This is a genomic window from Dethiosulfovibrio salsuginis, assembly GCF_900177735.1.
GTDB lineage: Bacteria > Synergistota > Synergistia > Synergistales > Dethiosulfovibrionaceae > Dethiosulfovibrio > Dethiosulfovibrio salsuginis.
Genome location: NZ_FXBB01000024.1, coordinates 1 through 42,629, shown reverse-complemented (window position 1 = coordinate 42,629; position 42,629 = coordinate 1). Strand labels below are relative to the sequence as shown.

Here is a 42,629-nt window from a genome sequence, read left to right as displayed (position 1 = left end):
CGAGAGGCTGTCTCCTTCTCAGCTCTTAGGTGTAGTGCTTATAATCGCTGGCTCGGTGGCCCTGACTTACTCTTAAGGGAACCTCTAAAAATTCACTTTCGAGTCCCCTCGGAGAGACCGTCCCGCCTGCACCCTGTTTCGCCCAATCGTATACTCGACCTGCCTGTTCCGTACGAACCGCCTCGGAGGGCACGTCCTGTGCCCCCTCGGCTTGGGGCGACGTCCTGTCGCCCCATTCGACTACACGACGGCATGTCGAGTATACGGGCTCTGGGCTCCGTCGGAACGATCTCTCCGAGGATTAGAGTTTTTAGAGGTGCCCTTAAGGCTTTTGTCTGTCTCTGTCTTTTTAACAGGTCAAGCGGAACGGTTCTCTATAAAGCCCTCGTATTCCCTAAAGGACCTCTGGGAGAGCCTGTCGGCCATAGCCTGGGCTGTCATCACCGTCTTTCTGACCTTTTTTTTGTGGCTCAGGCCATAGCCTATGAAGTGTCCGTTGTTGACTATCATTTTTATCGTCGTCTGGTCCATGAGATCCCCTCCGAATTATCTTTGATACAGATATTACGACGGCCTACCCATCCTGTCAAGGGATAAAAATACCCTGTTGTGAGATATATCCTTTTGGGGGATAATAAAGACCGATCTACATGGAGGTGGTTTTATGACCAGAGGAGAGAGGCTCAGAAGGGCCAGAAAAGAGCAGGGATTAACTCAGACCGAGCTCGCCAGGCTCTCGGGGATAAAGCAAAACACCTTGAGCCAGGCGGAAAACGATATCATCGGGCTATCAATAGAGAACTGGGAAAGGTTATCGTCGGTGTTGGGCTGCCATGTGGGCTATCTGGTAGCAGGGGAAGCCCATACTCAGGAGACAAAAGGCTCCTCCAAGAGCCTGTCCTTCTCCCGTTGGGTTGACGTCCCTATTTTGGACAACTCGTCGGTGGCCTGTGCGGGAAACGGCGTTGGAGGGATGGCGGAGGTCTACGCCGATGCCTGTGAGTCCATCATGCTGCCCGGTGAGCTGTTGGGGACCGTCTCGGTCAACGCCGACAGAAGACCTTTTATAGTCACCGTGGAGGGAGACAGCATGGAGGAGGCGGGCATAATGGACGGCTGCCAGGTGGTGGTAAATCCCGAGGAGGAGGTCTACGACGGCGATCCGGCCCTGGTGAGCTTCGGCCGCAACGGAGACTGGGCGGTCAAATGGGTCTACTGGCAAAGAGGCGGCGGGGTGGAGATTCGCTCCTCTTCCTTGAGGTATCCTCCCCGGGTCTTCTCCGACGGCGACATCCAGGAAGGGCTTTTTCAGCTCATAGGAAAGGTAGTCAGGACATTGGGAAAACCTCGAAGAGGGGCTTAGGGATTTCTTGCCATTTTCCCCCTCAAGATGTACGATCAATGTGTAATCGATGTTGGTTATCAAGATCGTTGAGGAGGGGAAGCAATGTCCGAGATAGTTAGAATTGGCATCTTCATATGCAACAGGTATCACACCTGCGCCGGGGGAAAGTGTCTGAGGGCCATGAGAAACCGAGAGGGAGGTTTCGACAGATACGAGGGCAAGGAGCTCCAGCTGGTGGGTTACACCACCTGCGACGGCTGTCCCGGTGGAAACATCGAGTACGCCCCTGGGGAGATGGTGAAAAACGGGGTAGACGTCATTCACTTTGCGACTGGTATGATAGTGGGATATCCTCCCTGCCCTAGGATAGATTTCTTCCGCCGGTTCATAATGGAGAAATACGGCATACCGGTGGTCACAGGAACCCACCCTATCCCTGAAAGCTACTACACAACCCACTCCGCCCTAAAGACATGGGAGTCCCCTATGTGGAAGGAGATAATAGCCCCGGTCCTCACGACGGAGGAGATGCGATTGGCCTACAACTAAAGCCGAGGGCGACCCTTCGCAGGGCCGCCCTGTTCTTTTGGACTAAAACTCCAGAGGTCCTGTCACCGACTCGGCGGCGGAGAGGATCTCGCCGTCTTTCACCATCCTCGCTATGGCCTCCATGAGGGGAGACATAAAGGTGTCCTGCTCCACCTTTGGAACCTCCTGTCTGACCCTATCGTGGACCGCCTTAGTGGCAGGGGATGGGGCTATGTCGTAAAAATCCTGGGCCTGACAGGCGTTCAGGATCTCCACCGAGAGAATGTACTTCGCCAAAGAGGCCCCTCTGTAGAGCTTGACCGCCGCGTTGGCTCCCATGCTGGTATAGTCCTCCTGGTTGGCGCAGGTGAAACCGTTGTCCACCGTGGAAGGGTGGCTTAAGGTTTTCATCTCCCCTAAAAGCCCTGCGGCGGCGTACTGAGGGATCATCAGGCCGTTGTTGAAGCCGGGGTTTGCGTTCAAAAAGGCGGGAAGCTCGCTGACGTGGTGGTTCACCGTCCTGTCCAGCCGCCTCTCGGACATCTTGGCGAGGCCCGTGAGGGCTATGATGGCGCAGTCGCAGGCCATTCCCACGTAAGACCCGTCGGCGTTGCATCCCATAAGGGCCTCGCCCCCGTCTTCGGTGTCGAATATGAGGGGATTGTCCACCGACGAGTTAAGCTCAACCGACACCGTCTCAAGCCCATCGGTTAGTATCTTCTTCGCCGCACCGTGCAGCTGAGGGATACACCGAAGGGACAGGGCGTCCTGGACCCGATGTCCTCGATAGGTCCTCTCGATTTCGCTGTCCTCAAGGAGTCGCCTGACGTTGGAGGCCGTGTCCCCCTGGTGTCTGTGGGGCCGAACCTCCTGTATCCTTGGGTCCATCGCCATCAGGGTTCCCTTTAAGACCTCCAGCGACATGGCTCCCGCGACGTCGGCGGTTTGGGCTATCATAAGGGAATCGTATAGCCCAAGGGCCCCTATAGCGGTCACCGAGGTGGTCCCCGATACTATGGTCAGACCTTCTTTGGTGGAAAGCACCACCGGATCCAGTCTCGCAGCCTTCAGGGCCTCCGATCCACTTATCCTCCGCCCACCGTACACAGCCTGTCCCTCTCCTATGAGGACCGAGCCTATATGGGCCTCGTAGCATATATAGCCGACCGATCCGTGCCCTGGCACCACCGGAACGACTCCGGCGTTTAGCATTCCGGCCAAAAGCTTCAGGGGGGCCATGCTCATTCCGGTGTGTCCCGATCCGAAGTGCTGGAGCATGACGAACATCATGGCCCTGACGCACTCCTCCTCCAGAGGCTCTCCTACCGAGCAGGAGTGGGAAAGGACGTGGTTTCTCTGTACTACCTCCCTGTCCTCCTGGGATATGAACCTGTTCCAGTTCTCTCCCAGCCCTGTGGTTATGCCGTAGATGGCTTTCTCCTCTTTGGAGAAACGATCCACGTGGGCCCTGCAACGGTTCACTCTATCTATATATTCCTCTCCGAACTCCACCTTTGCACCGTGACGGGCCACCGCCACCACTTCCTCGATGGAGATCGGCCCTCCTAATACAACCTTCGATATGGAGGGAGCCTGACGCCAGCTTATTTTTTTTATCTCTTCGGTGATCAAAATAGTCCCTCCCTTTGCACCTTTAAAAAGTCCGATGTGTTCCCCAGCCGTCGGCGGCTATGGGGAGATAGCGTATCTTGGTTCCCTCTACCGCCTCGCCGTAGAGGGCGACGTAAAAGGGACGGTAGACCGATATTGCCTCTTTAAGGGTAACCTCAGGAAGACCTCCGATCCTCCTCCTGAGGACACGAAGGACCAGCTTCTGTCCCCTTCCGGTGAGCTGGTCCAGGGAAAACTGGCTGCCCTGCACCTGATCCTCCGGCACCGTCCGCTCCTCGATTTCCTGGGGGATCTCCTCCGCCCAGGCCGCCCCTCCGGTGGTGCCGTTGGCTATGACCCTGCAAAGCTGGGCCTTTTTGTCCCTGTCGCCAAAAAAGGTCCTGGAGACGAAGTTAGGGGAGTGGAGTGCCTGGAATATCAGGATTTTATACTCCACAAAGTGAAGCCTCAGCTCTTTGACCTCCTTCCCCATCAGGAGCAGCTTTCCAAAGGGGCCTCCTTTTTTGGAGGCCTGTGCCATGGCATCCTCCCTGGAAAGGGCTATGGGAAAGGAGCGGATCGCTACCGAATCCATGGCTAACGGTTCGACTCCTCGTGGTGATTTTTCATGAAGGTGAACACGTTGACAAGATAGGTCAAAAATATCCCCGTAACCGCCGCCATAACAGCGTAGGGAATGAACTTGCCGACGATAAAGTCGTTGGACGTCTTGAGGGCGTAGAAGATTATGCCCACTATGGCCAGATACAGGACTATGAGGAAACCGTCTATCCCGATCCAGCTAATCTCCAGATCCTTGTTTTGCTTTTTGACGTAATCGCTCATATCAAAACCTCCCTCTCTATCGGACAGACAGATCGCTTCTGTCCACTCCGAAGCGGTTTCCTATATACCAGGCTACGAACGACGCAGGCAGCGAAAGAACCAGCGGCTCTATGACGGTTATGTCCGGGAAGACCTTGAGTATGCCGAAGGTCGCTCCTCCGACCAACATCCCCATCAGGCCGCCAAGCTCGGTCTTTCGACCTTTGCCCACTAGCCCCCCTACGATAGGGACGAAGGCCGCCGACATCCATATGCTTCCGACGAACAAAAATGCGTCGTAAACCAAGGTAAACCGGAATGCCAGGGACAGGCCGATGACACCCAGCAAGACTACCGCTCCCCTGGTGTAGTTGACTATGGTCTTTTGAGGCAGAGTGCCAACTCCCTTATACCTGGCGTAGATGTCGTTCGCCAGAGTGGTTCCACCGACCAGATAATAGCTGTCCAGTGTGGATATGATCGCTCCCACCAGGCCGACTATAAACAGCGCCCTGACACCCACGGGGAGGTTTGCCAAAACCACCTGAACGTAGGCCACCTCCGGCTGTGCCTCGGGATGGAGGGCTTTCACTATAACCCCTGTGGTGCAGATGACTATGTCGAAGGCGATCCAGATACAGAAACAGGTTAAAAGCGCCCTGCGGCCGACCTTAGGGGAGTTTGAAGCGGAAAAACGCTGATAGAAAGTGGGGTCCGCGTAGGGGCTGAAGCAGAATATGACCAGCATGACCGCCTTCCAGAAGCCCATTCCACCGGTTGGGTCCACTAAACCTACGTTTTCCCCAAGGGCTTGCCTGAGCCCCTCCCATCCACCGATCTGGGTGAACAGGCCGGGGAATACCATAGTTACCCCGAACACCATGCAGAAGAACATAATCATGTCGGTGACAGCCACCCCCATAAGGCCTCCGAGGACCGTCAGTACCACGACGATGATAACCATGATCGTCCCAGCGGTAACGTTGCTGACACCCCAGGCCGCCTGGCCGATGTAGCCCACTGCGGTGATCTCCCCGATCTGGGCGCAGACGAAGAACATCATGATAGCCCCTATAAGGGCGACCTTACGTCCGTAAAGGCTCTCCAGCAGGTCTGGCACAGTGATATCGGTCCTTATCTGTATCCTAGGGCCGACCCATAGGGCCAGAGGCATCCTGACCAGGTGTGCCCCTATGGACCAGATCGTCCAGGTCGATATACCGTAAACCGCCGCATACCCCACCGTTCCAACAACCCCGATACCTCCGTACCACGATGCGGCTAACGTCCCCACCACCAGAGACCATGGAAGACTTCTGTTGGCCAGGTAATAGCTCTCCATATCCTTGGCTGTCTTTGAAAAGTAGTACCCTATCCCCAAAATGAGCATCATGAAAAACAGTATGATGACGTTATCGACAAATCCCAGCATATTTTCCCCTCCGAACCTATTCAACACGACGAACCAGGTCGTCCCCGAAGGCCTGAACGCATTTTTCTAGATTTTTAAGCCCCCTCCTGGAATGGAGTATCAAGGCTAGATATAAAATATCATATCTTTGATTGATATTTCAAGCTAGCCGTTATCTTACTAGTGTGGTTTTTTACCCCTTTATCGGGATATAGGGGTAGTATGTGTTTATTCGGCCTCAGGAATATCTGAGCGCCTATCTGGTACAATATAGGAATAATAAGCTTTGTGGAGGTGGCATAGGTGGAAAGAGATAGGACTCCCCTCAGGGAGAAAGTATATAACTATCTGAGAAGTGAGCTGGCTCAGGGCAATCTGGAGCCAGGCAGGTATATAGACATGGCTAGCATGGCGGAGAGCTTGAACATCAGCAAAACCCCCCTCAGGGACGCGCTGATATTGCTGGAGGCCGATGGAATCGTCACCATATACCCCAGAAAGGGAATAATGGTCAACCCGGTCACAGTCGACACCATCAGGGATATCTATCAGATAGGGTCGGGGCTGGAATCTGTCCTGATGATATCGGTGTTCGACTACATCGCTCCGGTTCACATAAACAGGATGAAAGACATAATCCACCAGGCGATGAAGGATTTCGAGTTAGACGACTTCAGCCGGGCATACGACCTCAACAGGCTGTTTCACTCGGTTTTTCACGACCTTTCGGTAAACGTGCCTCTGAGAAAGCAGCTCGACGACGTCTACGACAGACTGTTCAACTTTCCCGCCAGGAATTTCGACTCCCCGGAGGTCAAGGCGGAGGAACTGGATTACTGGAAGGAGCACACCACCATCGTGGAGCTAATAGAGAAAGGAAAGAAGAAGGAGGCCGCCGACTTCATCCGGGACGTCCACTGGACCCTGAAGGAAGGCTACACCAAGGCCCTTCACGTCCTCCTGCCCTGCAAGGGATAAGGAGCGGGGTTTTGGGGATGTAGGTGAAGAATCGTTGTCGATGCTATAATCAGGCTAGAGCAGGTATCCTAAACCTAAAAAGCTACTGATATGAGGAGGGATCCTGATGCGTTGTGAGACAGAAGCGAGGTATGTTGAGGAAAAAGAGGAGATCCGTAAGCCGAAAGACCCTAGGATGATCCATGAACTTTGCGGTAAGTACAGCAAGTTTCTGAGCAGTTCCGATAAGTTTCTTGAAGAAAAAAGAGCTGCTAAAGAAAAATGGTAGATTATATCCTGGATGCCTGCTCGTTAATAGCCTTTTTTAGGGGCGAAAAGGGTTCCGACTGCGTCGCCGAAATATTAGTGAACAACGATTGCGCTATCCATGCCGTAAATTGGTGCGAAGTGCTTTATGACCTCATGAAGAGCCAGGAGGGTGAATCGAAGGTTCAGGAGTTTTCGGATGATCTACGGAAATGTGGAGTCAACATCTATGAGACCGTGGATGGTGATATGTGTAAAGAAGTCGCATGTCTCAAGGCTAAATTTTTCGAGAGAAAAGAGACGCTGGCCTTCGCCGACTGCTTTGCCTTGGCTCTCTCGAAAAGGTTTGATGCTCCCTTGGTGACCTCGGATAAAGAGATGATATCCGTTTGGGATGAATATAAGATACATTTCTTTAGGCCTCCCAAGCTTTGGTTCACCCCTCATCCCATGATAAAAAAAGCGATGAATGGGGAAATTAAGATAGATCGCTACACATCCGAGTCTGATATAGTTCCTATCGTGAATAGACTGATCCAAGAGACCGCTTGGCTTCTTAAAGCTTCCTTCTTGGATAGGAGAAGATTCGAAGCCGGGTTTTATGCCGTTTTAGAAGACTCTCCCGACGACGGAAGGTCGAAGACCCTTTCTCTGAATATGGGTGCTGAGTTGGCTGAGCTTCATAATCCGAGCCTTTTGATGGAAGCCCTTCTCGCAGGGATTCTTGCAGGGGCCGGTTACGGACCGAAACTAGATTAAGTAAGCCGCTGCCTGTTAAGGTGGCGGCTTACTTTATTCCCCAATATCTGGTGTCCACATTTGTAGCCACATCGATCATGGATTACCTCAATAGAAAAAGCAGTAGCCGCCCGGGTGTTGGACTCTCCCGGACGGCTACTTATTATCTATTGGCGGAGGGTGTGAGATTCGAACTCACGGAAGCTTGCGCCTCAACGGTTTTCAAGACCGCCACCTTCGACCGCTCGGTCAACCCTCCAAAAGGCTATGCTATTATAGCAATAAATGGCCCTGTGCCAAGGGGCAACTTCAAAAAAGGGAGGTTTTTATTTTGAACAAGGATGAACTGGTAAAAGTGGCCCTCTGTGGTGGCGGCAAAGTCGCGGTGCTCGGGGCTTCCGACAAGGCTCACCGCCCTGTCTCCGACGTTATGGCTTACCTCAAGGCCGCTGGGGTGGTGCTGTTTCCCATAAATCCCAGGGTCGAGGGCAAGGAGATTTTGGGCCTCCCCTGTCTGGGCTCTCTGGCCCAGATCGACGAGGCCGTGGACATAGTGTCTATTTTTCTCTCCTCCTCCATGCAGGAGGGGCTGGCGGACCAGATAAAAGCTATGCCCGGAAAGCCAGCGGTGTGGTTTCAGCCTGGAGCGGAAAACCCCGACCTCCAGACGCAACTGACCGAGATGGGATACCTGGTGGTCGTCGGTGACTGCATGAAAGTAGCACATCGCCGCAACTGTACAGTCGCACATGACAAAACTAAATAGCCTAAATATTCACGTCTTTTTTCACGGCGGTGAAGCGGTATAATAGAGTGGTCATATAAGGAGGGATCTTTAGTTGGAAGAAAACGTAACCCTGTTCAGGGTGAGGTACGCCGAGACGGACCAGATGGGCATAGCCCATCACGGCAACTACCTCGCCTGGTTTGAGATGGGCCGCTCCGGCCTCTGTCGGGACTGGGGAAAGCCCTACGCCTCCTGGGAAGATGAAGGGGTCTTCCTTCCGGTGGTAGAGGCTAACTGTCGCTATAAGTCTCCGGCTCGCTACGACGAGGAACTAACCTTAAAGACGTCGGTGGAGGAGGTAAAGGCCCACAGTATTTCCTTTCGCTACCGTCTTTTCCGGGGCGATAAACTGCTGGCGGAGGGGAAAACCCGCCACGCCTTCGCCACACCGGAGGGGACTTTGATCCGTAAAGGCCATCCTTTAATAGATTGGCTAAAGGAGAGGTCGGCCCAAGGGCCGAATTCATAAAAGAGGGGGAGTAGTTTTGACCAAGAGAGCCATCATGTTAGGAAACGAGGCCATCGCCAGAGGGATAGTCGAGGCGGGCTGCGAGATAGCCACCGCCTATCCGGGAACGCCTTCATCGGAGATCCTGCCGGCGGTGGCCGCCTGTGCGGACGAGATGAACACCAACACCGCCGTAGAGTGGGGGGCCAACGAAAAGGTCGCCTACGAAATGGCGGTATCGGCGTCCTTCGGAGGGAAGAGGACCTGCTGTGTCATGAAACAGGTGGGGCTTAACGTCGCCGCCGACCCCTTCATGAGCACCGCCCACTACGACCTAAAGGGCGGCTTTCTGCTGGTGGTCGCCGACGATCCAGGCCCCCACAGCTCCCAGACCGAGCAGGATAGCCGCCAGTTCGCCATGTTCGCCAAGGTGCCCTGCTTCGATCCCTCCACCGCCTGCGAGGCGAAGGAGATGGTCTTCGATGCCTACGACCTGTCGGAGAAGCACGGCATAATCGCCATGCTACGGCCCACCGGCAAGGTCAACCACGCCAGGCAGGACGTTCCCCTTCTGGACGTAGTGGTTCCCCCCAGAAAGGACGACTTCAAAAAAGACCCCAAACGTTGGGTCTGTCTTCCCGCAGGTGTCAGGGTAAACCACCCCAGGCTTAACGAGAAAAACGACCGGATTCGAGAGGACTTCGAGACCAACTTCGGCAAGTACAACTACGTCGTTCCCGCCAAAGGGACAGCAAAACTGGGGGTCATCGCCGGAGGCACCACCTTCGCCTTCCTGTCGGACATGATAAAGGCATCGGGCAGGGACGATATAGAGATCCTCAAAATAGGCACCCCTGTGCCCCTCCCTATAAAAATGTGCCAGGATTTTATAGATCGCCATGAAAAGGTGCTGATCCTGGAGCAGACCTACCCTGTCATAGAGATGCAGCTTATCGACAGGACCAAGGTCATGGGACGGTGGAACGGCTACGTTCCCCGGGCGGGAGAGCTTCTGCCCGAGGTCATAGAGCAGATCGTCGGTCGCTGTATGGGCGAGGAGATCTCCACGTCGGTGGACGAGGATGTAAAAGCCGCCATGACAGAGCTCGGCATCACCCCCAGGCCTCCTATGCTCTGTGCCGGTTGTCCCCACAGAGCCAGCTTCTTCGCCATAAGGAAGGCCCTGCCTAAGGCGGTCAACCCTTCCGACATAGGCTGCTATACTTTAGGGATAATGCAAAAAGGGGTGGACACCGTCATAGACATGGGTGCCGCCGTCACCGCCGCCTCGGGCTTCTACCTCACCAGCAAAGTCGACGGGGAGGAGAGACCTATAGTCTCCACCATAGGTGACTCCACCTTCTTCCACAGCGGCCTCACCGGCTTAGCGAGCGCGGTGTACAACCGCCACGCTTTCGTCCTGGCCATACTGGATAACCGTATCACCGCCATGACCGGCGGACAGTCCAGCCCTAACGTAGGAGCCAAGCTCCGTAAAGGCGACGAAGGAGTTCAGGTCGACCTTGAACAGGCCTGCCGTGGCTGTGGGGTCTCCTACATAAAGACCGTAGAGGCCTACGACGTCGACAGCAACGTAGACGTGGTAAAAGAGGCCTGGGCCTACGCCTGGCAGAACAAACAGCCTGCGGTGCTCATCTTCAAGCATCCTTGCATAACCATCCTCAAAGAGCCTCCGACGGCAAAGCCCGTCAAGGTCGATCCCGACACCTGCATCGGCTGTAAATACTGCATAACCGCCTTCAACTGCCCTGGTCTTGTGTTCGACGAGGACACAAAGAAGGCTCGCATCGACGAGAGATACTGTGTCAGCTGTGGAGTATGTGCCACCGTGTGCCCCCACGGGGCGATAGTGCCAAAGGAGGAGGCCTAGCCATGCAGTGCGTTATCGTAGGAACGGGCGGTCAGGGAATTCTCTTCGCCAGTAAGGTCATGGGTCATATAGCTATGGGTAAAGGCCAGAACGTGGTGGGAAGCGAGGTCCACGGTATGGCTCAAAGAGGGGGATCGGTCGTCAGCCACTTTAAAGTCGGAGACTACCTCAGCCCTATGGTGAAAGCGGGAGAGGCGGACCTTCTCCTCGCCTTCGACCAGAACGAAGCGGTCAGAAACATACACTTCCTCAAAGACGGTGGCGATCTAGTCGTAAACCTCTACGACCCTGAGGCCTTCAAAAACGAGAGGCTTCAATCCTACATCGAGAAACACGACATAAAGGTACATTCCATAGAAGGATACTCCATACTTAAAGAGCATATGGGAGGTAAGTTTCTCTTCTTGAACGTCCTTATCCTAGGGGCCATGAGCGGCTCGTCAGTCGAAAGCGGCTCAATAGAGGATGTCAGAAAGGCGATAGAGGAGCTGTCTCCCTCTCGGTTCGTCCAGGACAACCTAAAGGTCCTGGAGCTGGGATATGAGGCAACCGCCCACTGAGCTTAAAACGACGAAAAGGGGGCTTTTGCCCCCTTTTCGTCGTTTAGCAGGGGATTCTCCCTTGTAGAGCTTCTCTCCTGCCTGATGATCCTATCCGCACTGCTCGGTAGCCTGTTCCTTTGTCTGCACTCCGAGGTATGGCGGATTCGTTGTGCTAAAGACGAGTGTCTCCGGCTCACTCAATGGTTGACCGTTCGCTATGAAAGGGCCATTATAGAGAGCAGACATTTCTCCCTGACCGTGGCGGGAGGAGGCATATTGACCTCCCAGATCTCTCTTACTTGGTATAATCCTCTGGTCAGTGAGTCCTTCGTGATAGAGAGCTGTTTTCTCGCCCGTCTTGGGAACTATAGCCTGGCTAGGTACAATCCTCTGTACCGAACCCTATCGCCGGGGATGACTCTTTCGATATTGAAGGATAGCAAGAGCATGCCCTGGGGCAAGCTGGTCCTCCCTGTAAAAGGGACTCCAAGGCTGGAGTGGTTCGGTCGCTGAGCGCCTTCCAGGGAGGACCTATTCGGATTTTACGGAGGTTTTTTGTTTATGGCAGCTAAACCATGGTGGAGAGAAACGGTGGAAACGGTCCTATGGGCGGTAGTTTTAGCCCTGATAATCAGGGCGGTTATAGTTCAGGCCTTCTGGATACCTAGCGGGTCGATGATCCCGACTTTGCTCCCGGGAGACAGGGTGTTGGTGTGTAAGTTCTGGTATTACGTCCAGGAGCCCAAAAGGGGACAGGTCTTCGTCTTTAAATATCCCGTGGACCCTAAAAGGGATTTCGTCAAAAGGCTCATAGCCCTCCCGGGCGACGTGGTGGAGATAAAGCAGGGGCAGGTCCTGATAAACGGCAAGGCGACCGACGAACCTTACGTCACCTTTCCCGACGCCTTCTCCATGAACCCCGTCACCGTTCCTGAAGGCCATTACTTCGCCATGGGGGATAACCGTCCCAACTCCCAGGACAGCCGTTTCTGGGGCTTTGTGCCTGAGAGCAACGTAAGGGGCCCGGTGTTCCTTCGTTACTGGCCTCTCAACCGAATTGGATTGGTGGACTGATGTCCGGAAGAACGGTATGGTTTCCCGGCCATATGGCCAAGGGAACCAGAAAACTAGGGGAGCTCGCCGGCAAGCTTGACCTGATCCTGGAGGTCCGAGACGCTAGGGCGCCGGAGGTTACCGGCTCCCCCTTGATCGCCTCTCTCTCGAAAATCTGTCCCGTGTGGAAGGTCCTGACCAAAAGCGACCTAGCGGACAGCTCGGTCACCTCTCAATGGCTGGACCTGTACCGTAAGGGCAAGTCAAAGGCCTGGGCGGTGGACCTCCTCAAGGGGAAAATAGATCCTCTCAGAAAGGAGCTGGAGAAGGATATTCCCTCCCATCGAGAGCTACGGATGGCGGTGGTGGGGATACCTAACGTAGGGAAGTCGGCGTTGCTTAACTGTCTGGTTGGGAAGAAAAACGCCAACGTCGGAGGCATTCCTGGGGTAACCAAAGGGGTCTCCTGGTACAAAGGCAGAGGATTTTTGGTGGTCGACTCTCCGGGCATACTGGATCCTAAATCCGACGAGCATATTCAAAAAGCCCTGGCCTGGCTCGGCTGTAGCAAGGCGGAGGTCATAGGAGGCTACGACGCTGTAGCCTACACTTTGGTGGAATTCCTGATGGACAAGGGCCTATGGTCGGTTGTCCAGGATACCTGGGGCGTCGAACCTGGCGAGGACCCCTACGAGACCTTAGAGGCCATAGGCCGCAGGCTAGGCTGTCTGCTGCCTGGAAACAAAGTGGACCTCACCCTGTCGGGCAGACGTTTTCTCGACGCCTTTTCCTCCGGCAAGCTAGGGGCGGTCTCCTTAGAAAGGCCGGGAAAGGTAATAGAATGACCTTTCTCCCCGTACTGGCGGGGGTGGACGAAGCGGGGCGAGGCCCCTTCGCCGGTCCTGTGGTTGCGTCGGCGGTGATCCTCACCGCCGATCAGGCCCAGGCTTTGATCGATAAAGGCCTTCGGGACTCAAAGAAAATGACCGCCCTCCGGAGGGAAAAGGTTTACTCCGCCATGATGGAAATGAAGGTCCTATGGTCCGCTCAGGCCGCATCGGTGGAGAGAATAGACAGAATCAACATACTGAACGCCACCTTGTGGGCAATGGGAAGGGCGGTACATAGGCTTCCTGGAGCCCTTTTCGACGGGGTTATAGTCGACGGGGACAGAGAGATCCCGGGACTCAAGGTCCATCAGCAGGTGATCCCCAAAGGGGACGACCTGTACCCCCAGATCTCCGCGGCGTCGGTGATCGCCAAGGTGCTGAGGGACAGGATAATGGTCACGCTGGACGGGGTTTACCCTGGATACGGTTTTGCCTCCCACAAGGGCTACGGGACCAAGTTCCACAAAGAGGCAATGGAGTCCTTGGGACCTAGCCCGATCCACAGAAAGAGCTTTCACTGGAAAGGATAGATTATGGTAGACGGAATAGGATCTCCTCAAAACCTTAATATAGGCGTCGGAAGGGGACAGGGGACGGCCCTCTCTCCCGCTCAGCAGGGGGCGGCGAGAGGTAAGGGCATTCCCGACGGTGCCCTGGTTGAAGGACGGGTTCTTTCCTTTAAGGATGGAGCCTATATGGTCCGTATCGCTGGTCAGAATATGCTCGCCCGATCTAACCTCTCCCTCTTTCCAGGACAGCACTTCCAGGCCATATGGGATGCCCAGGGAGATGTGCCGACCCTCAGGCTCAGGCCCGAGGACGCCGCCCTATTAGGTCGTCTCCCTAAGGCGGATCAGGAGGCAGCGGCACTGCTTCTCTCCAAAGGTCTGCCGGTGACCGACGGCTTTTTGCTCCACCTCAGAAAAGAGCTCCGCAGGCTCGGCGACCCTAGAGCTATGGATTCCCTCATAGAGCTCATGGCCAGAGGGGAGAAAGTCTCCTCCGAAAAGGTCGGCATACTCTCCTGGTATATGTCCCTCGATGGCCAGTCGGTTGGCAAAATGTGGAAGAGGATACAGAAGGAGCTTCAGGAGAGGCGGGAGAGAGGTGAAAATCCCCTCTCATCCCTAAAGGAGATGAAAGAAGGGGACGACGAGATAGCCCGATTCCTGAAAGGCCACGGACTTCTGTCCCGCCCTCCTAGAGAGGAGTTCTCCAACGCCTCTCTGGCAGGAGCCTGGTGGCCCGGTCCTGACCAGGAATCGATTCCCGCGAAGGTCAGTTTTTCCTCCCGCCGAAAGAAAGGGGATAAAAGGTCTTTCTTCAGGGTCGATTTCTTAGTCGAGGGACGGACTCTAGGGGACGTATCGGGAGGTTTGGAGAGCGACGGCAAATCGCTGACCGTCTCACTCAAGGCCCAGACCGACGACGCAGCTAAAGCCCTTTCCCGTGCCCTGAGGGAGTTACAGGAAGACCTGGAGAAAGGGCCCCTCTCCCTCCAATACCTGGGGGTAGCCTTAAAAGCAGCCCATCCCAACAGATACCTGAGACTGGACGTAGAGGCATGAATAAGCCCAAATCGGACCGGCCTATGGCGGCGGCGGTCAAGTACGACAAAGAGGCTAGAGAAGCCCCTCACATAGTTGCGTCTGGCACCGGCAAAGTCGCCGAGAGAATAGTGGAGATAGCCACCCAGTCCAACGTTCCGGTAGTAGAGGACGCCGCCTTGGTGAGCGCTCTTCTGGCTTTAGAGGTCGGTGACGAGATCCCTGTCGAGCTTTACGAGGCGGTGGCCAAGGTGTTGACCTTCGTCTACCGCCTGGACTCCTCCCGCCGACCATGAAGTTCTGCGATTGGCCGGAACACCTTAAAAAAGGTGTCCAAGGGGAAGATCTGGCCTGCGAATACATCTCCGGTCTCCGTTGGCCCATACTGGCCAGAAACGTCCGTCTTAAAAGGGGAGAACTGGACATAATAGCCAAAGACGGCGACGAGTTAGTGGTGGTCGAGGTTCGTTATCGGTCCGTCGGGCTGGTAATGCCGCCGGAGGAGTCGGTAGGACCGAGGAAACTCAGAAAACTGGTCCTGGCGGGATCGGCCTACGTCGATAGAATCGGTTGGGAAGGCTTTTGGCGTATAGATTTAATCGCCATCACCGATCTTAACGGAAAACTATCCCTGGAGCACCTCAGGGACATAACGGGAGGAGATGTGTCGGTTTGAGCTCGGTCAAGGCGGTAACCTTGAAGGGGATGGAGGCAAAAGAGGTGGACGTAGAGGTGGAGATCGCCGGTGGCCTTTTCTCAATCTCCATAGTCGGCCTTCCCGATGCCTCGGTGAGGGAGTCTAAAGAGAGGGTTCGGGCGGCACTCAAAAACGCTGGAATCTCCCTTAAGGGCAGGATCGCCGTCAACTTGGCCCCTGCGGACCTTCCAAAGGAAGGGTCCATGTTGGACCTGCCTATAGCGGTAGGGCTGGCGGTAAAATCCCAGTCCATTCCCCTCCCCAAACCGTCCCTTTTCGTAGGAGAGCTCGCCTTAGACGGTCGTCTGAGGCCCGTCCGAGGAGCTATCTCCGCGGCGATCCTGGCGGCAGAGCAGGGACTTCCCCTCTACTGTCCCTCGGAAAACGGCTCCCAGGTAGGTCTGGTAAGGGGCGTTGAGGCCTATAAGGTGGACAGCCTGGAGCAGATCTTAGGTCACCTTAAATCGGGGCGGGAGCTCGCCTCCGTAGAGGCCGTCGAGATAGACGACCTGCCGCCGTCGGAGCTGCTGGACTGGACCGACATCCGTGGTCAGGCCATGGCAAAAAGGGCGCTGGAGATAGCCGCCGCAGGACAGCACAACGTCCTCATGGTCGGTGCTCCAGGAAGCGGAAAGACCATGCTCGCCAGGGCCCTCAGGGGAATACTCCCCCCTCTGTCCGACGGTGAGGTAATAGAGAGCCTGACGATAAAAGGAGTCCTGGACTCCACGGACCACCCAAACCGCAGGCCCCCCTTCAGAGTGGTCCACCACACCGCATCAACCGTATCGGTCTGTGGGGGAGGCACCGCCCTCAGGCCTGGTGAGATATCCCTGGCCCATCGGGGGGTCCTCTTTCTCGACGAGTTCACCGAATTCCGCCGAGATTTGGTCGAAGCCCTGAGGCAGCCTCTGGAGGACGGATCGATAGTGATAAGCCGGTCCTCCGGTACGGTAACCTATCCCTCCAGGGTCCTGCTGGTCCTGGCGGCCAACCCCTGTCCCTGTGGCTGGTGGGGCGACAGTATGGAGAGGTGTTCCTGTTCTCAATCGGACCTGGATCGTTACAGGAGAAAACTCTCCGGCCCTGTGATGGACCGAATAGACCTCCAGGTCTCCGTCTCTCGGCTTTTGCCGGAGGAGCTTATCGGCCTGGCTCCCTCTAAAGGGGAGAGCAGCTCTCAGGTGAGAATGAGGGTGACCGCCGCCAGGGAGGCACAGAGGGCCCGGTGGGCCTTCGGCGGCTGGGTGTGCAACTCGGAGGTTCCGGAAAAGGCTTTGAGGGAGCACATAAATTTATCTGTAGAGGCGGAGGGGACCTTACTGAAAATGGCCGAGGGACTCAAACTATCCGCCAGAGGGCTGGGCCGGGTCCTTCGGGTGGCCCGGACCATAGCCGACCTCTCCGGCGACCTACAGGTATCCTCAGCCTCCGTCATGGAAGCCCTAGCCTATCGAGGGGAGGCGTAGCCTATGAGCAGAGAGCTATTGGTCGTAAATCGCCTCTCCGATCGAGGAGGGGCCTTTGTTCGGGCCCTCAGGGATAAAGGGATCAACCTCGCCGACCTCTGGTCCGACAGAGATCTGGCCCTGTCTTTAGGTGTGAAGAGGGCTCTATGGCAAAGAGGCAAAGACCTCCTGAACTCCTCCTGGCCGGAGGAAGAGCTCGACCGGTGTGCCGCCGTCGGAGTGAGGACCATATTCTTCGGAGAGAGAGACTACCCCTCAGGGCTTATGGACACCGACGATCCTCCTCCGGTGCTCTATCTTAGGGGCAATCTGAAAGACTCCCTATCGTCGGTATCGGTGGTGGGGACCAGACGATGCACTCCTTACGGCACCCAGGTCGCCGGGTCTTTAGGCCGAAAGCTGGCGGAGGCCGATATATCTGTTGTAAGCGGAGGGGCTTCAGGAGTGGACGGAGCGGCCCACTCAGGAGCCTTGGACGGCGGAGGATACACCTTGGCGGTTTTAGGCACCGGAGTTGACGTGGTCTATCCCAGAGGCCACGACGGTCTTTTTAGGTCTATTTTAAGAAATGGCGGAGGTCTTCTTAGCCGTTTCCCCATGGGAGAGATCGGTCGGAGGTGGAATTTTCCCAAAAGAAACGGTATGATAGCGGGGTTAGCCAGCCAGGTGGTTGTGGTGGAATCCCCTGTGACAGGGGGGTCTATGATAACCGCCAGGATAGCCGGTGAGATAGGCAGAGAGATATGGGCCGTTCCAGGCCCTATAGACCGGGAGGTCTGTAAAGGCTCTAACCGGCTTATCTTCGACGGTGCCCAACCCCTTTGGGATCTGGATCACTTTGTCCACCTCCTGTCAGGAGGTAGACAGATGGATCTCTTCGAGGAAAAAGGGATATCCCCGGTCCTATCGGGGGTTAAAAGGTCGGGCAAGGTGACCTTAGACGAGTTGGCGAGCAGGGTGGGGCTTTCCGTCCCAGAGGTGATGGCCTCTTTGGTCTCCTTAGAGATGGAGGGGAAGGTTTATCGTTCAGGACCAGGCCGGTGGAGTGCCGTGCCCTAGAACAAAAAAGAAGAGGGGTTTTCCTTTATGCTCGCCGAAAACGACCACGATCTACACATCTTTGTAGTCTCCGACTTCACCGGAGAGACCGCCCATAGCGTATCCCTAGCGGCAGCCAGACAGTTCCCCGATAAAAGGATTAAGTTCACCAGACATAGGTACATAAAAGATCCCTCCATGGCGGAGGCGGTCTGTCTCGAGGCCAAAGAGGCCGGTGCGGTTATGGTCTGTACCTTGGTGGAACGAAAGATAAGGGAAGCCTTCAGGAAAGAGGCTTTTCTTAAAGGTGTGGAGCTAGTCGACATATTCGGTCCCCTCATGGACGCCTTTTCCTCCCATCTCGGCGTAGAACCTCTGGAGGAGCCGGGGCTTATGCACCAGATGGACGAGGCCTATTTTAAAAGGGTCAAGGCCATAGAGTTCTCCATAACCTGTGATGACGGAAGCAACCCCCATCTTCTGGAGGAGGCGGACCTGGTCATACTAGGGGTTTCCCGGACCTGTAAGACTCCTCTCTCTATGTACCTTGCCAACAAGGGCTACAAGGTAGGTAACATTCCCCTTGTCCCCGAGCTGTCCCCTCCTGACGAACTATTTCGTCTGTCCGAGGGCAAGGTCATAGGCCTGGTAATAGAGCCAAGCGCACTGATCCAGATAAGGCGTGAGAGGTTACAGATGTTGGGGCTGGATCCGGCAAAGGCGTCCTACGCCCAGAGGGACAGGGTCGAAAAGGAGCTCGCAAGCGCCAAAATGCTGATGAAAAGGGTTGGAGCCAAAGTCTTCGACGTCACCGGTCGAGCCATAGAGGAGACCGCCCAGGAAATACTTGACTTGTTAAAATAGGGCCGCTGACGCGGCCCTATTTTCGTCCCATGTCCTCGGAGACCTCGTCCAAAAGGACAGCCAGCCCCAGACCGATCCTCGCCCAGGGGTTGTCGTCGTCCAGTCCTGTGGCGGAGAGCAGTTTTTCGTACCTGTATCTCATGGTGTTGTAGTGGATAGACAGATCCGCCGCCGCCGCTTTAAGGTTCCAGGATCGCCGGACCAAAGCCCTCAGAGACCTCAGAGGTTCTCCGTCTTTTTCCGATTTTATAGCGCCTAGACGGCGTTCTATAAAGCCTCTCGTCCTATCGGTCCAGGGCACCGAGGACAGAATCCCCAATACCTCCATATCCTCCCAGAAGGCCACAGAGCGGCCGATTCTCTGTCCCATCTCCGTGGCCTCTCTGGCCTGAGAGTAGCTTACCCCCAGGTCCATCGGCGCCACCTCCGAACCGACCCCTATCATGAAAGGCACCTTCGACTTCGAGAGACCGACGTAATCCATAAGCTCCTGCTCCAGCTTCCCCTTCCAACCTGGATCCTCCGCCGGGACGATCAAAACAAGATCGTCGTTGACCGTCCCCTGTATCCCCCCAGGCCGTCGAGATCTGAACCAGCCCGAAAGGAGACCTATGGCCCCGGAAAGATCTCCCACTCCTGTATGCTCCGCCACCACCGCCGCCACAGCCCCGGACATCTGCCAGCCCATAGAGCCCGCCTTCCTGATAGCTCTTTCCGCCAGCTTTTTGTTTCCCGCCACCAGCCCTCTGACGACCTCCTCCTTTACCTGCTGATTTTCCTGGATAAGGTGTCGTCTTCCTCCTAGGGATACCCTTAAAGCGGTGAGCCCGAAAGCCAAAGCCTCCTCGCCGGTGGTTCGATCCAGTTCCTCTCCGTGATAATAGAGGACGTATCCCAGCTTCTCCCCTCCCTCCTCCACCGTACCGTGAGGATATATAGCTACCAGCTCGTGAAGAGGCATCTGTCGAACCTGAGCTATAAAACGCTTCGACCTAGAGGCGACGTGGACGTTTCCTGTGATGCTGTCCCAGAAGGCCACGTTCTGCAAAAAACCTCTCATAGCCTCCAGAATATCCTCCGTTCCCTTTCTGTCCTGAATCAACTCCATAAAGACCCTGTGAGGAACGTTATCGTAATTTATCTCAACTCACTCCCTGTTTTTTTGTTTTATAAAATAAAAAAGACCTTTGGTTATGTCCTATTGTTCTTTAAAATGATAAATGCGGTGTATTTTCGTTTTATGTTACCATGGATTGGGCCATCGGTGAAGGCATAATAGGGCTGTTGAGAAAACTAAGATTCCTCTGGAGGTATTTTTTATGGCATATAAATACGTTCGCTGGTTTGACGAAATAGGCAAAGACGACGTCCCTGTGGTTGGGGGCAAAGGAGCCAACCTGGGAGAGCTCACCGTAAAAGGCATAGACGTTCCCCCTGGGTTTTGCGTCACCGCCCAGGCCTACACCGATTTCATAAAAGGCGCCGGTATAGGCGATAAAATTCGCTCTATCGTCGAGAGCGTCGACTTGGAGAGCTCGGTGGAGCTGGGCCAGGCCTGCGAAAAGGTCCGGCGGATAATAGAGGATACCCCTATCCCGGTGGACATGGAGGCGGAGATGATAACCGCCTACGGAGACCTGGAGAGAAAGGTTGGAGTTGAAGGGTTAAGGGTCGCCGTTCGTTCCTCCGCCACCGCCGAGGATCTGCCCGACGCTTCCTTCGCCGGTCAGCAGGACACCTACCTCCACGTCATAGGGGCCGACTCGGTGGTGGCCCACGTTCGCCGTTGCTGGGCATCCCTTTGGACCGCCAGGGCCACCTACTATCGGAGCAAACAGGGCTACGATCACTTCCAGGTCGCCCTCAGCGCGGTGGTCCAGAAAATGGTATCCAGCGAGAGATCGGGAGTCATGTTCACCGCAAATCCCATAACCGACAGCCGTTCCCAGATAATGATCGAGGCCAGCTGGGGTCTCGGTGAGGCGGTGGTCTCGGGCATGGTGACCCCTGACGAATACGTTCTGGACAAAAGGGACCTAGCCCTCATGGACTGTAACGTGGCGGAGAAAAGAACCCTGGTCGTCGAAAAAAGCGGCGACCAGGGCACCGTATCGGTGGCGGTAGCGGAGTACCTGGGCCCCGAGTTCGTGACAAAACAGTGTTTGGGCATCGAGGAGATCAAAACCTTAGGGATTGCTGGAAAGAGGATAGAGGATCTATACGGCTTCCCCATGGACGTGGAGTGGGCCTTCGACGGAGACACATCCAGGCTCTACATCCTTCAGGCCCGACCGGTAACCACCCTAAAAAAAGAGGAATCCAAGGAGGAGACAAAAGTGGAGGACAAAAAAACCCTTAAAGTACTGGTAAGGGGCCTGGCGGCCTCCCCTGGAATAGCCTCCGGTCAGGTGGTGGTCGTAAAGGACATGGATGAAATAGACCGGGTAACCCAGGGGCAGATAATGGTCACCACCATGACCAACCCCGACATGGTCCCTGCCATGAAGAGGGCCGCAGCGGTGGTCACCGACGAAGGGGGCAGGACCTGTCATGCAGCCATAGTCTCCAGAGAGCTCGGCATACCCTGTATAGTCGGCAGCAAAGACGGATCGGCCAGACTTGCCGAAGGAGCCACCGTAACCGTGGACGCCACAAGGGGGGTTGTCTACGATGGTGCGGTGTCCCTGTCCTCCGACCAGGACAAACACTCTCCTGTGGCTCCCGGTGCCGCTTCTGGCTACAACAGGGACATGGTCTACGACCTGGCCCCGGTGACGGGAACAAAAATATACATGAACCTAGGAGACTCGTCGGTGGTGGACAAGTACAAAAACCTCCCCTTCGACGGAATCGGACTTATGAGGACCGAGTTTATCTTCAACAGCCTAGGTGTCCACCCTATGTACTTAGTCAGAAACGGCGAAGGCCAGAAACTGGTCGAGGCCATGTCCGACTCTATCACCACCGTGGCCCAGGCGGTCTATCCCAGGCCGGTGGTGGTTCGCCTCAGCGACTTCAGGACCAACGAGTTTAGGGGGCTTAAGGGAGGCGAGGAGGTAGAGCCCGAGGAGAACAACCCTATGATAGGCTGGAGAGGGGTATCCCGGTACATTTCCAAAGAATACGAGGAAGGGTTCCGCCTCGAGTGCCAGGCCATAAAAAAGATCCGAGATGAGTTCGGCCTCATAAACGTGTGGGTCATGTTGCCCTTCGTCAGGACTACCTGGGAGCTCGAGCAGGTCAAGGAAATCATGGCCTCCGAGGGGTTGGTCCGTAACAAATCCTTCAAGCTCTGGATAATGGCTGAGGTCCCGGCGGTGGTCTTCGCCGCCGACGAATTCGCCCAGATGGTCGACGGATTCAGCATAGGTAGCAACGACCTCACCCAGCTTGTCATGGGGGTGGACCGTGACTCGGGCATCCTCAACACCATGGGATACTTCGACGAGAGAAACATCTCGGTTACCAGGGCCATAGAGACCTTAGTAAAGGCAGCCCACAGGCACGGAATAACCTGCTCCATCTGCGGCCAGGGGCCATCCCTCTACCCCGATTTTGCCGAGTTCCTGGTCAAGTGCGGCATAGACAGCATGAGCGTAAACCCCGACACTGTGGCCTACACCAGAAAGCTGGTCGCCGGTGTTGAGCAGCGTCTCATCCTTAACGGCATAAGGAGCCTTTACAGGGATAATTAACGAAAAAAAGGCGAGAGGCTGGGATGTCTCTCGCCTTTTTTCTGTACATTTAGGTTGACAACTCCGTTGGTGAAGGTACAATGTGCGACGTTTCCCATATTTCCGAGCGAGGAATTGATGCCGTTGTTTAGAACGCTGCACGATATAGAGAGAAGATACCTGGATATGGAAGCTCAGACCATGGTGTATAGGTACCTGGCCTGTATAGACGTCCCTAGAGAGGTGGTCGAGAAGGCCATCGACGAAGCGGTCTCCTTCGGTAGGTCTCAGAGAAGGCCTGTGGACGCCGAAATCTTCAGTGCTCTAGTGGACACTTTTTTTCTGGATAAATATTACGGCCCGGAGCTGGCTCTCCGCCATAACGACAGGGCCCCTACCTGGATCTGCTGAGTAAAGAGGAGGTCTGACATGGCAAAAGCGAAAAAAGAACCGGCAAAGCCACGAGCCTCCACCGGAGGGACCTTGGTGGTAGTAGAGTCTCCTACCAAAGCCAAGACCCTCACTAAAATACTGGGACCTGGCTACACCGTAAAGGCCAGCGTCGGCCATATAGTTGACCTGCCCAAAAGCCGGTTGGCCATAGACGTGGACGATGGCTTTAAGCCGGAGTATATACTGGTAAAGGGTAAAGCTAAGATAAAAAAGGAACTTCAGTCCCTGGCATCCAAATGCGACAGGGTTCTTCTGGCCTCCGACCCCGATAGGGAGGGGGAGGCCATCGCCTGGCATCTGGCGGGACTTCTGGGAATAGACCCCGGCAGCCCCTGTCGGGTGCTTTTTCACCAGATAACCAAAGACGCGGTGGTCCAGGCTATGGACGAGCCTATACCTGTGGACATGGCTAAAGTGGACGCCCAGCAGGCCAGAAGGGTGCTCGATCGGTTGGTGGGCTATACCTTAAGCCCCCTTCTGTGGAAGAAGATAAGGTACGGTCTCTCCGCCGGCAGGGTCCAATCGGTGGCCTTGACCATACTGTGCGACAGGGAGAAAGAGATAGAGGCCTTCCTACCTCAGCCCTACTGGGCGGTAGAGGTTAAAGCGAGCTCAGAGGATGACCGGTCCTACCGGCTCAAGGTGGAGAAGCGGGACGGCAAATCCCTGATGGTCAAAGGAAAGCCCCTTAAAATAGACTCGGAGGAGATGGCCCAGCACATCTCCGAAACCCTGCACAGAGAGGGCATCATCGTTTCCTCCTTTATGACCAGAGAGGGACGTAGAAAGGCTCCTGCTCCCCTTAAAACCAGCACCCTCCAGCAGGAGGCCGCCAGAAGGCTTGGATACTCTCCTAGGCGGACCATGAGAGTCGCTCAGTCCCTTTTCGAGGGGGTAAACGTCCCGGGGAAAGGACTAACAGGGCTTATAACCTACATGAGGACCGATAGCCTGAGGCTGGCCCCTGAAGCCATCTCCGCCATAAGGTCAACGGTCCTCTCTCGATGGGGGGAAAACTATCTGCCCGAAAAGCCCAACCTGTTCACCGCCTCCGGCAGATCCCAAGATGCCCACGAGGCCATAAGGCCCACCGATCCCTCTCTCGCACCGGAAGGGCTTAGGGAAGTCCTGTCGCCAGAACAGTTTAGGCTCTACGACATGATCTGGAAGAGGACCGTAGCGTCCCAGATGGCCCCGGCAAGGATAGACAACACGGTGCTGGAGGCCCTCTCCGGCCCCTACGGCCTCAGACAGAAAGGGGCGGTGGTGCGGTTCGACGGATGGGGGAAAATATGGCCTATAGACTCTAAAGACGACCTGATATCCCCTGCGATAGAAGGCGAGTCTCTCTCCGTGGACGATGTGTTGACCGAGAGAAAAGAGACAAAGCCCCCTGCTAGGTTCTCCGAGGCCAGCCTTATAAAGACCTTGGAGGAGGAAGGTGTGGGCCGTCCCTCTACGTACGCCTCTATAGTCGAGACCCTCTACGACAGGGCCTACGTGGAAAAAGACGACGATAGGCATCTGGTCCCTACCGCTTTAGGGAGGATCGTCGACGACTTTCTCCTGGATCACTTCGGCGGAGAGAGCGTCTCCCCTATAGTGAACCCCGGCTTTACCGCTACCATGGAGGGATCGCTGGACCTGATAGAGGAGCAGCAGAGGGACTGGGTCAACGTAGTCTCCCTTTTCTGGGAGCCCTTCACCAGAGCCATAGAGGAAGCGGAAAAAGCCCCTAAAATTCCCCCTCCACCTCCTGAGCCTATCGGCGAAAGCTGTCCCGAGTGCGGCAAGGACCTGGTCAAAAAAAGAGGTCGCTTCGGCGAGTTTATAGCCTGCTCCGGCTACCCTGAGTGCCGATACACCAGGGCCATACTGAAAAAAGTGGGAGTCATATGCCCTAAATGCGGCCAAGACCAAGGCGGCGAAGTCGTCCAGAGGAAAAGCAAAAAGGGCAGGACCTTCTACGGCTGTTCCCGCTACCCTGACTGCGATTACGTGTCGTGGAACAGGCCAGCGGCGGAGAAATGTCCCGAATGCGGTGGAGATATGGAGTTCAAGGGCCGGTCTAAAACCCCGATCTGCGCCTCCTGTGGACGTAAAGGGGCGGAATGATGGAAAAGACGACTGTGATAGGAGCTGGCCTGGCGGGAAGCGAAGCGGCCTGGCAGCTGGCCCAGAGGGGGATACCGGTGAAATTGATGGAGATGAGGCCCGAGAGCAGGTCTCCCGCCCACCACACCGATTTTTTCGCCGAACTGGTGTGCAGTAATTCCCTAGGAGGGGACACCGAGACCACCCCGGGAGGCATCCTCAAAAGGGAGCTAAGAAAGCTAGGGAGCCTTATAATGGACTGTGCCGACGGGGCCTCGGTGCCCGCAGGAAAGGCGCTGGCGGTGGACAGAGACCGATTCGCCTGCACCGTCACCGAGAGGATCAAAGATCATCCTCTCATAGAGGTGGTTGCCGAGGAAGTCAAAGCTATTCCCGACGGACCGGTGATAATGGCCACCGGTCCTCTGACCGCCGAACCTCTGGCCCTGGAGCTAGCCAAGATAACCGGTCAGAGCTCGCTGTTTTTCTACGATGCCGCTGCTCCCTTGGTCCTCACCGACACCATCGACATGTCAATAGCCTATCGTAAGGATCGCTACTCGGAGGAAGAGGGCGGAGACTACATAAACTGCCCTATGACCGAAGAGCAGTATATAGCCTTCTACGAGGCTCTCATGTCCGCCGAGAGGGCCCCTAGGCACGACTTCGAGAGAAAAATACCCTACTTTGAGAGCTGTATGCCTGTGGAAGCCCTGGCTGAAAGGGGCCTCCACACCCTCCGCTTTGGCCCTCTAAAGCCTGTAGGCCTGGAGCACCCTGTCACCGACAAAAGGTTCTTCGCCGTAGTCCAGCTCCGTCAAGACAACTCGGAAGGAACGGTGTACAACATGGTTGGCTTTCAGACCAACCTTCGATGGGGAGAGCAGGAGAGGGTTTTTCGGTTGATACCTGGCCTTGAAAAAGTCGAGTTCGTCCGAAAAGGCGTTATGCATAGAAACATCTACGTCAACGCACCGGAGGTCTTGGATCGCTCTTTAAAGGTGAAGGGGAGGGAAAACCTGAGACTAGCGGGACAGATAACGGGAGTCGAGGGCTACGTCGAAAGCGTAGCTATGGGGTTGGTGGCATCGCTGGCTTTCGCAGCGGAGCTCTCCGGCAGACCTCTCCCGAAATGGCCTAGAGAAACCGCTCTAGGTTCGCTGCTCTACAGGCTAGGGGACGACACGGTAAAAAAATTTCAGCCCACCAACGTAAACTTGGGGATATTCCCTAAGCTGAACGTCAAGATCAAAGAAAAGCCCGAGCGATGCCGGGCGGTATCGGAGATAGCCGATAAAGCCATGGAGGCCTATCTCCTCGAGGACCACTGGATAGTTTCGGATCTGACCGGATAATATTCCCAATTGTAGGGTTTTGTGGTATCATTCCTCGTCACGCCTAGATCGATGGATACCGAAAAAGGAGGGATACCCCTCCTTTTTCGATTTTTCCGAATGGGTGTACATATTTGTTTCAGGGTGGTACAATACCGCAATGAGTATTCATATTTGTGACGCTATAGATGGATTTATTCATCGTATTCAAAGCTCTGGTGCTTCTATCCATACGGTCACAAATTACGGCGTGGATCTGGTACAGTTCTCCGACTACCTGGAGGGCCAGGAAAAGCCCTTCCTCGAGGATCTGGAGATAAACCTTATCAGGAGCTTCATAAGGACCCTCTCAGGATACGGATTTGCTCCGGCGTCGGTCAACAGAAAGCTCTCCGCCGTAAAAAGCCTGATGAAGCACCTCAAAAAAGAGGGCCTCATAGACAGAGACCCCTCGAGCAGGGTTCGGGGGCCCTCTATCTCCGAGAGACTTCCTAGAGCTATATCGGTGAAAGAGGTTTTTAAGGTCATAGACATGGCATACGACTCCGACCAGGGCCTTAGAAACGGCGCCCTGTTGGAGCTCATGTACGGAAGCGGACTTAGGGTAGCGGAGGTGGTCTCCCTCAAGTGGGAGGACCTAGAGCTCGAGGAGCGATGGCTCAAGGTTATGGGAAAAGGCTCCAAAGAGAGGGCGGTCCCATTCTGCTCTATGGCCCAAAAAGCGTTGATGGGCATAAAGGCCCAGTCCCCTAACGATTACTTTGTCTTTCCAGGCAAGCGGGGCGGCCACCTGACCGTCAGGACCGTCCACAGAATCGTTGTGGAAGCGGCTGCCAGAGCGGGTCTGAGCGACGTGTCTCCTCACTCTCTCAGGCACAGCTTCGCCACCCATCTCCTGGAGGGCGGAGCGTCCCTTCGGGTCGTTCAGGAGCTGCTTGGGCACGAGCACCTCACCACAACCCAGGTATATCTTCGGATAACCGCTCAGCACCTGAGGTCCAGCTATGAATCGGCCCATCCAAGGGCTGGAGGTTGATAAGATGTTTGAAGGAACAACGATACTCTGCGTCAGAAAAGGGAGCACCGTCGCCATGGCCGGAGACGGTCAGATGACCTTAGGAAACCAGATAATCAAATCCAATACCGTAAAGGTGAGGCGACTCCACGGTGGATCGGTGTTGGCCGGCTTCGCCGGATCCACCGCCGACGCCATGACCTTGCTTGAGCTCTTCGAGAAAAAACTCGACGAGCACAGCGGCAACCTCATGAGGGCGGCGGTAGAGCTGGGAAAGCAGTGGAGAACCGACAGAATGCTTCGCCGTCTGGAGGCCATGATGCTGGTGGCCGACAGACAGCATACGATCCTCCTCTCCGGTGCGGGAGACATAATAGAGCCCGAGCACGACGCTGCGGCCATCGGCTCCGGGGCGGCCTACGCCCTTGCGGCGGCCAGGGCATACCTCGAATGCAGCGACTGGACCGTCGACATCATAGCCAAAAAATCCCTGGGGATCGCCGCCAGTATCTGTATCTACACCGACGACGTTATATCCATGGAGGTGCTACGGTGATGCCTTTAAACGGAAACTCCCTGATCCCCTCGGCGATAGTCAAATACCTTGACCGCTACATAGTAGGTCAGGACAGAGCCAAAAGGGCGGTCGCTGTAGCCCTCAGAAACAGAATGAGACGGAGACTGCTGGAGCCCGAACTCGCAAGGGAGATATCCCCTAAAAACATCCTCATGGTAGGGCCTACTGGGGTAGGTAAAACCGAGATCGCCCGTCGCCTGGCGGAGCTAGTGAACGCCCCTTTCGTCAAGGTGGAGGCCACTAAGTTCACCGAGGTAGGCTACGTGGGCCGAGACGTCGAATCGATGATTCGAGACCTGGTTGAGATGTCCATTCAGATGGTCCGAAAGAAGATGCTCGAAGACGTTCAGGAGCCCGCCATGGAGAAGGCCAGAGAGAGGGTTATAGACTTTTTGGTCCCCTCCAGAAAGCCCCAAGGCGGCGGTATCCCGACCTTCATGAGCGTCATGAAAGGCCTTAGCGGTGACCAACAGGACGCCGAGCCCGAGACGCCGGAGGAAGACCGTATGAGGGAGTCCACCAGGTCCAAGCTCATGGACCTCCTGGCCCAGGGCAAGCTGGACGATCGGGAAGTGGAGATAGAGGTCCAGGAGAGCCACCAGCTCGGTATCCCTATGATGGGCGGAATGGGCATGGACGAAATGGGCATGAACATCGGCGAAATGCTGGGGGGCCTCATGCCTAAAAAGAAAAAACGGCGAACCATGAAGGTCAAAGACGCCCTCAGGGTCCTTCAGGGAGAGGAAGCGGAAAAACTCATAGACGGAGAGGCCGCCACCAGGCTTGGGCTCGAAAAAGCCCAGGAAGAGGGTATCGTCTTTATCGACGAGATAGACAAAATAGTCTCAAAAGGATCCTCAGGAGGCCACGACGTCAGCCGTGACGGAGTCCAGAGGGACCTCCTTCCGGTGGTAGAGGGTTGCACGGTACAGACCAAACACGGCCAGGTCTCCACGGACCACATACTCTTCATTGCGGCCGGAGCGTTCCATCAGACCAAGCCCTCGGACCTGGTCCCAGAGCTTCAGGGAAGGTTCCCCATAAGGGTCGAGCTCGAACCTCTGGACAAAGGCCAGCTCTCCAGGATACTAACCGAACCCCACCACAGCCTGCTCCAGCAGTACGAGGCTTTGCTGGGAACTGAAAAGGTAAAACTGGTGTTCACCGACGACGGAGTGGACGAAATAGCCTCTCTGGCGGAGAGAATGAACGCCGAAATGGAAAACATAGGGGCCAGGCGGCTCCATACCATGATAGAGCAGCTTCTGGAGGAAATAAGCTTTTCCGCTCCAGAGAGACAGGGAGAGACCCTCACTCTGGATCGATCGATGGTCCAGGATAAGCTCGGTCCTCTCGTAAAAGACAGCGACGTAAGAAGATACCTGCTTTAGTGAAAGCAAGGAAAATCAAGGAGGGTTTTACGTGGAAGATATAAAGACTAATGTAGTAAGCTGTGCGGACGAAATGCAGGATTTGCTTGAAAAGACCAGGCTAGTAGGCAGGGCTCTTCAGAGCAGGAGAGAGGGAACCAAGCCGGACTACAGCAAGCTGGCGAAGCTCCTAGGGGAGTTCTCCACCGCTAACGTCTACATATTGAGCAGAGAGGGCCAGATAATGGGTTACTCCTGGGTCAGCCAGTATCACTCCGAGGCCATAGCGGCTTTCCTGGAGAAAGGCTACATGCCTGAGAGCTTCATGGAGAGGCTCAACCAGCAGAGAGAGACCCTCATGAGCAAGCCTGACGCCTATATTTTCGACGATCCTAAGGATAAAGAGGAAGGCCCTGAGAAAGACGCCCTTTTCGTGCCTATCTACGGAGCCGCCGAGCGTCTTGGAACCCTCATGCTCGTCCGCTTTGGCGACACCTTCCACACCAAGGACTTCGTAATGGCCGAATACCTGGCAACCCTGGTTGGAATAGAGATACTTCACGACAGGACCAAAGTCATAGAGGAGAGAGCCAGGGAGAGACTGGTCGTCCAGATGGCCATGAGAGCCCTTTCCTACTCGGAAGTCGAATCCATCAAGCACATCATCCGTGAACTTGGATCCTACGAGGGCGTCGTCATCGCCAGCAAAGTCGCCGACAGGGTAGGAGTAACCAGAAGCGTGATCGTAAATGCCCTTCGCAAACTGGAAAGTGCGGGTATAATAGAGAGCAGGAGCCTGGGAATGAAAGGTACCTTTATAAAGGTTCTCAGTCCCCTGTTTATAGAGGAGCTTGGGCTGGAGTTCTCCCAGGAGGAGGAAGAGTAACTCTCTCTTAGCCAGAAGCTCTCTGACCGGAGGTGGTTTTTTTGTTCGATAAAACATGGAAAATCATGGAAAAAGACCTTCAGGGCCTGTCCCACAGGTTCAGGGCTGTCGGTCAGAACCTGGCTAACGTCAACACCCCTGGCTACGCCAGACGGGAGGTCTCCTTCGAGGACCAGTTAAACGACGTCATAAACGGCCCTGACCGGTTGCCTATGGCGTCAACGGACCCTAAGCATATGTCCACTCACGCCAAAAGCACCGAGGACGTGGTTCCCAGAGAGGATCGAATAATCGATCAGCTCTATAGGCTGGACAGAAACAACGTCGACCCGGAGATAGAGATGGCAAAAATGACCGAGGCCAGGTTGGGATACACCGGCATGACCAGATTTCTCACCAAAAAAGTCTCGATCTATAAAACCGCCATAGGAGGACGATGATGAAAGTCTTTAGCACCATAGACGTAGCGGGAACATCGCTGACCGCCCACAGGCTCTGGATGGACACCATCTCCCAGAACTTGGCCAACGTCAACACCACCAGAACCCCTGAAGGGGGCCCTTACCTCAGGCGGGTTCCGGTTTTTCAGCAGATACTGGACGAAATAGGCAGCGACGGCAAGGTCAAAGGAGGGGTCAAAGTAGCGGAGATCGCTAAAGACGAATCCTCCGCCCCTAGGCTGGTCTATCAGCCCGATCATCCCGACTCTAACGACGAGGGCTATGTGTCTATGCCTAACGTCAGCGTAGTCAGGGAAATGGCGGACATGATGGTAGCTAGCCGAGCCTACGAGGCCAACTTAGCTGTGACCGACTCGGCTAAAAACATGTGGAACAACGCCCTCGATATACTGAAAGGGTGATCCATCGGTCTTACGGAGAGCCCTAAAATCCAGGGCTCTCTTTTTGTCCCCCCTGTGGCCTTGATGGCAATGCTTTGGTCTTGTAAAATTGTCCTTCCAAGGCTTCAAAGTCCTAAGGGAAAGCTATATACTCGCTTTTACCCTAGGTATTCTAATTTATTTTCCGTGTTGACGTATCTCTGTCCTGGCTACATGATTTGTATGGAGTTCTTAGCTTTTTAGTGCCATCGGTTTTGCTTTAGAGCACCTCTAAAAACTCTAATCCTCGGAGAGATCGTTTCGACGGAGCCCATTTGAGCCCGTATACTCGACCTGCCGTCGTGTAGTCGAATGGGGCGACAGGACGTCGCCCCAAGCCGAGGGGGCACAGGACGTGCCCTCCGAGGCGGTTCGTACGGAACAGGCAGGTCGAGTATACGCCTGGGCGAAACAGGGCGCAGGCGGGACGGTCTCTTCGAGGGGACTCGAAGGGTAGTTTTTAGAGGTTCCCTTTAGCTATGCAGGAACCGGAGCTGCTTTACTCGGAAAAACGACGGAACTGGAGAGTGATGAGCGTGGCTGTAAAATCCCCCCCCGCCCTGGCTTTATCCTTGCTTCTGGTGCTGATCTTTGCCCCCTCGGGGCTAGCTCAGAGCCATGTGGAGAAAGCTAAGGTACTGGACGAGTACATAAGAAACCAGTACAGATCGTCCTACACGGTAGCGAAAAGGGCTGAGCCAAAGCCCGACGAAAGGCTAAAGGCCATAGCTAAAGGATTCCAGCGATATAACAAAGAGGTGTCTACCTCAGCGGGAATCCAGTACGCCGGTTACATAATGGAGGCCTGTGCCCAGTTCGGAATAAACGATCCGGCCCTTATAGCCGCTATGATCGTAAAAGAGTCCACCGTAAGGCCTAACGCCCGGTCCAGATACGCCCACGGCCTTATGCAGATAAACTGGAATGTACATAAAAAATCCATAGCAGCAAAATTCCCCTGGATAAAGACCTTAAACGACCTGATGGTCCCGAGAAACAACATACTAGTTGGAACCTGGATACTGTCAAGATACCTAAACGACAGCGGTGGAAACATGGACAAAGCTCTCCACCGATATCTAGGCACCTCGGGAACCCGCTACGTAAGGAAGATCATGGGATACAAGAGCACCTTCAAAAAAGAGTTGCAGAGAATTTAAAAAACGAAAACAGGAGGAGGAATAGCCACGATGAGTGTCGTGAAAGAAACCTACAGCTTTGAGACCGAGGCAAAACAGATCCTGGACATGATGATCTACTCGGTTTACTCAAACAAAGACGTTTTTCTCCGGGAGCTCATCTCTAACGCATCGGACGCTCTGGATAAGCTCCACCTTCAGTCTCTCACCGACCCCGACCTCGCTGAGGTGGCGGGGGATCCTTTCATCCGTATAGTCAGGGATCAGCAGGACCGAAACCTCTCGATCTCCGACAACGGAATAGGTATGACCAAAGATGAGATAATCGCCTACATAGGCACTATAGCCAAATCGGGAACCAGAGAGTTCCTCGAAAGGCTGAAAGAGCGTAGAGAGGGAGATCCTGCGGAGATGCTCATAGGCCAGTTCGGCGTCGGATTCTACTCCGCCTTTATGGTGGCCGACAGGGTCACTCTTCTCACCAGGAAAGCGGGAGAGGAAAAAGGCTGGAGATGGGAGTCCTCAGGGGATGGAACCTACACCCTTGAGGAGGCCGACAGGCCCACCTGCGGGACCACGGTTACCTTAAAGCTAAAAGAGGCGGACCCGGAAAACGGCCTGAAGGACTACACCTCCCAGTGGGTGATCCAGGACATAGTTCGGTCTTACTCCGACTTCGTCTCCTACCCCATAAAAATGCAGGTGGAAAAACCTAAGGCAGAGGAGAGCGGGACCGTCCTTGAGGACCAGACCCTTAACTCCATGAAAGCCCTCTGGATGAAGCCCGAGGATCAGGTATCGGAGGAAGAATATCGCCAGTTCTATCGCCATGTGGCCCACGACTGGAAAGACCCTCTCGAGAGGATAGTGTTCACCACCGAGGGAATGTCCCAGATGCACGGCCTCCTGTTTATACCCTCTCAGGCTCCTTACGACCTTTTCATGAGGGACGGCACCTCCGGCGTAAACCTCTACGTCAAAAGGATCCTGATAATGGAGGACTGTAAGGACATCGTTCCCAGCTACCTCCGATTCATCAGAGGGGTGGTCGACTCGGAGGATCTCTCTCTTAACGTCTCAAGGGAGATACTCCAGCAGGACAGACAGGTAAGGGCCATAAAAAAGGGAGTGACCAGAAAGGTCCTTCAGTCCCTCAAAAAGATCCTCTCCGACGACAGAGACAGGTATCTGACCTTCTGGCGAGAGTTCGGCACGGTCCTAAAGGAAGGGCTCGCCCAGGACGACGGAAACGGAGATGCGATAAAAAAACTCTGCCTCTTCTCATCAACCGCAGGGCAGGATCTGACCACCTTGGAAGAATATATCTCCAGAATGAAGGCCGATCAGGAGGACATCCACTACATCACCGGACCGTCGGTGGAAATTCTCAGGAACTCCCCCCACCTAGAGGCACTTCTTGAGGCCGGTGAGGAGGTTCTACTCCTGGCGGACCCGGTGGATGAAATATGGGTCCAAGGGGCTCGTTTCGGCGAAAAATCCTTCAAATCGGCCTCTCAGGGAGCATCGGAGCCCAAGGAAGAGCCTGAAGAGGACGGGACCTCCCTGCTGAGCTTCATAAAAGAGACCCTGAAGGACACCGTTAAAGACGTGAAAATATCCTCCAGGCTCAAATCCTCTCCTGCCTGTATCGTAGGCGATGAGGACGACATGACCCCTCAGATGGAGAGGATAATGAAAGCCATGGGCAAAGACGTCCCGGAGGTCAAGAGAATCCTGGAGATAAACCTATCTCACCAGGTCCTCAAGAAAATGACCTCCCTGATGGAGGAAGATAAAGGGAGCCTGATCCCCTTCTGTCACGTCCTGTACGGACAGGCACTTCTGGCGGAAGGTGGAGCCCTAAAGGATCCAGCGGCCTTCAGTCGCCACCTCAGCTCGGTAATGGAAAAAGCTCTGTGCTGATATAGCGGCATTGTTTGCTCTTACCGCCGCACATATGGTATCTTGTAGGTAGGAGAATGGAGCGCCGAAAGGCGGAGGACGGTAAGTCTATGACGAATAGCTGAGGAGGAAAAAGGATGGAAAAACTGGTCAATGACGTCTACCTTTCGGGGGTTCTTCACTTTATCAAAGGGGATTCCTGCGGGGAGAACCGTTTAGGCAAGTACACCGAGTTCTCCCTTAAGAGAGAGTATCGGGACATGGATGGCAGCAACAGAGTAGATTTCCTTCGGATGAGGGCCTTTGATCCTGAGGTCATCCAATGGCTGGAGAAGCAGGAGGAGAACACCCCCATATGGGTAGCCGGTGAACTGAGGTCCTCCTTGGGCAGCGGACGGACCTACGTCATGGTTAAAAAAGTTCAGATCCTGAATCAGCTCTAAAACCCATAGCAAAAGACGGAATAGCCGCCCTAAGAGGTGGCTATTTTCGCTTTTGAGTCCAAAGGATCAGTATCTATATAATCTCCCTAGGACCAATATACCTACCGTTTATCGGTGACATGATACAATAAAACCCGGTAATATCTTTCTCTCAGACAGATCAAGGATCGGAGGAGTTTTAAATTGGATGGCGTTAGATTAGATCTTGCTAAGGTCGGTGCTCAGGGGTTTGACCTGGGGCGAGAGGTTAGGCATAAAACCGCCCCGGTAAAGCCCTTTGAGGATGTCCTCAAAGAAGCGGTTATCGGGGTAAACGACATGCAGATAGAGGCGGACGTTATGGTTCAGAGACTGGCTCTAGGAGACGTAGACGACGTATCGGAAGTCGTCGGATCGGTGCAGAAGGCTGAGCTGGCCTTCCGGCTTATGGTCCAGGTCCGAGACAAGCTGGTAGACGCCTATCAGCAACTTGGCCGGATGCCCGTTTAGTTTTCCCCTATGGACCGTTTTTCCGACGCAAAAGAAAAGTTAGCCCTGTTTTGGTCGTCCCTCCTGAAGTGGCAGAAGCTCACTCTGGTGGGGGTCACCGGTGCTGTCTTTTTGGGATTGGTGGCGGTAGTGGCCCTATCGGGCAGTGAAAGCTGGGAGCCCCTTTTCTCCGGCCTGGAGATAAGGGACGAAGCCTCCATAGCCGCCTACCTCAAGGAAAACAAAATACCCTACAAGCTGGACCCAGCGGCAAACGCCATACTCTTGCCTAAGGACAGAGTTTACGAGGTGAGGCTTGAACTGGCCAGAGAAGGCCTCCCTAAAGGAGGGGTAAAGGGCTACGAGCTCTTCGACGACTCCAAAATGGGCATGAGCGAATTTCAGCAGAAAATCGCCTACGTCCGGGCCCTGGAGGGAGAGCTTGCCAGGACGGTGACCCAGATAGACGCGGTGGACTACGCCAGGGTCAACATAGTCCTCCCTCAGCCTCAGCTCTTTCTGGAGCAGCAACAGCCCGCTACCGCCTCGGTGCTTATCAGGCTCAAAAAAGGCACCTCCATAAACCCGGAGCATATAAAGGCCATAGTACACCTAGTCAGCCACAGCGTAGAGGGTCTCGTCCCCGACGACGTGTCGGTGGTGGACACCGATGGAAACGTCCTCTCCGACATGTTAGAGGACGATATGTTCATATACACCGACGGAACCACCAGAACCGTCTCCTCGGTACAAAGAGAGCTGGAGAGACAGCACGAAAGGGAGATGGAGCGGAAAGTCCGAGCCATGCTGGAGCGGGTCTTCGGTCCAGGAAGCGTCGTCGTCAGGATAAAAGTGGACCTCGATCTGGACAAAAAGAGAAACGCCTCCAAACAGTTCATCCCCGGCCCAACGGGCAAAGGGGTGATCAGAAGCCAGCAGAACATGGAGGAAAGCTACGTAGGCACCGGAGGCCCTGCGGGAGGAGCTCCAGGCACCACCACCAACATCCCGGGCTACGCTATCGCCACCAACGGATCTGGCTCAGGTGAGTACAACAAAGCGGAGACCACCACAAACTACGAGATAACCACCCACGAATCGGAAAGCGTAGAGACACCTGGGTCGGTCAGACGGCTCACCGCATCGGTACTGGTGGACGGAGATCTCACCGCAGAACAGCTTGAGGACATAAGGGCTCTGGTCGCTCCGGCGGTAGGCTTCAGCGCCGAAAGAGGAGACCAGATAGCCATCCAGTCAATGAAGTTCTCCACCACCCTGGCGGACCGCATGGCGGAACAGCTGGCGGCGGAGCAGCGTCAGAGGATGATAGTCATACTGGCGGTCCTCATAATACTCCTGGTCCTTTTAGGCATCGGCTCCTATCTGTGGTACCAAAAGCGTCGAAAACAGCGTCTCCTGGACGCCGCCAGAAAGACCGACGACGCAGGCAAAGTCCCCAGCCTTCAGGACCTTCTCACGTCCCCTGGAATGCTTGAAGGACAGGGGGAGATGGCGGTGCTGGAGGAGCAGATCAGGAACTACGCTCTCAACAACCCGGAGGAATTTGCCGCCTTCGTTCGGGAGTGGATAGTGGAAGACTAGCCTAGGAGGGATTCACTTGGCCAAAGACACGTCGTCTAGAGTGCAGATGAAGGGAAAACAAAAAGGAGCCATCCTCATGGTCACCCTGGGAAACGAGGTGGCGTCTCAGTCCTATAAGCATCTCGACGAGACCAGCATAGAGATACTGACCCTGGAGATAGCCAACCTCCGAAAGGTATCGTCGGACCAGAGAATGGCGGTCTTAAAAGAGGCCCAGGAGCTCATCCTCGCCAGGGAATACATGGCCCAGGGAGGGGTGGACTACGCCAGAGAGGTTCTGGAGAAGGCCTTAGGGCCGGAGAGGGCCCAGAGCCTTCTGTCCCGGATAACCGCCAGCCTCCAGGTTCGCCCTTTCGACTTCATGAAGCACAGCGATCCTCAGCAGCTCATAAGCTTTATCCAGGGAGAACATCCTCAGACCATCGCACTGATACTCTCTTACCTTACCCCTGAACAGGCTTCGGCGGTAATAGGTCGTCTCTCCGCCACCATGCAGGCGGAGGTCACAAAGCGTATAGCCAAGATGGACCGTATAACCCCGGAGGTGCTCAGAGAGGTCGAAAGAGTTCTGGAGAGAAAGTTCAGCACCGTCATAGGCCAGGACTTCACCATGGCCGGCGGAATCGACTCGGTGGTGGAGATCATCAACCGGGTGGACCGAGGCACCGAGAGAAACATCATGGAAAACCTCGAGGAAAACGACCCCGAGCTGGCGGAGGAGATCAAGCGGAGACTGTTCGTCTTCGAGGACATCTCCGGCCTGGACGACCGCTCCATCCAGAGGGTGCTTCGAGAGGTGGAGATGAAAGACCTTGGGCTGGCCCTCAAAGGGGCCACCGAGGACCTCAAGACCAAATTCACCAAAAACATGTCCCAGAGGGCGGCGGATATGCTCACCGAAGACATGCAGTACATGGGGCCCGTTCGAGTGCGGGACGTAGAGGAAGCTCAGCAGAAGATCGTCAACGTCGTCCGTGCCCTGGAGGACGCCGGAGAGATCGTTATAGCCCGAGGCGGAGAGGAAGAGCTGATTGTCTGATCTTGGACGCCAACGGCTCATAAGGGCGGCGAGGGTGCTGACCGACGCCGTCCGTATAGGAGCCCCACCGGAGCCCTCGCCGGAGGAACTTCTCCCGGAAGACGAGCTCCAGGAGCCCTCTCAGGAGGACCTTCTCCGACAGGAGTTAGACCGATGGAAGAGCTCCTGTGCTCAGCTGGAAAAGCAGCTTAAAGACTCCCAGTCTCGAATAGGGAACATCGAAGCTCGAATGGAAGCGGACAGGGATAGCCAGAAAAAGCAGATGGAAGCCTTTTTGGAGCAATCGGAAAAAGACAGACAGGCGGCGGTCGAACAAGGCCACGCCGAGGGCTTCGCCGCCGGAAAAGAAGAGGGCTTCACGCTGGGAAGGTCGGAACTGGAGGCGGAGATCAGGGCGGAACTGGAGAAAGAGCTCTCCGGCTCGGTGGAGATCTTAAACACCGTCCACGACCAGATCCAGAAGGACCTGGAGCAGCTCCTGGCGGCCAACCCCTACAGGCTCATAAGGCTTTGGCAGAAAGTGCTCTCCCGTCTTCTGGTCAGAGAGGTCGCCTTCGATCAGGAGGCGGCCCTCAGGCTGTTTAAAAACCTCCTCTCCAGGGCCAGCGAAAAAGAGGACATAAGGGTCTACCTCAACCCCGAGGACCTAGACGCCATAGAGGCCCAGAGGGGCAACTTCGGGGAGCTTGTCAGAGGGGTCAGAAACATAGAGTTCATGGCCGACGACGAAGTGGACAAAGGAAGCTGCATCGTGGAGACAGGCCTCGGTATATACGACGCCCGCTGGCGAACCCAGCTGGAGCAGATAAGCACCGAGGTAGAGGCGGTCCTTACGGAGGGAAAAAACCGTGAATGAAGCCACCGATTTCAGGTCCCTCTGGGACTCTCTGGACTCTCGAATATCTCAGGTAGACTTCGTCAGGATAAACGGACGGGTCTCCAAAGTCGTAGGTCTGGTCATAGAGTCAAAAGGGCCAGACGTCCGGGTCGGAGACCTGTGTGACATAAGGTTCCGAAAGGGCAAGCACAACCTGGAGGCGGAGGTGGTCGGCTTCAGGGACGACCGAGTCCTCCTGATGCCTCTAGGGGAGCTCAGAGACATAGGTCCAGGCTGTGAGGTGGTCTCTATGGGCCGTCCTCTGGGGGTAAACGTCGGTCCTGGCCTCTTAGGCCGCATCCTGGACGGACTGGGCCGCCCTATGGACGACAAAGGCCCGGTGGGATCCAGCGAATTCTACCCCCTCTACGCCGCCCCTCCCCACCCCCTCAAAAGACAGAACATCACCGAGCCTCTGCCTGTGGGGGTCAAAGCGGTTGACGGAGTTCTCACATTAGGAAGAGGGCAGAGAATAGGAATTTTCGCCGGATCTGGAGTTGGAAAAAGCACCTTGCTCGGCATGATGGCCCGAAATACCGAGGCGGAGATAAACGTCATAGGGCTGGTAGGCGAAAGAGGCCGAGAGGTTCGGGAGTTCATCGAGAGGGATTTAGGCCCGGAGGGCTTAAAGAGATCGGTAGTAATTATAGCCACCTCAGATCAGCCTCCTCTGGTAAGGTTAAAAGCGGCCTTCACCGCCACAGCGGTGGCGGAATACTTCAGAGACCAGGGCAAAGACGTCCTCCTGATGATGGACTCGGTAACTCGAGTGGCCTACGCCCAGAGGGAAGTGGGCCTAGCGGTAGGGGAGCCTCCTGCCACCAGAGGCTACACCCCCTCGGTCTTCGCCATACTGCCAAGGCTGCTGGAGAGGGCGGGGGCGGGCTACAGAGGCAGCATCACCGGCATATACACCGTTTTAGTCGAAGGGGACGACATGAACGAGCCTGTCGCCGACACCGTCAGAGGAATTCTCGACGGCCACGTAGTGCTATCCCGAAAGATAGCCGCTCGAAACTTCTACCCCTGCATAGACATACTCAACAGCGTCAGCAGGGTAATGCCCTCTATAGTTGAAAAGAGTCACCTCGAAGGGGCCGGAAGGCTCAGAGAGGTGCTGGCCCGTTACGCCGAGACCGAGGACCTTCTCACCATCGGGGCCTACCACAAAGGCTCCAACCCAAAAGCGGACTGGGCCCTGGATAACCTCCCTCAGGTGGAGGATTTTCTAAGGCAGGGGATGAACGAAAGTGCCTCTTTCGACGAATCCTCTAAGGTGCTTTCGGCCATAGCACCGACGAAAAAGGCCTAGACAATGAGGGAGAGGATAGGCCGGTTCAGGCGGATCCTCAAGGCCCGAGAAATGGCCAGAGATCTGATTCAAAAGCAGATGGCCGACCTAAGGGCCCAGGAAAACGCCCTCATAGATAAACTCAAAAAACTGAGAGACGAAAAACAGCTCTACATGGACCGATTCTCCCAGGTCGCCCAGGGACAGGTCACCATAGACGAACTCCGCATCAGCAGCGAAGACATATCCCGAACGGAAGACCACATAAAAGAGGGCATCGTGGAGATCTTTCACCTGAGAAAAAGGATAGATCAGGTCGAGGCCATCTTGGTGGAAAGACACAAAGACGTCCGCAAAGTGGAAATGTACCTGGAGCAGATGATACTCCAGTGGGAAAAGGAAATGAATCGACGGGATCAGATCGTGGTGGACGACATGGCGGGAATCCTCCACGACCGTAAAAACAGAGAAGGAGGGAACCTCCAGTGACAAGGATGACCGGACCGGATTTCAGCGGAATGAGACAGGCTATGGACCGAATCACCTCCATCCATCGCCGGATATACGGCACCCCCTCTGTCCCAAAAGAGACCTTTGAAGAGGAACTAGCGAAAGCCGCTAAAACCAAGGAGACCTCAGCTACCTCTGTGATAAAGCCGGAGGTCCCTATCTCCGGCAAAGCCAGTGTCTTAAGAAGCAGGCTATCGCCGGGAGATAACGACCTAAACTCGGCCATAGAGGAGATATCCTCCAGGTATGGAGTGGACGAAAAACTGGTCCGTTCGGTCATATCGGTTGAATCCGCCTGGAGGCCCGACGCAGTCTCTCCAAAAGGCGCTATGGGACTTATGCAGCTCATGCCCGGGACCGCGAGGATGCTCGCAGTTGATCCTAAAGACCCAGTGCAGAACGTCGAAGGTGGCGTCAAGTACCTAGCCCAACTGTCCGAGAAATATTCAGGAGACCTGGAGAAAACCCTGGCCGCCTACAACGCAGGTCCAGGTCGGGTCGACAAATACGGAGGCATACCTCCCTTCAAAGAGACAGAGGCCTACGTGAAAAAAGTTTTGAAACTGTATAACGGATAGGAGGGGACCTGGTGGCGGAGGAACGAAATAAAGAGACGACAACACCGGCGGAGGATAAAGCTGCCATAAAAAAAGAAAAGGAAAAAAGCAAAAAGAGTCGAAAACGGCTTTTTCTGCTATTCCTCCTGATGGCCTTTCCTGCGTCTCTGGCGGGACTCCACCTCAGCGGAATCTGGGACGCCAGACCTATGGTGTTCTCCATGGCCCCTAAACTCCCCTACGTAGGCGAAAAACTCGTAGAGCTTCTGGACATACCTCCGGTCTACACCATGACGGTAGAGGAGCGGAGAATCTTCGAGCTTCGCCAGTGGGAGGATCTCCTCGCCCAGCGGGAAGTGGATCTCAACGAGCTCAGCTCAAAGCTAGGGGTGCTCTCCTCGGACCTGATGGAAAGAGGGTCTGCTATAGCTAAAGCGGAGGAAGAGCTGGCCGCCAAAGAGGCGGAGGTCCCGGGCGAAGAGCTCTCTCAGAGCGAACAGGAGATCTTCGATCGAGTGGTGCGGACCTATCAGGAAATATCCGCCAGGCGGGCGGCGAAGATAGTGGAAAACCTCAATCCTGAACTGGCGGTAAGGATGCTCAGATCCCTTCCGGAAGACGAGGCAGCGGGAATCCTAGGACGCATGGACGCGACCAAGGCAGCGTGGCTGACGGAACAGCTGGCAAAATAGAGAACGGTAGGTGGTTCAGCCATGCTCATCGGAGCGGACAGGCTTTTTGCTTTACCTAATGCAGACGAAACCGAAAGGATCGTGCCCTCATCGCCGAAAGCAAAAGGTGAGGGCCATGGTCGTTTCGAGAGCCTTCTTTACAACACCTCTGCCCAACAGGCGGAAGTCCCAGAGGAAGCTCAAAAAACTCGACCTGAAGAGGGGCCGGAGACGGTGGCGTCCCTGCTTTCAGACCTTCTCTCCACGGCCTCGAAAGGCGGACGTCTTAAAATGCCCTCCTTTGCCACTCCATTAGAGGACGGCGATAGAACTATGGTCGCCTCAAAGGTGGAAGGAACCGCTGAAGGCGATAGCGACGCCTCTTTAGCCGACGGCAACGCTGAGATAAACGTAGAGGACATATCCAGCTCCCAGATCGACGACCTGCTGAGCTCCCTGCTAGGGCCGGTAATCCATAAAGCGGTAGCCACAGAGCAACAGGTCCCAGGGCAGGCAGAGATGGAGACGATAGAAACGGCGGTTAAAGCCGAGTCCACGGCATCGGAGCAAACGATAAAAACGGAGACCGCAGGATCAGGCCCAGCGGTTCAGAAGGATCAGCCCTTGGTCTCCGAGATAACCGCTGAGACCGATCCTTTAGAACCGGATCGGGTGGTTCCAAGGGCCTACCCCTCGACGGAACCCCAAGGGGTACCGACAAAGCCCAAGTCGGCAGAGACGGGCTCTCCGGTAAAGGCCCCCGTCCAAAGCGGCGAGGTAGCACCTTCGGCAAAGCCGGAGGCCGCTCAGCCAGCTCCGGTTGCGGCAGAGCCACAGTCACAGGTCCCAGGGCAGGCGGAAATGGAAACGGCGGTTAAGGCCGAGTCCACGGCATCCGAACCGACTATAAAAGCGGAGACTGTGGAATCAGGTCCAGCG

General features: G+C 55.2%; 46 protein-coding genes, 1 tRNA gene and 1 pseudogene. 41 read left to right on the top strand and 7 right to left on the bottom strand.

The features are described 5' to 3' along the window. Positions 1-357: 357 nt before the first annotated feature. Positions 358-531, bottom strand: a complete 174-nt coding sequence (locus B9Y55_RS13275) for a hypothetical protein (protein ID WP_159448301.1) — start codon at positions 529-531, stop codon at positions 358-360. A 133-nt stretch (positions 532-664) separates the two neighbouring features. Between B9Y55_RS13275 and B9Y55_RS09200 the strand changes: the two genes are divergently transcribed. Next, positions 665-1,363: a LexA family protein gene (locus B9Y55_RS09200; protein WP_085545061.1), complete on the top strand. Its 699-nt coding sequence runs from the start codon at positions 665-667 to the stop codon at positions 1,361-1,363. An 84-nt stretch (positions 1,364-1,447) separates the two neighbouring features. Further along, entirely contained in the window at positions 1,448-1,894 is a 447-nt protein-coding gene (locus B9Y55_RS09195; protein ID WP_085545060.1) for a CGGC domain-containing protein, read from the top strand. Between the two features lie 42 nt (positions 1,895-1,936). Here B9Y55_RS09195 and B9Y55_RS09190 read toward each other — a convergent pair whose 3' ends face one another. The 4 genes from B9Y55_RS09190 to B9Y55_RS09175 are packed head-to-tail and all read right to left on the bottom strand — an operon-like array spanning position 1,937 to position 5,741. Further along, positions 1,937-3,505: an HAL/PAL/TAL family ammonia-lyase gene (locus tag B9Y55_RS09190; protein ID WP_085545059.1), complete on the bottom strand. Its 1,569-nt coding sequence runs from the start codon at positions 3,503-3,505 to the stop codon at positions 1,937-1,939. Positions 3,506-3,527: 22 nt separating this feature from the next. Continuing rightward, positions 3,528-4,079 (bottom strand): hypothetical protein, encoded by a 552-nt coding sequence (locus B9Y55_RS09185; RefSeq protein WP_085545058.1) that lies wholly within the window; start codon positions 4,077-4,079, stop codon positions 3,528-3,530. A 2-nt stretch (positions 4,080-4,081) separates the two neighbouring features. Further along, on the bottom strand, positions 4,082-4,330 hold the full coding sequence (locus tag B9Y55_RS09180; RefSeq protein WP_085545057.1) for a hypothetical protein: 249 nt from the start codon (positions 4,328-4,330) through the stop codon (positions 4,082-4,084). 16 nt (positions 4,331-4,346) lie between these two features. Next, positions 4,347-5,741, bottom strand: a complete 1,395-nt coding sequence (locus B9Y55_RS09175) for a sodium:solute symporter family protein (protein WP_085545056.1) — start codon at positions 5,739-5,741, stop codon at positions 4,347-4,349. Positions 5,742-6,023: 282 nt separating this feature from the next. Here B9Y55_RS09175 and B9Y55_RS09170 point away from each other — a divergent pair, with 282 nt between their 5' ends. The 3 genes from B9Y55_RS09170 (at position 6,024) to B9Y55_RS09165 (ending at position 7,703) form a co-directional block, all read left to right on the top strand. Next, positions 6,024-6,698, top strand: a complete 675-nt coding sequence (locus B9Y55_RS09170; protein ID WP_085545055.1) for a GntR family transcriptional regulator — start codon at positions 6,024-6,026, stop codon at positions 6,696-6,698. Positions 6,699-6,804: 106 nt separating this feature from the next. After that, positions 6,805-6,966, top strand: coding sequence for a hypothetical protein (locus B9Y55_RS13270; RefSeq protein WP_159448300.1), 162 nt, complete (start codon positions 6,805-6,807; stop codon positions 6,964-6,966). Further along, complete coding sequence (locus B9Y55_RS09165) at positions 6,960-7,703, top strand: type II toxin-antitoxin system VapC family toxin (protein ID WP_085545054.1); 744 nt, start codon at positions 6,960-6,962, stop codon at positions 7,701-7,703. The genes B9Y55_RS13270 and B9Y55_RS09165 overlap by 7 nt, the downstream gene beginning before the upstream one ends. Positions 7,704-7,853: 150 nt before the next feature. Here B9Y55_RS09165 and B9Y55_RS09160 read toward each other — a convergent pair. Then, positions 7,854-7,941 (bottom strand) — tRNA-Ser (locus B9Y55_RS09160). Positions 7,942-8,013: 72 nt separating this feature from the next. On the opposite strand from B9Y55_RS09160, the gene B9Y55_RS09155 reads away from it, so the two are divergent. The 14 genes and pseudogenes from B9Y55_RS09155 (at position 8,014) to B9Y55_RS09090 (ending at position 18,908) form a co-directional block, all read left to right on the top strand. Beyond that, positions 8,014-8,448, top strand: coding sequence for a CoA-binding protein (locus B9Y55_RS09155; RefSeq protein ID WP_159448299.1), 435 nt, complete (start codon positions 8,014-8,016; stop codon positions 8,446-8,448). Positions 8,449-8,521: 73 nt separating this feature from the next. Continuing rightward, the gene (locus B9Y55_RS09150) at positions 8,522-8,938 is read left to right on the top strand and encodes an acyl-CoA thioesterase (RefSeq protein WP_085545052.1); all 417 of its coding nucleotides are present in this window, start codon (positions 8,522-8,524) and stop codon (positions 8,936-8,938) included. A 16-nt stretch (positions 8,939-8,954) separates the two neighbouring features. Continuing rightward, positions 8,955-10,808, top strand: coding sequence for an indolepyruvate ferredoxin oxidoreductase subunit alpha (gene iorA / locus B9Y55_RS09145; protein WP_234986193.1), 1,854 nt, complete (start codon positions 8,955-8,957; stop codon positions 10,806-10,808). Positions 10,809-10,810: 2 nt separating this feature from the next. Continuing rightward, positions 10,811-11,368 carry a 2-oxoacid:acceptor oxidoreductase family protein gene (locus tag B9Y55_RS09140; protein WP_085545051.1) on the top strand — a complete coding sequence of 186 codons (558 nt, stop codon included), beginning with the start codon at positions 10,811-10,813 and terminating at the stop codon, positions 11,366-11,368. A gap of 51 nt (positions 11,369-11,419) precedes the next feature. After that, positions 11,420-11,863 (top strand): annotated as a pseudogene (locus tag B9Y55_RS13045) (hypothetical protein); the annotation flags it as partial. 48 nt (positions 11,864-11,911) lie between these two features. Then, entirely contained in the window at positions 11,912-12,424 is a 513-nt protein-coding gene (lepB, locus tag B9Y55_RS09130; protein WP_085545049.1) for a signal peptidase I, read from the top strand. After that, positions 12,424-13,248, top strand: coding sequence for a YlqF/YawG family GTPase (locus B9Y55_RS09125; protein ID WP_085545048.1), 825 nt, complete (start codon positions 12,424-12,426; stop codon positions 13,246-13,248). The genes lepB and B9Y55_RS09125 overlap by 1 nt, the downstream gene beginning before the upstream one ends. Continuing rightward, complete coding sequence (locus B9Y55_RS09120; RefSeq protein ID WP_085545047.1) at positions 13,245-13,823, top strand: ribonuclease HII; 579 nt, start codon at positions 13,245-13,247, stop codon at positions 13,821-13,823. Before B9Y55_RS09125 ends, B9Y55_RS09120 begins: the two co-directional genes overlap by 4 nt. A gap of 3 nt (positions 13,824-13,826) precedes the next feature. Then, positions 13,827-14,861 carry a hypothetical protein gene (locus B9Y55_RS09115; RefSeq protein ID WP_085545046.1) on the top strand — a complete coding sequence of 345 codons (1,035 nt, stop codon included), beginning with the start codon at positions 13,827-13,829 and terminating at the stop codon, positions 14,859-14,861. After that, positions 14,858-15,136 (top strand): EscU/YscU/HrcU family type III secretion system export apparatus switch protein, encoded by a 279-nt coding sequence (locus tag B9Y55_RS09110; protein ID WP_085545045.1) that lies wholly within the window; start codon positions 14,858-14,860, stop codon positions 15,134-15,136. The genes B9Y55_RS09115 and B9Y55_RS09110 overlap by 4 nt, the downstream gene beginning before the upstream one ends. Continuing rightward, on the top strand, positions 15,133-15,516 hold the full coding sequence (locus B9Y55_RS09105) for a YraN family protein (protein WP_085545044.1): 384 nt from the start codon (positions 15,133-15,135) through the stop codon (positions 15,514-15,516). Before B9Y55_RS09110 ends, B9Y55_RS09105 begins: the two co-directional genes overlap by 4 nt. Then, positions 15,513-17,006 carry a YifB family Mg chelatase-like AAA ATPase gene (locus B9Y55_RS09100; RefSeq protein ID WP_407641446.1) on the top strand — a complete coding sequence of 498 codons (1,494 nt, stop codon included), beginning with the start codon at positions 15,513-15,515 and terminating at the stop codon, positions 17,004-17,006. The genes B9Y55_RS09105 and B9Y55_RS09100 overlap by 4 nt, the downstream gene beginning before the upstream one ends. Positions 17,007-17,009: 3 nt before the next feature. Beyond that, a complete protein-coding gene (dprA, locus tag B9Y55_RS09095) occupies positions 17,010-18,065 on the top strand; it encodes a DNA-processing protein DprA (protein ID WP_085545043.1) in 1,056 nt (351 codons plus the stop codon). A gap of 27 nt (positions 18,066-18,092) precedes the next feature. Continuing rightward, positions 18,093-18,908 carry a pyruvate, water dikinase regulatory protein gene (locus tag B9Y55_RS09090; protein WP_085545042.1) on the top strand — a complete coding sequence of 272 codons (816 nt, stop codon included), beginning with the start codon at positions 18,093-18,095 and terminating at the stop codon, positions 18,906-18,908. A 16-nt stretch (positions 18,909-18,924) separates the two neighbouring features. Here B9Y55_RS09090 and B9Y55_RS09085 read toward each other — a convergent pair whose 3' ends face one another. Beyond that, positions 18,925-20,016 carry a PucR family transcriptional regulator gene (locus B9Y55_RS09085; protein ID WP_085545041.1) on the bottom strand — a complete coding sequence of 364 codons (1,092 nt, stop codon included), beginning with the start codon at positions 20,014-20,016 and terminating at the stop codon, positions 18,925-18,927. Between the two features lie 211 nt (positions 20,017-20,227). On the opposite strand from B9Y55_RS09085, the gene ppsA reads away from it, so the two are divergent. The 22 genes from ppsA to B9Y55_RS08975 all read left to right on the top strand — a co-directional run. After that, a complete protein-coding gene (gene ppsA / locus B9Y55_RS09080) occupies positions 20,228-22,603 on the top strand; it encodes a phosphoenolpyruvate synthase (RefSeq protein ID WP_085545040.1) in 2,376 nt (791 codons plus the stop codon). A 123-nt stretch (positions 22,604-22,726) separates the two neighbouring features. Further along, positions 22,727-22,993 (top strand): hypothetical protein, encoded by a 267-nt coding sequence (locus B9Y55_RS09075; protein WP_085545039.1) that lies wholly within the window; start codon positions 22,727-22,729, stop codon positions 22,991-22,993. Positions 22,994-23,011: 18 nt separating this feature from the next. Beyond that, complete coding sequence (gene topA, locus B9Y55_RS09070; protein WP_085545038.1) at positions 23,012-25,150, top strand: type I DNA topoisomerase; 2,139 nt, start codon at positions 23,012-23,014, stop codon at positions 25,148-25,150. Next, complete coding sequence (trmFO, locus tag B9Y55_RS09065) at positions 25,147-26,484, top strand: methylenetetrahydrofolate--tRNA-(uracil(54)-C(5))-methyltransferase (FADH(2)-oxidizing) TrmFO (RefSeq protein WP_200806657.1); 1,338 nt, start codon at positions 25,147-25,149, stop codon at positions 26,482-26,484. The genes topA and trmFO overlap by 4 nt, the downstream gene beginning before the upstream one ends. Before the next feature lie 139 nt (positions 26,485-26,623). After that, positions 26,624-27,499 carry a tyrosine recombinase XerC gene (locus B9Y55_RS09060; RefSeq protein ID WP_085545036.1) on the top strand — a complete coding sequence of 292 codons (876 nt, stop codon included), beginning with the start codon at positions 26,624-26,626 and terminating at the stop codon, positions 27,497-27,499. 4 nt (positions 27,500-27,503) lie between these two features. Next, positions 27,504-28,034 carry an ATP-dependent protease subunit HslV gene (gene hslV / locus B9Y55_RS09055; RefSeq protein ID WP_085545035.1) on the top strand — a complete coding sequence of 177 codons (531 nt, stop codon included), beginning with the start codon at positions 27,504-27,506 and terminating at the stop codon, positions 28,032-28,034. Further along, complete coding sequence (gene hslU / locus B9Y55_RS09050) at positions 28,034-29,446, top strand: ATP-dependent protease ATPase subunit HslU (protein ID WP_085545034.1); 1,413 nt, start codon at positions 28,034-28,036, stop codon at positions 29,444-29,446. Before hslV ends, hslU begins: the two co-directional genes overlap by 1 nt. Positions 29,447-29,519: 73 nt before the next feature. Beyond that, the gene (codY, locus tag B9Y55_RS09045) at positions 29,520-30,311 is read left to right on the top strand and encodes a GTP-sensing pleiotropic transcriptional regulator CodY (RefSeq protein ID WP_085545064.1); all 792 of its coding nucleotides are present in this window, start codon (positions 29,520-29,522) and stop codon (positions 30,309-30,311) included. A 41-nt stretch (positions 30,312-30,352) separates the two neighbouring features. Continuing rightward, positions 30,353-30,751: a flagellar basal body rod protein FlgB gene (gene flgB, locus B9Y55_RS09040; RefSeq protein WP_085545033.1), complete on the top strand. Its 399-nt coding sequence runs from the start codon at positions 30,353-30,355 to the stop codon at positions 30,749-30,751. Then, positions 30,751-31,173: a flagellar basal body rod protein FlgC gene (gene flgC / locus B9Y55_RS09035; protein WP_085545032.1), complete on the top strand. Its 423-nt coding sequence runs from the start codon at positions 30,751-30,753 to the stop codon at positions 31,171-31,173. Before flgB ends, flgC begins: the two co-directional genes overlap by 1 nt. Positions 31,174-31,727: 554 nt before the next feature. Beyond that, on the top strand, positions 31,728-32,351 hold the full coding sequence (locus B9Y55_RS09030) for a transglycosylase SLT domain-containing protein (RefSeq protein ID WP_159448298.1): 624 nt from the start codon (positions 31,728-31,730) through the stop codon (positions 32,349-32,351). Between the two features lie 30 nt (positions 32,352-32,381). Further along, positions 32,382-34,253, top strand: a complete 1,872-nt coding sequence (gene htpG, locus B9Y55_RS09025; protein ID WP_085545030.1) for a molecular chaperone HtpG — start codon at positions 32,382-32,384, stop codon at positions 34,251-34,253. A gap of 116 nt (positions 34,254-34,369) precedes the next feature. After that, positions 34,370-34,675, top strand: coding sequence for a hypothetical protein (locus B9Y55_RS09020; protein ID WP_085545029.1), 306 nt, complete (start codon positions 34,370-34,372; stop codon positions 34,673-34,675). Positions 34,676-34,858: 183 nt separating this feature from the next. Beyond that, positions 34,859-35,164 (top strand): flagellar hook-basal body complex protein FliE, encoded by a 306-nt coding sequence (gene fliE / locus B9Y55_RS09015; protein ID WP_085545028.1) that lies wholly within the window; start codon positions 34,859-34,861, stop codon positions 35,162-35,164. A gap of 9 nt (positions 35,165-35,173) precedes the next feature. Further along, positions 35,174-36,745 carry a flagellar basal-body MS-ring/collar protein FliF gene (gene fliF, locus B9Y55_RS09010; RefSeq protein ID WP_085545027.1) on the top strand — a complete coding sequence of 524 codons (1,572 nt, stop codon included), beginning with the start codon at positions 35,174-35,176 and terminating at the stop codon, positions 36,743-36,745. A gap of 46 nt (positions 36,746-36,791) precedes the next feature. Next, entirely contained in the window at positions 36,792-37,784 is a 993-nt protein-coding gene (gene fliG, locus B9Y55_RS09005) for a flagellar motor switch protein FliG (protein ID WP_085545063.1), read from the top strand. Further along, positions 37,777-38,640 (top strand): FliH/SctL family protein, encoded by an 864-nt coding sequence (locus B9Y55_RS09000; RefSeq protein ID WP_085545026.1) that lies wholly within the window; start codon positions 37,777-37,779, stop codon positions 38,638-38,640. Before fliG ends, B9Y55_RS09000 begins: the two co-directional genes overlap by 8 nt. Further along, positions 38,633-39,973 (top strand): flagellar protein export ATPase FliI, encoded by a 1,341-nt coding sequence (gene fliI / locus B9Y55_RS08995; RefSeq protein ID WP_085545025.1) that lies wholly within the window; start codon positions 38,633-38,635, stop codon positions 39,971-39,973. The genes B9Y55_RS09000 and fliI overlap by 8 nt, the downstream gene beginning before the upstream one ends. Before the next feature lie 3 nt (positions 39,974-39,976). Continuing rightward, positions 39,977-40,441, top strand: a complete 465-nt coding sequence (locus B9Y55_RS08990) for a flagellar export protein FliJ (RefSeq protein WP_085545024.1) — start codon at positions 39,977-39,979, stop codon at positions 40,439-40,441. Between the two features lie 5 nt (positions 40,442-40,446). Then, complete coding sequence (locus B9Y55_RS13620; RefSeq protein ID WP_159448302.1) at positions 40,447-41,040, top strand: lytic transglycosylase domain-containing protein; 594 nt, start codon at positions 40,447-40,449, stop codon at positions 41,038-41,040. Positions 41,041-41,051: 11 nt separating this feature from the next. Continuing rightward, positions 41,052-41,711 (top strand): MotE family protein, encoded by a 660-nt coding sequence (locus B9Y55_RS08980; RefSeq protein ID WP_085545023.1) that lies wholly within the window; start codon positions 41,052-41,054, stop codon positions 41,709-41,711. A gap of 21 nt (positions 41,712-41,732) precedes the next feature. Next, the coding region (locus B9Y55_RS08975; RefSeq protein WP_200806656.1) for a hypothetical protein at positions 41,733-42,629 on the top strand (897 nt) is incomplete at its 3' end.

Bases quoted from the DNA above. Each gene is read 5' to 3' on its own strand.
- flgC (WP_085545032.1), top strand. From the start codon at position 30,751: ATGAAAGTCTTTAGCACCATAGACGTAGCGGGAACATCGCTGACCGCC.
- B9Y55_RS09180 (WP_085545057.1), bottom strand. From the start codon at position 4,330: ATGAGCGATTACGTCAAAAAGCAAAACAAGGATCTGGAGATTAGCTGG.
- B9Y55_RS09175 (WP_085545056.1), bottom strand. From the start codon at position 5,741: ATGCTGGGATTTGTCGATAACGTCATCATACTGTTTTTCATGATGCTC.
- topA (WP_085545038.1), top strand. From the start codon at position 23,012: ATGGCAAAAGCGAAAAAAGAACCGGCAAAGCCACGAGCCTCCACCGGA.
- hslU (WP_085545034.1), top strand. From the start codon at position 28,034: ATGCCTTTAAACGGAAACTCCCTGATCCCCTCGGCGATAGTCAAATAC.
- B9Y55_RS09105 (WP_085545044.1), top strand. From the start codon at position 15,133: ATGAAGTTCTGCGATTGGCCGGAACACCTTAAAAAAGGTGTCCAAGGG.
- fliG (WP_085545063.1), top strand. From the start codon at position 36,792: ATGAAGGGAAAACAAAAAGGAGCCATCCTCATGGTCACCCTGGGAAAC.
- codY (WP_085545064.1), top strand. From the start codon at position 29,520: ATGCAGGATTTGCTTGAAAAGACCAGGCTAGTAGGCAGGGCTCTTCAG.
- B9Y55_RS09110 (WP_085545045.1), top strand. From the start codon at position 14,858: ATGAATAAGCCCAAATCGGACCGGCCTATGGCGGCGGCGGTCAAGTAC.
- B9Y55_RS09140 (WP_085545051.1), top strand. From the start codon at position 10,811: ATGCAGTGCGTTATCGTAGGAACGGGCGGTCAGGGAATTCTCTTCGCC.
- htpG (WP_085545030.1), top strand. From the start codon at position 32,382: ATGAGTGTCGTGAAAGAAACCTACAGCTTTGAGACCGAGGCAAAACAG.
- fliF (WP_085545027.1), top strand. From the start codon at position 35,174: ATGGACCGTTTTTCCGACGCAAAAGAAAAGTTAGCCCTGTTTTGGTCG.
- B9Y55_RS09115 (WP_085545046.1), top strand. From the start codon at position 13,827: ATGGTAGACGGAATAGGATCTCCTCAAAACCTTAATATAGGCGTCGGA.
- trmFO (WP_200806657.1), top strand. From the start codon at position 25,147: ATGATGGAAAAGACGACTGTGATAGGAGCTGGCCTGGCGGGAAGCGAA.
- B9Y55_RS08990 (WP_085545024.1), top strand. From the start codon at position 39,977: ATGAGGGAGAGGATAGGCCGGTTCAGGCGGATCCTCAAGGCCCGAGAA.
- dprA (WP_085545043.1), top strand. From the start codon at position 17,010: ATGAGCAGAGAGCTATTGGTCGTAAATCGCCTCTCCGATCGAGGAGGG.
- B9Y55_RS09120 (WP_085545047.1), top strand. From the start codon at position 13,245: ATGACCTTTCTCCCCGTACTGGCGGGGGTGGACGAAGCGGGGCGAGGC.
- B9Y55_RS09200 (WP_085545061.1), top strand. From the start codon at position 665: ATGACCAGAGGAGAGAGGCTCAGAAGGGCCAGAAAAGAGCAGGGATTA.
- B9Y55_RS13620 (WP_159448302.1), top strand. From the start codon at position 40,447: ATGACCGGACCGGATTTCAGCGGAATGAGACAGGCTATGGACCGAATC.
- B9Y55_RS09165 (WP_085545054.1), top strand. From the start codon at position 6,960: ATGGTAGATTATATCCTGGATGCCTGCTCGTTAATAGCCTTTTTTAGG.
- ppsA (WP_085545040.1), top strand. From the start codon at position 20,228: ATGGCATATAAATACGTTCGCTGGTTTGACGAAATAGGCAAAGACGAC.
- B9Y55_RS09125 (WP_085545048.1), top strand. From the start codon at position 12,424: ATGTCCGGAAGAACGGTATGGTTTCCCGGCCATATGGCCAAGGGAACC.
- B9Y55_RS09060 (WP_085545036.1), top strand. From the start codon at position 26,624: ATGAGTATTCATATTTGTGACGCTATAGATGGATTTATTCATCGTATT.
- B9Y55_RS09020 (WP_085545029.1), top strand. From the start codon at position 34,370: ATGGAAAAACTGGTCAATGACGTCTACCTTTCGGGGGTTCTTCACTTT.
- B9Y55_RS09185 (WP_085545058.1), bottom strand. From the start codon at position 4,079: ATGGATTCGGTAGCGATCCGCTCCTTTCCCATAGCCCTTTCCAGGGAG.
- hslV (WP_085545035.1), top strand. From the start codon at position 27,504: ATGTTTGAAGGAACAACGATACTCTGCGTCAGAAAAGGGAGCACCGTC.
- B9Y55_RS09195 (WP_085545060.1), top strand. From the start codon at position 1,448: ATGTCCGAGATAGTTAGAATTGGCATCTTCATATGCAACAGGTATCAC.
- B9Y55_RS09090 (WP_085545042.1), top strand. From the start codon at position 18,093: ATGCTCGCCGAAAACGACCACGATCTACACATCTTTGTAGTCTCCGAC.
- B9Y55_RS09085 (WP_085545041.1), bottom strand. From the start codon at position 20,016: ATGGAGTTGATTCAGGACAGAAAGGGAACGGAGGATATTCTGGAGGCT.
- B9Y55_RS13270 (WP_159448300.1), top strand. From the start codon at position 6,805: ATGCGTTGTGAGACAGAAGCGAGGTATGTTGAGGAAAAAGAGGAGATC.
- B9Y55_RS13275 (WP_159448301.1), bottom strand. From the start codon at position 531: ATGGACCAGACGACGATAAAAATGATAGTCAACAACGGACACTTCATA.
- lepB (WP_085545049.1), top strand. From the start codon at position 11,912: ATGGCAGCTAAACCATGGTGGAGAGAAACGGTGGAAACGGTCCTATGG.